General features: G+C 72.9%; 26 protein-coding genes (1 of these 26 only partly in view). 20 read left to right on the forward strand and 6 right to left on the reverse strand.

Translation table 11 applies throughout. The annotated features are described in order from the left end of the window. The 5 genes from P3T35_RS29085 to P3T35_RS29105 all read left to right on the forward strand — a co-directional run. A protein-coding gene (locus tag P3T35_RS29085; protein WP_280708387.1) for a protein-glutamine glutaminase family protein crosses the window boundary here: on the forward strand, positions 1-13,464 show its 3' portion. It extends 3,801 nt beyond the left edge of the window; the window shows 13,464 of its 17,265 coding nt (coding positions 3,802-17,265); its start codon lies off the left edge, out of view; its stop codon occupies positions 13,462-13,464. Positions 13,465-13,584: 120 nt separating this feature from the next. Next, positions 13,585-14,010, forward strand: coding sequence for a hypothetical protein (locus P3T35_RS29090; protein WP_101382898.1), 426 nt, complete (start codon positions 13,585-13,587; stop codon positions 14,008-14,010). A gap of 62 nt (positions 14,011-14,072) precedes the next feature. Then, positions 14,073-15,473, forward strand: a complete 1,401-nt coding sequence (locus tag P3T35_RS29095; RefSeq protein ID WP_143676934.1) for a hypothetical protein — start codon at positions 14,073-14,075, stop codon at positions 15,471-15,473. Between the two features lie 62 nt (positions 15,474-15,535). Continuing rightward, positions 15,536-18,877 (forward strand): right-handed parallel beta-helix repeat-containing protein, encoded by a 3,342-nt coding sequence (locus tag P3T35_RS29100; protein WP_101382900.1) that lies wholly within the window; start codon positions 15,536-15,538, stop codon positions 18,875-18,877. After that, positions 18,874-20,040 (forward strand): S8 family serine peptidase, encoded by a 1,167-nt coding sequence (locus P3T35_RS29105; protein WP_101382901.1) that lies wholly within the window; start codon positions 18,874-18,876, stop codon positions 20,038-20,040. Before P3T35_RS29100 ends, P3T35_RS29105 begins: the two co-directional genes overlap by 4 nt. On the opposite strand, the gene P3T35_RS29110 is transcribed toward P3T35_RS29105, so the two are convergent. Next, positions 20,000-20,941, reverse strand: coding sequence for a LysR family transcriptional regulator (locus P3T35_RS29110; protein WP_280708391.1), 942 nt, complete (start codon positions 20,939-20,941; stop codon positions 20,000-20,002). The two genes, P3T35_RS29105 and P3T35_RS29110, sit on opposite strands and share 41 nt — an antisense overlap. 58 nt (positions 20,942-20,999) lie before the next feature. On the opposite strand from P3T35_RS29110, the gene P3T35_RS29115 reads away from it, so the two are divergent. Together P3T35_RS29115 and P3T35_RS29120 are read left to right on the forward strand one after the other, a co-directional pair. After that, on the forward strand, positions 21,000-21,851 hold the full coding sequence (locus P3T35_RS29115) for an NAD(P)-dependent oxidoreductase (RefSeq protein WP_101382903.1): 852 nt from the start codon (positions 21,000-21,002) through the stop codon (positions 21,849-21,851). Between the two features lie 67 nt (positions 21,852-21,918). Then, positions 21,919-22,455: an alpha/beta hydrolase gene (locus P3T35_RS29120; protein WP_101382904.1), complete on the forward strand. Its 537-nt coding sequence runs from the start codon at positions 21,919-21,921 to the stop codon at positions 22,453-22,455. Here P3T35_RS29120 and P3T35_RS29125 read toward each other — a convergent pair. Both P3T35_RS29125 and P3T35_RS29130 read right to left on the reverse strand, forming a co-directional pair. Continuing rightward, positions 22,448-23,170 (reverse strand): hypothetical protein, encoded by a 723-nt coding sequence (locus P3T35_RS29125; RefSeq protein WP_143676935.1) that lies wholly within the window; start codon positions 23,168-23,170, stop codon positions 22,448-22,450. The genes P3T35_RS29120 and P3T35_RS29125 overlap by 8 nt on opposite strands. A gap of 92 nt (positions 23,171-23,262) precedes the next feature. Continuing rightward, the gene (locus tag P3T35_RS29130; protein WP_143676936.1) at positions 23,263-24,480 is read right to left on the reverse strand and encodes a hypothetical protein; all 1,218 of its coding nucleotides are present in this window, start codon (positions 24,478-24,480) and stop codon (positions 23,263-23,265) included. A 205-nt stretch (positions 24,481-24,685) separates the two neighbouring features. Between P3T35_RS29130 and P3T35_RS29135 the strand changes: the two genes are divergently transcribed. Continuing rightward, positions 24,686-25,045 carry a hypothetical protein gene (locus P3T35_RS29135; RefSeq protein WP_101382907.1) on the forward strand — a complete coding sequence of 120 codons (360 nt, stop codon included), beginning with the start codon at positions 24,686-24,688 and terminating at the stop codon, positions 25,043-25,045. A gap of 227 nt (positions 25,046-25,272) precedes the next feature. Beyond that, positions 25,273-25,851, forward strand: coding sequence for a sigma-70 family RNA polymerase sigma factor (locus P3T35_RS29140; RefSeq protein ID WP_280708395.1), 579 nt, complete (start codon positions 25,273-25,275; stop codon positions 25,849-25,851). Between the two features lie 24 nt (positions 25,852-25,875). Here P3T35_RS29140 and P3T35_RS29145 read toward each other — a convergent pair whose 3' ends face one another. Then, complete coding sequence (locus P3T35_RS29145) at positions 25,876-28,704, reverse strand: BTAD domain-containing putative transcriptional regulator (RefSeq protein ID WP_101382908.1); 2,829 nt, start codon at positions 28,702-28,704, stop codon at positions 25,876-25,878. A gap of 238 nt (positions 28,705-28,942) precedes the next feature. Between P3T35_RS29145 and P3T35_RS29150 the strand changes: the two genes are divergently transcribed. From P3T35_RS29150 to P3T35_RS29160, 3 genes are all read left to right on the forward strand, one after another. Continuing rightward, positions 28,943-32,137 (forward strand): BTAD domain-containing putative transcriptional regulator, encoded by a 3,195-nt coding sequence (locus P3T35_RS29150; RefSeq protein WP_180356652.1) that lies wholly within the window; start codon positions 28,943-28,945, stop codon positions 32,135-32,137. 188 nt (positions 32,138-32,325) lie between these two features. Then, positions 32,326-33,465 (forward strand): GAF domain-containing sensor histidine kinase, encoded by a 1,140-nt coding sequence (locus P3T35_RS29155; protein WP_101382911.1) that lies wholly within the window; start codon positions 32,326-32,328, stop codon positions 33,463-33,465. Further along, complete coding sequence (locus P3T35_RS29160) at positions 33,458-34,117, forward strand: response regulator transcription factor (RefSeq protein ID WP_101382912.1); 660 nt, start codon at positions 33,458-33,460, stop codon at positions 34,115-34,117. Before P3T35_RS29155 ends, P3T35_RS29160 begins: the two co-directional genes overlap by 8 nt. 88 nt (positions 34,118-34,205) lie before the next feature. Here the strand turns inward: P3T35_RS29160 and P3T35_RS29165 are convergent, their stop codons facing one another. Beyond that, entirely contained in the window at positions 34,206-35,009 is an 804-nt protein-coding gene (locus P3T35_RS29165; protein ID WP_101382913.1) for a hypothetical protein, read from the reverse strand. A 183-nt stretch (positions 35,010-35,192) separates the two neighbouring features. Between P3T35_RS29165 and P3T35_RS29170 the strand changes: the two genes are divergently transcribed. The 6 genes from P3T35_RS29170 to P3T35_RS29195 all read left to right on the forward strand — a co-directional run bounded on the left by P3T35_RS29170 (position 35,193) and on the right by P3T35_RS29195 (position 41,100). Then, complete coding sequence (locus tag P3T35_RS29170; RefSeq protein ID WP_101382914.1) at positions 35,193-35,984, forward strand: ABC transporter ATP-binding protein; 792 nt, start codon at positions 35,193-35,195, stop codon at positions 35,982-35,984. Positions 35,985-36,220: 236 nt separating this feature from the next. Then, positions 36,221-36,643, forward strand: a complete 423-nt coding sequence (locus P3T35_RS29175) for an NfeD family protein (RefSeq protein ID WP_101382915.1) — start codon at positions 36,221-36,223, stop codon at positions 36,641-36,643. Between the two features lie 56 nt (positions 36,644-36,699). Beyond that, positions 36,700-37,761: an SPFH domain-containing protein gene (locus tag P3T35_RS29180; RefSeq protein ID WP_101382916.1), complete on the forward strand. Its 1,062-nt coding sequence runs from the start codon at positions 36,700-36,702 to the stop codon at positions 37,759-37,761. Positions 37,762-37,986: 225 nt separating this feature from the next. Continuing rightward, positions 37,987-38,745, forward strand: coding sequence for a sulfite exporter TauE/SafE family protein (locus tag P3T35_RS29185; RefSeq protein ID WP_101382917.1), 759 nt, complete (start codon positions 37,987-37,989; stop codon positions 38,743-38,745). Between the two features lie 115 nt (positions 38,746-38,860). Next, positions 38,861-39,157 (forward strand): 4a-hydroxytetrahydrobiopterin dehydratase, encoded by a 297-nt coding sequence (locus P3T35_RS29190; protein ID WP_101385364.1) that lies wholly within the window; start codon positions 38,861-38,863, stop codon positions 39,155-39,157. Positions 39,158-39,222: 65 nt separating this feature from the next. Beyond that, complete coding sequence (locus P3T35_RS29195) at positions 39,223-41,100, forward strand: PQQ-binding-like beta-propeller repeat protein (protein ID WP_101382918.1); 1,878 nt, start codon at positions 39,223-39,225, stop codon at positions 41,098-41,100. 88 nt (positions 41,101-41,188) lie between these two features. On the opposite strand, the gene P3T35_RS29200 is transcribed toward P3T35_RS29195, so the two are convergent. Then, positions 41,189-41,707 carry an HNH endonuclease gene (locus P3T35_RS29200; RefSeq protein ID WP_101382919.1) on the reverse strand — a complete coding sequence of 173 codons (519 nt, stop codon included), beginning with the start codon at positions 41,705-41,707 and terminating at the stop codon, positions 41,189-41,191. 152 nt (positions 41,708-41,859) lie between these two features. Here P3T35_RS29200 and P3T35_RS29205 point away from each other — a divergent pair, with 152 nt between their 5' ends. Together P3T35_RS29205 and tyrS are read left to right on the forward strand one after the other, a co-directional pair. Continuing rightward, complete coding sequence (locus P3T35_RS29205; protein ID WP_101382920.1) at positions 41,860-42,525, forward strand: DNA-3-methyladenine glycosylase; 666 nt, start codon at positions 41,860-41,862, stop codon at positions 42,523-42,525. Between the two features lie 103 nt (positions 42,526-42,628). Then, positions 42,629-43,894, forward strand: coding sequence for a tyrosine--tRNA ligase (gene tyrS / locus P3T35_RS29210; protein WP_101385365.1), 1,266 nt, complete (start codon positions 42,629-42,631; stop codon positions 43,892-43,894). The last annotated feature ends 679 nt before the right edge of the window (positions 43,895-44,573 follow it).

Consider the following 44,573-nt stretch of genomic DNA (forward strand, 5'->3'; position numbering starts at 1 on the left):
GGGCACACCGAACGGGTGCTCAAGACCTTCGACTCGGCGTTCGCCAAGCCCGAGGATGTCTCGGCGAACAAGTGGAACAGCGAACAGGGCGGCTTGCACGCCGAGTTGGCCGCCCACCTGGACTTCGAAGAGCACGTCATGCCCGCACTGCGGGACGCGGCGGGCGGGTTCGACCAGCTGGCGGGCGCCCACCAGGCGTCGGACGAGGCGATCGCCGGACTGAAGCGGGACTACGGTTCGGAGTTCTTCGACAGGTACCGCGAACTCTGGGGCCCGGCGGGGCTCGACGGTGCCAAGTGGAAGGCGCACGAGAGCGGCCACGAGAACACCTTCGGCCCGGTCGCCGAGCGACACGGCTCAACCACCGAGCAGGCGTTGATCGTACGCAACGGCGACCGGCTCTTCGTGCCCGACTCCCGGCAGTCCGAGCAGGCGCAGCACGGCTTTTCCGATGCGGTCGCGCACTTCTCCCATGACGACGCCCACTTCCTGGTCGCCATGCACGTCGGCGAGCACGGGCCGATTCCGGTGGGGGAGTTGGTCACCCGACTGCGGATCGCCCAGGCAACGGGGCGCTGGGACGGCCGGAAGCCGCTCAAGTTCGTCGCCTGCGACCTGGCGAGTGCCGTGGACCATCGCTATGTGTCCGACGTGATGGAGGAGTTGGCGAAGCACGACCTCGGCACCACGGCCCTCGCCGCCGATAGGCCGGTCTACTTCGACCCCGCCTCGGGTCGGCTGATCGCGGCGGGCAAGGTCGGGTACGACAAGGCCGGCCGACCGGTCGTCGCCGAACCCGGCCAGTGGCACGAGTACCGCGCGGGGGATCCGAAGCCGAAGACGGTGGGCAGCGAACTGCCCGCCGGCTACCACGAGGTGGCCGCGCACGAGGTGCGGGAGCCGTTGCGGGGCGCGGTCCGGTTCGGCGACGAGCAGCACGAACCGATCGAGCTGGCCCGGCCCTTGGAGGAGGCCCACTATCCGGGGGAGGCTCCCGGAACGGTGAAGCCGGTGGAGAAGCAGGAGTCCCAGGAGCCACAGGAGCCGATCGAGCTGGCCCGGCCGCTGGAGGAGGCCCACTACCCGGACTCGGCCCAGGCGCTCGTGTTCCACGCCCTGCAGGGCCCGACCCACCACCAACCCCCCGTCGCGCCCCTGCCCCAGCACCCCCAGCATCAAGACCTCCTGCCCCAGCACCCCCAGCATCAAGACCCCCCGCCCCAGGAACTCCAGCCCCCGCACCCCCCAACCCACCCCGCTCCGCCCCTGCCCCCGGCACCCCCGGCCCGCCTGGGCGAGCGCGGCCTGGCCGCCTACGACGCGTTGGTCGACCTGCGCGAGCCGACGCCCGCCGACCTCCAGCGGTTCACCGACGGCCTCACCCAGGCGCTGGGCGGCGACCGCGAGGCCGCGCGCAACCTGGTGGCCCAGATCTTCGGCACCGGCGAGATGGCCCCCAAGGCGACCGCGTTCAGCCGGGGCGACCACTGGGTGTTCCCGATCCAGTCCCGCAACCGCACCGGCCTGCTGGAGGTCCGCGCCCAGGTGCGCACGGGCGAGTTCGTGGAGCAGCGGGAGACCTTCGAGTTCGAGCTCGGCGCCGAGCAGCAGAGCACCATCGGCACCAGCGACGACCGGACCTGGCAGGCCGGCGCGAACGTCTCCGCGAAGTTCAAGTTCGGCAGCGGCGGCGACCTCGCCGAGACGCTCGGCTACCAGCACGGCTGGCAGAGCGGCCACAGCAGCGCCGACTCCAGCCGCACCATCGCGCGCGGCAAGACCGTGGAGCCGGCCGCCGTCTTCCAGGCGCAGCTGGACGTCCAGGTGACGTTCCGCGACCTCACCGAGCACGGGCTCAAGGTGACCGCCCCGGACGTCCCCCCGCTGGTGTTCAAGGGCAAGCTGGCGGTCCCGGTCCGGGAGACCGGCGAGCCGAAGACACCCACCGAATACCGCACGCTGCCACGCCAGGTGGCCGACGAGAAGCGGCTGGCCGGGACCCATGTCGTCAGCGACGTCTGGGTGCCGGGCCATCACGGCGCGGACGGCGAGCAAGCGGTGTCCGAGCTGCTGGGCCGGATCGAGGACCAGGCCAAGGACGTCGCGGGCGGCCTCTGGCCGGAGCTCCGTGCCAAGGCGAGCTCCGAGGTGACCCTGGGCAGCCTCCACCAGGACCTGAAGAGCCTGATGGCGGGCCAGACCATTGCCGTGTCGGTCGCCGGCAAACTCGGCACCGCCACCCTGGAGTTCACCGGCGCCGAGATCAGCCGCTTCGACCAGGTCGACACCACCGCGTCGACCGAGTTCACCATCGGGACCGGTACGGGCACCTCGGCCACCCACCAGGTGTCCGACAGCAGCATCCTGCAACTGCCGTTCCTCGGTACCGGCACCGGCACGCCGACGGCGCCGGGACTGGGGACCCCCGGGATCGCCGGCTACGGCGCCAACGGCCAACGCGGTACTGACAAGGTCCAGTTGGCGGGCTCGGGCGACGAGCTGGCGCTGGTCACCAAGACCAAGTCGCCGGCCGTGGTGTTCGACGGCGAGGCGGCGCTGAAGATCAAGGTCAGCTTCACTCCGCTTGCGGGCGCCGACAAGAGCGAGACCTTCACCACCGGCCTGGGCTTCCGCGCCCTGGTCGACAAGTCAGAGACCGAACCGGCAGCGAACAAGCCGGAGTTGGACACGCCCCACCCACAGCAGCCGGATCAGCAAGCCCCCACCGAGCACCCCGCCACCGAGCACCCCGCCACCGAGCAACCCGCCACCGAGCACCCCGCCACCGAGCAACCCGCCACCGAGCACCCCGCCACCGAGCACCCCGCCACCGAGCAACCCCCCACCGAGCACCCCGCCCCGCCCAACGGCATCTGGCCCGCCGACCCCGCCCACCAGGGCCTGCCCGGCACCACCACGGTCCGCGACCTGTCCGGAATCGCCGACCTGCACAGGGCACTCGACGAGCAGGGCCGCCAACTCCTCGGCGACAAGGGCTGGGCCGAGGTGCGGGACGACGTGCTGGCCACCTACACCCACGCGGCGGTGTCGGCCCATCTGACCGGGATGACCCGCAACCAGCCGCTGCACACCCCGGAGGCGTCCGGCGGCCCGCTGAAGGACCTGCACATCGCGGTGGTCGGCAAGGTGCGCAGCATGCGGCATCTGCGCGGCCAGGACGGCAGCGACCTCAACCAGGTGCGGGAGCGCACCACCTTCCAGGGGCGGCGCAAGCTCTGGGCGGACACCAAGACCGTCCAGGCCCAGGGCGGTGCCTCGCCGGTGGTGCACGACCTGGGCGTCAAGGACGCGGCCGGCAAGGCCCTCAAGGACACCCTGGACCTCAGCACCACGCTGAGCCGGGAGTACCGCGACCGGAACGGCTGGCGGGCCGGCGACTCGGTGAAGAGCTATGCGAGCTCCAAGTACCGCAGCGCCCAGGAGCTCTACGACACCGACCTCACCCTGGAACTGCACATCTCCTACCAGGGGAAGCGGCTCGATCCGGTGCCGGTGCCCGTCCGCGCCGAGCTGGGCGTGGAGCGCCGGCTCACCGGGACCCCGCAGACCACCGGCCACCAGCACGGTGAGTTCACCGGGCCGGTCGAGCAGACCGCGCGCCACCAGGACGCGCCGGCCGAGACGTTCGAGGTGCCGGCCCACAACAAGGACGGCCGACTGGGCAGCATGGACCGGCTGCACGGCTTCGAGGGCGAGGAGGGCAAGCTGCTCGACGCGGTCAAGTCCGCCTTGCAGGACGGTCGTCACCAAGCTCAGCTGCCCCCCGCGCTGGAGGCCCACCTGGACCACGAGTTGGGCGGCGACGCGCTCACCGCCGGACTGGTCCGGCTCAGCCAGGGCGGGACCATCCGCGTCCCGATCAGCCACCAGGGCCGGAAGGGCCAGGTGGTGGTGCGCGGCAAGGTCCGGTTGGGGCAGCACACCGAGACCGTGAGTGAGTACGAGTTCGAAGTCGGCGACCAGCAGCGCAGCATGGTCGGCAGTTCCTCGGACCGGCGGACGCGCACCCGCATGAAGGTGGGCGGCAAGGTCAACGTCCCGCATGTCTCGGCCAGTGCGGACTACACCCGCAGCCGCGACACCACCCGCAGCCGCACCATCGAACACACCGCCACCACCAGCAGCCGGGGCAAGAGCACCGAGCCGGCCGCGATCTTCAAGGGCACGGCGGACCTGGAGTTCGCCATCGAGTGGCAGGGTCAGCCGAAGCCGGCCCAGGGCACCAAGGTGCCGGTGGCGGTGCGGGTCGCCTCGCCGGTCCGGGTGGTGCACCCGACCTCGATCACCGAGCGGCACTCGGTGCCGGACTCCGTGGTGCGGACCCGCACGCTCGGCTCCTCGGACATCGTGACCGAGCTCCGGCCGTGGCAGCACCTCTCCGGGGAGCCCGAGGCCCGCGCGATCGTGCGCCAGATCACCGACAGCGGAGCGAAGTTGCTCGGCTCGGACTGGCCCGGAATGGCGGCGAAGATCGAGGAGGAACTCGAACTCGGCGATCTGCTCCCCAAGTTCAAGTCGGTGCTGGCGGGCCAGCGGATCGTGCTGCGGCACGGCCGGAGCACCGTGCGGATCCACGCCGAGCTGGATGACCTGCGGCAGGTCGGTACGGCGCCGAAGGTCGAGTTCAACACCGGCACCAGTCGGCAGATCTCGGTGCAGAGCTCCGGGGAGAACGGCCCTTCGGGCAAGGGGCAGACGGTTGCCGCGACCGTGCAGGGCACCACCGACATGTTGGCCACCGGCGCGGCGCTGGTCGCCGGCGGTGGTGCCAGCCACAGCTGGGGGACCGACCGGTCGGCGTCGAGCGGGGACAGCCTGACCAGCGGCAGCGCGGTCAAGGCCAAGGTGCCCGCGATGGCATCGACCGGCACCGCCCGGCTGGTGTTCACCATGACCCGCCACGCGAAGCTCAACCTTCTCGACGAGCACCGGATCGCCGCGCCGGGAACCGCGGGCCACACGATCGTCCGGCTCTTCGGCACCCGCCGGCACCGGGCCGAGGCCATGGTCGAGCTCGATGTGCTGCACGAACTCGACCGCACTCCGCCGGTTCCGGACGGCGTGCCGCACCGCTCGCTGGCCGAGCTGGTCAAGGAGCCGCCGCTGCCGCCGTCCGCCTCGCCGAGGGAGGTGCAGGTCCGCCGGCCGCCCGGCGACGCCTTCCAGCAACTCTCGGAGCACACCGACCTGCTGCACTGGCTCGGCAACTCCGCCGGGGTGCGGGACTCGCTGCGCGCGGTCGGCCCGGACTTCTTCGGCCGTGCCGCCTGGAAGCGCATCGACGACCTGGTGGCCGCGACCTACCACCATGCCCAGCTCTCGGCCCACCACGACGAGACGGCGCACGGCGGTTCCCTCGACCTGCCGTCCACCGGCAAGCGCTCGCTGCTCGACCAGCTCTGGTCGGGCAAGGACAAGTCGGGCATCAGCCTGTCGTCCCGGATCATCTCGCTGGAGTACCACGGCGACCTCGCCAAGGCCGAGCTCAACCCGACGTTCGAGGCGGGCACGGGCAGCCGGGGGATGACGCTGCACTACCGCAGCACGGGCGCCCAGGTGCAGTTCGGCGCCAAGGCGGACATCTCGTCGGCGGTCGGCGCCACCACCACGGTCAACGTGTCCGGTTCGCACATCGCACGCCACGGCACCACCGGCGGTAGCGGCGGCAAGGCGTTCAGCGGCAGCAAGTTCCCGGAGCCGGTGGCCCGTTACCAGGCCTTCGTCGAGCTCACCCTGACCCTCAAGGACGGCGACCGGACCCGTACGCTGCCCGTCGTGGTGCCCGCCGACGTGCTGATCCCGCTCGACCACACCACCGCGGAGACCATCCTCGACACCCACACCCGGCGCTACGAGACGCACCCGGACGGGCCGTTCACCCACCTCGACCTGCCGAAGCATCCGGACGTCAACGTGTCGGACGTCATCGGCAAGCTGACCGAGCACGAACTCCAGCCCAACACCGTCTGGCTTCCCCACACCCAGGACCCGGTCACGAACCACGAGTTCGAGCAGGCGGTCCGCCAATTCCCCGGCGACGATCACTTCTTCACGCTGGCCTACCACAGCTCGCGCAGCGACGGCGCCCCCACCTGGCGGGGGCACCCGATCGGCGCCCGCGACCTGGCCGATGTGCTGATCGGCCTGCACGACAACGGCAAGTGGCCGGCGGGCCGCCCGCTCCGGCTGGTGGCCTGCAACTCGGGCCGCGGCGAGCACTCCTACGCCGAGCAGCTGATGCGGGTCATCCGGGAGAAGCGGCCCGATCTGGAGCTGACGGTCTACGCACCGGACGGCACCGTGCTGTTCGTGCCCGGCGAGCATCCCCACCTGGTGGTCAGCCCGAAGGTCGGCTGGGGCCGGCACGGCCTGCCGGTGATCACCGCAGGCGGCCACTGGCGGCGCCTGACGCTGCCCGCGGACGGCCACGAGGTCCACACCGAGCAGCTCGGCTCGCACCTCGACGGCCCGCCCGGGGTGCATGACCCGCACCACTTGCCGGAGACCACCGACGAGCACGCCAACGACCGCCCGGTGGAAGGCGTCAAGGCGTTCGGGGTCCCGCACAAGCAGGCGCTCTACGCGACCGAGCAGCACCGCGGCCGGGCCGCCAGGTTCGAGGAGAAGCTAGGCGACCTGGCGTTCAACCACCCCAAGGCGCAAGCCGCCGCGCGCACCGCCGTGCGCAGGCTGTACGAGGCACTGCGCGCGGCCCATCCGGACGTCCCGGAGGAGGAGCTCCAGCGGGTCTTCCTCAAGGACGACCCGACCTCGGCCGGACAGGTCGGCGAGAGCCTCACCTCGGCCGAGTTCCACACCATGATGGCGACCGGCAACACCCGTGAGCTGATGACCGCCTTCTTCAACGCGGCCTATGCCAAGGACTCCCCGCTGGGCCTGAAGAGCGTGCTCCAGCACCTGCTGGCGCACCAGGACCAGGCCAGGGCCACCGCCATGGGCCTGGACCTGCGCGAGCTGCACACCCAGGCGGAGTTCCTCAACGGCCCGCTGCGCGCCGGCCTGGCGAAGACCCCGCTGTCGAAGATGTTCGACAAGGACCACTTCGGCACCGGCAGCATCATCAAGCAGGCCGCCGACCCGATCAAGGCGGGCAGCGAGTACCTGGGCAGCCTCAGGGCCCGCACCAGCCGGGAGGACACGCCGCTCAACCAGCTGACCGCAACGCAGCTCCAGCACCGCGGAATTCCGCTGAGCTCCCGTGAACTGCGGTTCCAGCAGCAGCACGGCGCCACCGGCACGCTGCACTGGCAGACCGGCCGGGACCTCTATGTCGTCAACGAGAAGTCCGGCTGGTACGGCACGGCCCACGAGCAGAAGGGCATGCCGGTCAGCACCGGCATCTCGGCCACCACGGCCAAGATGATGAACGCCTTCCGGCTGCTCAAGGTCCCGGACACCGAACCGGGCGACATGCTGCTGGCACTCACCGGCTGGATGCTGCCACTGGGCGACCACTCCCTCTACGAGATCCTCAAGGGCGCCCAACTGCTGGACGAGCTGCCGCCGCTGCCGTCGCACGCCATGGGCGACGTCTCGATGCTCTACCAGCACATCCCGGGCCTCTCGCAGCACCAGGTGCGTGCCGAGCTCGGTGAGGACGGCATGCTGCCACATGAGGCGGCCTACCACGAGCTGGTCAACACCCCGCGTGACAACGGCGGTTACTACGACGAGTTCGCCTCGCGCAGTCAGCGGAACCGGGCCCAGTTCGAGGCGGTCGTGGCCAACAAGGCGGCCGAGGCGGCCGGGATTCCGTACGTGCCGCAGCACGTCAAGCCGGAGGTGGTGAACTGGCTGGACCGCAACCACCTGACCGCGCAGCAGGTGCTGGACACGCTCACCGTCGCCCACTTCGAGGCGCTGGGCGTCTACACCGGGCCCACCTTCCCGTTGATCAACGTGATGCTGCGGTTCTCCCCGCCGTTCCGGCAGCTCGCGTTGGAGCGCCAGGCCAAGGTGCTGCTGGACAACGCGCCGCTGAGTCAGCTGCCGTCGGCTCTCAAGCACGATCCGGTGCTCGGCCCGATCATCCGCAACACCGAGCCCTGGAGCCGCAGCCCCGAGCAGCGCAAGCAGTTGCACCAGGCGGTGGGCCCGCTGGTCCCGCAGCTGGAGCGGGAACTCAAGGTCCACGCCGAGCTGCTGAGCGAGACCCTGGACAAGCTGCCTGCGGTCTCCGGCGAACTCTGGCGCGGCGAGCGGCTGATGGGCCCACTGGCCGGTGGCGCGGGCAGCCGGCTGGACCCGACCTACGGCGGCTCGACCCTCAGCAACCGCGACTTCCTCAGCACCAGCACTGACCAGTTGGTGGCGCTGCGGTTCATGAAGGGCCGCACCCAACTTCCGGTCACCCACCCCGCGCTGATCCACTTCGAGATGCACGGCGGCGGCAGCGCCTATGACATCGAACCGTTCTCGGTCGCCGCCGGCGAGTCGGAGGTGCTGATCAAGCCGGGCAGCAGCTTCAAGCTGACGGACCGTCATGTCGGCACGGACGGCGGCGGGCGCCCGTACGAGCAGATCAGTGCCACCGAGCGCCCCCTGGACCTCCCGTTCCCGAAGACCACGCCGGCGGAACAGGATCTGCACCAGGCGCTGACCAAACTCGCCAACATCCGTGAGCTGCGCACCCACCAGGACCTGTGGCCGCTGGCCGAGTACATCGGCGCCGACCACGGCCGCCCGTTCGGGGCGAAGGTCGCCGATCTGCTCTCACCGGCCACCGCCCGCCGCGCGGCGAGCCTGAACGCCTGGCACACCGCCAAGCTGACCCTGGAGCTGGACGGCAACCCGGACCGGATCACCCTGACCAGGCTCACCCAGGTGCGCCGCACCGCCGACCTGGTCCGCGAGGCGCTCAAACTCCCCACCGGCAGCCCGGTCCAGCGCGCCCACCTGGAGAGTTACGTCCACCAGCTGACCGGCTCGGCGGCCGGCGAGGTCGGCACCGGCCGGCTGGACCACCTGGTCCAGCTGGTCGACAAGCTCAAGCGCCCCGGCCACGCCGTCACCGTCGCCGAGCTGGAGCACGCCTGGCAGCACCCCGATCACGCCCCGGGCGCCGAGCTGACCCAGCTGCACCCGCAGCGCCTCTACTGGGTCGGCGACCGGCACGCCGACTGGGAGACCCTCAACGAGTCGGTGTTCCAGCGCTTCCCGCACGCGGACGACTACCTGACCCTGGCCATGCACACCGCCGACGGCATGCCGACGATGGACGACACCGCCCTCGCGCCGGTCGACATCGCCCGCGGGCTGCTCAAGCTCCACCAGGAGGGCGGCTGGGACGGCGTCAAGCCGCTGCGCTGGGTCGCCTGCGACATCAGCCGCGGGCCGGAGCGCGGCTATGTGCAGGAGGTCATGGAGCACCTCTGGGACGCCGGGCTGCACAAGGCGGTGTCCTATGCGGCCGACGGGCCGGTCTGGTTCACCGAGGCGCGCCACCAGGACGGCGCGGTCGACCCGGAGAGCCCGGGCCACCTGGTGGTCGCCAAGACGGTCGGCATCACCGCCACCGGCCACCCGGCCATCGTCCCCGGCAACTGGCTGAAGATCGCCCACGACGCCCCGGTGGAACTGCTCGGCCCCTACCTGGCCGGTGACCACGGCGCCGACCACTACCCGGAGGTCGCACCCGACCAACTGGCCCCTGACCACGAGCCGTTGCCCGGTGCGGTGAAGTTCGGCCACTCGCCGGCCACCATCGACTTCGTGGCCCGCGGCCTGCACCAGCAGCTGACCGGCGGCACACCGAGCGGGGAGCACGTCATGGCGCTCCTCGGCCGCCTCGAACGAGACCCGGACAGCGTCCGGCAGTTGGCGGCGCGCTACCAGGAGCTCAGCCAGGGGGAGGACATCACCGCCCTGCTCGTCCAAGCGGCGGACGAGGGGCACTTGGGCACCGCCGTGACCTTCGAGCATGTGATGGAACTGCTCGGCAGGGCCAGCGTCATGCCGCTCGCCGGCCTGGTGCACACCACGCGCGACGAACAAGAACGGGCGCTTGTCGGCAGCATCCAGCAGGCGATCGCCGACGGCGACCTGGGCTCGCTGCTGAGCCTGATCCACCCGCTGCGCAGCGACATCCGGGCCCTGTGGCGGGTGGCCGCCGGCTACCAGCACGCCACCGGCCGGGCGCTGTCCGACGACGCCCCGGCGAGGTTCTCCGAGACCGGCGCGCTCGGCAACTACCTGCTGGGCGGGCATGAGTTGGAGCAGCAGAGCGTGCCGCGCCGCTATGCCGACGACCTCTTCCGCGAGATGCAGGGGCTCAACTACGAGAGCGCGGCGGGAATCCACCAGCCGGTCCCGTACGACTTCCCGGAGGACGGCTGCTTCAACCGGGCGCACCTGATGGCCGTGCGGCTCACCGAACTCGGCGTCGCCTGCAAGAAGGCGTTCGTCCGCTACCAGACCCCGGACGGCGGCCCCGGCCTGGTGGTCAGCTCCATGAACGCGGCGGGCGCCACCCTCCATGCGCCCGGCCAGGTCGCCTGGGGCTACCACGTCGCGGTCGCGATCGACGTCCAGGAGAACGGCGCCGTCCACGAGATGGTGATGGACCCGTCGATGGCCGACCACCTGCTGACGGTGGACCAGTGGATCGCGATGATGGGCGTGCCGGCGGGCGACTCCATGCGCATCGGATCCAGCTACGCGGAGACGGTCGGCACCCTCCAGCAGCTGCAGGGGGGCGGCATGGTGATCACCGACGGACTCGGCTTCCCCCTCGGCATCCCGACCCACTACACCACCGAGCGGCACGTGTACTTCCTGGCAGCGGCCCAGGACCACGCCCAGCCGCCGGGGCAGAGTCTGCAGACGGCCGAGAGCTACTTCCGCACCAACCAGGTCACCGCCACCGACGACCGCGGCCTGGCCGCCGCGCAGCGGATCGTCGACCGGTGGGGAGCCCTGTTCGGCCCGGACCCGCTGTTCCCGCCCGCGCAGGCCCCCGAGGCCGGCGTGGTCCATCACGCGACGACCGAGCACCCGACCGAGCACCCGGTCGAGCAGTGGGCCGAGCCGCACCCGAACCCGATCCCGGCCGCCCAGTGGCGCGACCGCGCGCGCAACGCACCCACGGCGCCGCGACACACCGAGCGGTTCCAGCCGTCCGCACCCGCCACCCTGCGCCGCGCCCCGGGCGGCAGGTCGTACGTCGACGGGAAGACGGTCTACGTCCGCAACACGGTGCGCCGCGTCCAGGCGTCCGACGACCCGCAGGGCAACCGGCGCTGGGTGCGAGCCATCTCCTTCGACCTGCCGGTGCGGCTCGGCGCCGGTGTCACCCACGAGCAGCTCGCGGCGTTCCAGACGCGGGTCAACGACCTGCTCGACCGGCACCTCAACATCGGCTACCGGCTGCCGGAGTCCAAGGACCAGCTGCACTTCGAGGCCGCCTTCACCCACCGGCCCGACCACACCGAGGCGATCACGCTGACCGGTCCGGCCTCCCGCAACGGCGGTCCGGGCCGCGCCGACCAGCACCACCTCGACCTGGACCACGGCGACGCCGACCTGCTGCACGAACTGCTGCACTACGCGGGCCTGAAGGACGAGCAGTACGATCCCGCCTCGCTGTTCCGCGACACCCCGGCCAAGTCCCAGCAGAGCGGGCTGATGGCCGACACCAGCAGCCCGCTGCGCCCCGCCATCCCGCAGCGCTACCTCAGCGAACTGGAGCGGCTCACCGAGGACGGCACCCCGCTGCGCGACCACCCCCTCACCGCGTCCGAGCAGCACACCGACACCGCCGACTCGATCTTCGACGTGCTCACGGGCAGCAAGCGCGGCCGCGACGACGAGGAACAGCACCACGAGGAACAGCACCACGAGGACCAGTACCACGGCAACCAGCACAACGAGCCGTCCGGACCGCCGGCCAAGCGGCCGCGCCTGGTCGACTACGAGACGTCCGAGGCGGTGCTGCGCGACCGCGGCTACCAGCCGCTCGACCCCGCACTGCAGCGGAGCCTGATCGACCACCTGAACACGGTGGAGCAGACCCACCCGCACCCGACCGCCAAGCTGCTCGCCCTGCTCAACCCGCACCGGTCGAGCACCGACGGGGGCGACCTGCACCACTGCCTGGAGGCGGTCGGCGCACTGCGCGACACCTTCTACGGGCGGCCCCGGACCACCGCCCGGCCGGAGCACGGGCTGCCCGAGTCCGAGCCGGCCTGGACCCTGATCAAATCGCACGGCCTGATCCAGGACCACGGCTACGGGCTGCCGGCCCTGCACGCGGTGCGCGACCAGGTGCGCAAGGCCGGTCCCGGCGGCTTCGCCACCGTGCTGCTCACCCGCGACGGCGAGCCGGAGGGCCACGCCCTCGCCCTGCTGCACGCCCACGACGGCACGCTGCACTGGGCCGACCCCAGCACCGGGTGGACCTCGCCCGCCGACGCCACCGAGTTCCCACCGGGGTTCACCGCCGACACCCGGGTTCGCGCCGCCACCACCGACGCCTGGGAGCTGCCGCTCACCGGCCCGGTGGACCGCAGCCTCTTCGAGCCCGACGCCCCGCTCTTCGGGGTGTTCACGCCGACCGCCGAGCAGCACCAGGAGGCCGCTGGTCTGCTCGACGGGCTGAGCAAGAAGCTCTTCGGCGTCGAGCGCCCGGAGGGAACGACGATGGCGGCGGCGGCGCTGCGGCTGACCCGGTCGCCGGGCGGTGCGCGGACCTGGGAGTCCGAGATCCGGATCAGCGGCAAGGACAACTGGCCGCCGGGGACCCAGCGCAACCTGGCGAGCCTGAGCGCCAAGACCTGGGCGGAGAGCAACCTCGGGGCGAACTACCAGGCCCATGACGCCGAGGTGAAAGTGCTCACCGACCTCTACAACCACCTGGCGGACCAGGTCGGGGTGGGCTTCGACCCCGAGACCCAGCTGCCGCTGCCCAACCAGGAGGTCACCGGTGTGCTGGCGGTGGTCTCCACCCAGGCGACCTGCCGGAGCTGCCGCGCCGTGATCCAGCGGCTGCGCAAGGCCTTCCCCGGGATCCGCACCGTCGTCGCGTTCCCACCGGACCAGTACGGCGGCAGCGTGTCCGTCCACTCCCGAGGCGCCAACGCGCAGACCAGCATCACCTACGGCTGGGCGGCCGACGAGCTGAGCCGCCTGCAGCTGGACGATCGCGACCTCTTCTGGCGGACGGACGACTACCGTGCGGCGGCAGCCGCGACCGAGGTGGCCATTCCGCCCGCCGACCAGCTGATGCCGTTCCAGAAGCGGCTCATCACGCAGCAGATCGGCCAGTACACCGACACCCCGGAGGCCTTCAAGGAGAAGCTGACCCGTGCGCTCGGCAACGTCGGCGGGAAGAAGCTGACCAAGCCGCAGCTGGCCGGCCTGATGGCGTGGTACGGGCAGCAACAGCAGCTGCCGGCGGCCGAACGCCAGGCCACGCCGTATCCGTAGTCCCCTTCGGGGCCCGCCAGTCCCCGTCGGGACCGCCAGTCCGCTTCGCGACCTGCCAGTCACTTTCGAGACCCGCCAAGCCCGTTCGAGACCCGCCGCCAGCCGAGTGGAGCCCGCACCATGACCGAGCCGCAGTTCCGTCTCGCCGCCGTCTTCGACCGGGTCGACCCGGTCAGCGGGCCCGGGTTCGCCGAGGACCACCCCCGGCTCGCCGAGGGAGGCGACCGCACCGCCGTGACCGCGTACCTGCGGGCCGGCGCCCCGGTGCTGCTGACGCCGATGCTCGCCGACGACGTGGTGGAGCCGGAGCGGGGCGGGGTGGTGCCGATGGGGTTCCGGACCGACGGGGAGTGGATCTGGACCGACACCGTCTCCTACTACCTGGAGGAGTACGGCATCGCGCCGGAGCCCGGCCTGTTGGCGCACGTGCGGGCCAAGGACGGTGTGCTGCCGGTGGCGCCGGACGCCGGGGTGCTGGCGGCGGCGGTGTCCTTCGTGCTGACCCCGACCGACGAGCCGGTGTGGAGTGTCGGCACCGGCGGCTGAACCTCGGCGGTGGCCCGGCCCGTCACTCGGGTGAGGAGAGTCGTCAAACGCAGGGGACCAGGGTGGGCGAGGAACAGCAGGGCGGTCGGCAGGGATTCCAACTTCCGGCGGTGGCCTGGGGCTTCGACGAACCGGAGGAGGCGGCTCAGGAGCGGGCAGCCGAGTCGACGGCTCAGGGGTCGGCAGCCCAAGAGCCGGCAGCCCAGGAGCCGGCAACCGGGTCGGTGGCTCATGAGCCGGCCGAAGAGTCCGCGGCGGTCGAGCCGATGGTGGCGGCCAGGGCGGTCATCGGTGCCGTGTCCGAGGTGGCCGAGCCGTCCGCCACTTCCGCTACCTCCGCTGCCGCACCTGACGCGACGTCAGAAGCAGCTCCTGAAGCCGAGCTCGAAGAGGTGTCCACCGCCACGCCCGGTGCGGCGGAGGCCAAGCCGGGTCGGATCTCGCGGCCCATGGTGGCCGCCGCGGTGACCGCCGGCCTGGTCCTGGTGGGGCTGCCGTTGGCGATCACCCAGCTCGGCGGCTCCGGCTCGCACCACGGGCCGGCCCAGGGCGGCAAGCCGGTCGGCTTCAGCCAGCAGGGCTCCGGTGGCGGCGGCAACGGCTATGTGCCGGGCTTCGATTCGCACGGCGACACCGGCGGGCCGACGGCGGGTGGGGCATCTCCGGCCGCCGGTGCGGTGCCGGTGGCCGCCGACGGCTCGGGCTCACCGTCCCCCTCCTCCTCCGCCGCCAACTCGGCCGTGCCGGACACCGGTTCGACCCACAGCACTGGAACCGGCGGCAGTAGCGGCTCGACCGGCGGCTCCGGCACCAGCGGCGGCGGCTCCGGCAGCGCGCCGGGCGGATCGGGCGGCGGCCAGGCGCAACCCCCCGCCCAGGCCCCCGCCCCCGCCCAGACCACGCCGGCCGCACCGCCCGCCCAGCCCCCGGCCGGCCCGCAGCCGACCACCCGCACCATGGTGGCCGGCCCGTACTGCGCCGATGCCGGCACCAGCTTCCACCAGCACGGCTGGTATTCCGACGGCAGCTCCGGCTGGCGCAGCAACTCCGGTGGCTGGAGCGGCGACCAGTGCAACGGCACGTTCAGCTCGGTGCCGATGTCCGGCGACGCCAACAAGGACGACGGCAACTCGGTGGTGTGGAGCTTCACCGGACTGCAGACCTCCAGCGGCAGCTGCGACTTCGCCGTCTACATCCCGGCCTCGTCGGATGTGAAGGTGGTCGGCGGCGCGCCCACCTACTACACGGTGCAGACCGGCACTTCGCCCGGAAGTGGCACCATCGGCTCGTTCACCGTCAACCAGGTGGACAACCAGGGGAGTTGGGTGGACGTCGGCAACTACCCGGTGTCCGGCGGCCAGCTGTCCGTGATGCTGCACACCCGCGGTCTGGACTGGAGCGGCAACAGCAAGACCTACGCCCACCACGCGGCCGACGCGATCCGCGCCACCTGCTCCTCCTGACCGCCACGAACCAGCACGAACCAGCACGAGCCCCTGAACCACCCTAGGAAGGAAGGCCCGGCATGTCGCGCCCGGTGCTGACGGTCTGCGCGGAGCAGCGGGAGGCAGGCTGCTACCGCACGATCGGCGAGGCCCTGCAGGCGGCCCGCAGCGGTGCGGTGATCTCGGTGCGGCCCGGCCGCTACGAGGAGAACCTGGTGATCACCAAGATGGTCACCATCACCGCCGAGGACGTCCGGGGCAGCGTGCGGATCAGCCCCCGCACCGGCACCGTAGTCCAAGTGGTCGCCGAGGCCGTGCAGTTGACCGGCCTGGTGCTGCACGGCCAGGACGACGACCTGCCTGCCGTGGACGTGCCGCGCGGCCAGGCCGCCCTGCAGGACTGCGAAGTGGTCGGCAACTCCTGGACGGCGGTGCTGACCCGCCAGCAGGGCTCGCTGGCGATGCGCGGCTGCCGGGTGGTCAACGCGGCCGGCGCCGGGCTGGTGGAGACCGCCACTGGCAGCAGCGTGATCGAGGACTGCGTGATCGAGCATCTCGGCACCTCGGCCGTGGTGATCGGTGAGCGGGCCAACCCGGTGGTCCGCCGCTGCGTGCTGCGCGACGCCCGCGGCAACGGGATCTGCGCCAACGGGCAGGCCCAGGGCCTGATCGAGGACTGCGTGATCTCCGCCACCGACAAGCCCGCGGTGGCCCTGGAGGAGCAGTGCACCACCCGGCTGGTGCGCACCGAGATCCGCGACTGCGCGCTGGGCGTCTTCATCAGCTCCGCCGACCGGGTGGTGCTGGAGGACTGCACCGTCACCGGGGTGCGCGGGCACGCCATCGCGCTGGCCGGCGGCACCGATCCGCTGCTGCGCCGCTGCCGGGCGGTCCGCAGCCAGGGGCACGGCCTGCACATCGGGGACCGCTCCCGGGGCACCTTCGAGGAGTGCGAGGTGACCGGAGCGGGGGCGGCCGGGATCTGGGTCGGCGAGTCGGCCGGTCCGGTGCTGAACCGCGCCATGGTCCAGGGCGGTTCGGCGGTCGGCGTCGAGCTGACGGGGGAGAGCGTCGCCGAGTTCGACCGCCTGGAGGTGCGGGACGCGGCGGGCGCGGGCGTGAGCGTGACCGAGGGCGCCAACCCGCTGCTGCGTCGCGCCATGGTGACCGCCGCCACCGGGGCGGGGGTGGCCGTGCTGCGCAACGGACGCGGGCGACTTGAGGACGCCACCGTGCTGGACAGCGGCGAGGCCGGGGTGCGGATCGCCGAGGGCGGCAACCTGTACATCGGCGGCAGCACCGTGCGCGGTTCGCGCGACTGCGGTGTCTCGGTGGCCGACGGCGGGATCGCCACGCTGCGCGACTGCGAGCTGGCGGAGAACGAGTTCGACGGCGCGAGCGTGGCCCGCGAGGGTGAACTGACCGCCACCCGCTGCCGGATGCGCGGCAACCGCCGCCACGGCCTGCACCTTCAGCCCGGCGCTCGGGCCACCCTGACGGACTGCCGGCTGACCGAGAACACCGTGGACGGCATCCGCCTGGAGAGCATCGAGCCGGTGCGGATCACCGACTGCCTGGTGGCCGAGAACCAGGGCTCGGGGCTGCGCCAGACCGAGGCCGGCGAGCGGTTGGCGGTGGAGAACCTGGACAGCCGGGACAACCGCCACCCCGACGCGCACGGCACGGCCACCGCGTCGACCAGCGACCAGCCGGGCGACGCTGACGCACCATCAGTCGAGCAGCCGGTGGAACCCAAGGGCCCGCAGGCGGTGTTGGAGTCACTGGTCGGCCTGGACGGCGTCAAGGAGCAGGTGGCCACCCTGGTCAACCTCAACAAGCTGGCCAAGCGCCGCGAGCAGGCGGGTATGCCGGCGCTGCCGATGAGCCGGCACCTGATCTTCGCCGGCCCGCCCGGCACCGGCAAAACCACGGTGGCCCGGCTCTACGGCGCCATCCTGGCCGAGTTGGGAGTGCTGCGCAGCGGCCACCTCACCGAGGTGGCCCGCGCCGACCTGGTCGCCTCGATCGTCGGCGGCACCGCGCTGAAGACCACCGAGGTGGTCAAGGCGGCGCTCGGCGGCGTGCTCTTCATCGACGAGGCCTACACGCTCTCCGCCGGATCCGGCGGCAACGGACCGGACTTCGGCCGCGAGGCGATCGACACCCTGGTCAAGCTGATGGAGGACCACCGCGACGACCTGGTGGTGATCGTGGCCGGCTACTCCGCCGAGATCGGCGATTTCCTGGCCTCCAACCCGGGCCTGGCCTCCCGGTTCAGCCGCACCGTGGAGTTCCAGAACTACTCGGTGCCGGAGCTGACCACGATCGTCGAGCGGGCCGCCGCCGGCCACGGCTACCGACTCGCCGAGGGCACCCGGGACGCGCTGCTCTTCCACTTCGAACGCATGCCCAAGGGTGCGGACTTCGGCAACGGCCGGGCGGCCCGCAAGGTCTTCGAGGAGATGGTGGACCGGCAGGCCTCCCGGCTGGCCCAGTTGGATTCCTTCGACAACGACGATCTGGCCCTGCTGGTGCCGCTGGACGTCAGCGAACAGGCGGCTGCCGCCGCCTCGGCCGAGCCCGCCGCCGCGGAGTCCGAAGGCACCGGGCTGCTGGAGCAGTTGAACGCCATGATCGGCCTGCGCGCCGCCAAGCAGCAGGTGGAGGACCTGGTCAGCCTCACCCGGCAGACCCGCCGCCGGGCCGCCGCCGGGCTGCCCACTGCGCAGCTCAGCCACCACTTGGTGTTCGCCGGTCCGCCCGGCACCGGCAAGACCACCGTCGCCCGGCTCTACGGCGAACTCCTCGCCGAACTGGGGGTGCTGCCCGGTGGCCAGCTGGTCGAGACGGCCCGCGCCGACCTGGTGGGCCGATACGTCGGCCACACCGCCCAGTTGACCAAGGAGGCCTTCGAAGGGGCTCGTGGCGGGGTGCTGTTCATCGACGAGGCCTACACCCTGACCCCGCGCGGCGGGGCCGGCAGCGACTTCGGCCAGGAGGCCGTGGACACCCTGATGAAGCTGATGGAGGACCACCGCGACGAGGTGGTGGTGATCGTGGCCGGTTACGACGACGAGATGCGCCACTTCCTGGCCTCCAACCCGGGCCTGGCCTCCCGGTTCAGCCGGAGCGTGGAGTTCGAGCACTACTCGGACGACGAGTTGGTGCGGATCGTGGAGACCCAGGCCGACACCGCCGGCTACACCTGCCCGGAGCCCACCCGGGCCGCGCTGCTGGAGCTGTTCCGGTCGGTGCCGCGTGATCGCACCTTCGGCAACGGCCGGTTCGCCCGGCAGACCCTGGAGGCGATGATCACCCGCCAGGCCGGCCGACTGAGCCGGCTGGACGTCAGCGACCTGGCCGAGCTGAGCATGCTGCTGCCGCAGGACATCCCGGCGGAGCGGATCGGCAGCCTGGCGTGAGGCGGGTGCTGCTCTCCGGCCTGGCCGGCCTGATGCTGGCGGCCACCACCGGCACCGCGTGGGGCGACGACCCGTCGGCCGCGCCCGACACGCTGCCCGGCATCACCCAGACCCGCAGCGGCGGGCCGAGCGGATGCGTGCCGGCCGCCACCAAGTCCGTGCAGGCGGTGCCCTGGCCGCAGTCCTTCCTCCGCCCCGACCAGGCCTGGCCGCTCGGCCAGGGCACCGGCGTCACGGTGGCGGTGCTCGGCTCCGGCGTGGACGATACGGCGGGTGTGCTCGGCAGCCGGCTCACCCTGGCGCCCCGCGTGGCCGGAGCCGGTGACCCGGCGCACGACTGCGTCGGGCACGGCACCTTCCTGGCCGCCCTGATCGCCGCCGCCCGCCGGGACGGCACGGGCTTCGCCGGAGTCGCCCCGCAGGCCAGGCTGCTGGCCGTCGGGGTGACCGACGACACCGGCGCCAGCACCGCCGACCTGCTCGCCGCCGGGCTGCGGGAGGCGGCGGACGGCGGGGCCCGGGTGATCTGCGTGGCGGCCACCGTGCCCGCCGGCTCGGACGAGCTGCAGGCGGCGGTGCGCTACGCGGTCGGCAAGGGCGCCCTGGTGGTGGCCCCGGCCGGCGCCGACTCCGGGCAGCAGCCCCTCGCCGCCGCCTACCCGGCGGCCTACCCGGAGGTGCTCGCCGTCCGCGACCTCGGCCCGGGCGGCGTGCCGGACGCCAAGACGTCCTACTCGGGCCGGGTCGACCTGGCGGCGCCCGGGGACGCGGTGATGAGCGTCGGCCCCGGCGGCAGCGGCTACGCCACCGGCAGCGGGGCCAGCTTCGCGGCGGCCTACGTGGCCGGGGCGGCGGCGCTGGCGCTCTCCTACGCGCCGGAGTTGACCGCCGACCAGCTCCGCCACCGCCTGCTCGCCAGCGCCTACCCCTCGCCAATCCCCGCCCTGGACCTGGTCGCCGCCGTCACCCAGGCCCCGGCAGGCTCCCCGCCCGGCGCCGCCACGCCCCCGTCCCACCTCGCCATGCCTCCGGCCGCCCCCGGCTCGCCGGCCCCGCACCAGGCCGCCCTGATCGCCGCCGGCGCCCTCGGCGCGGCCGTCCTGACCGGCGCCGCGGCGGTGGTCATCCCCCGTGGCCGCCGCCAGGGCTGGCGGCCGCGGTGAGCGCGGCACTGCGCTCCTTCAGCAGCTCCAGGAAGGCGTGCGCGGCGGGCGACGGCGTCAGCCCGCGCGCCAGTGCCGCGTGCACCTCGCGCACCGGCAGGTCCCGCCGGTCCAGCGGGACCACCGCCACATCGGCCCGGACCGCGTCGGCGGCCAGGGTCGGCACCAGCGTGATCCCCAACCCGGCGGCGACCAGGCCGAGTTTGGCCATCCAGTCGCGCGCCACGAACCCTACGCGGGGCTGAAACCCGGTCCGCAGGCAGGAGCTGATCAAGGTCTCCTCGGGCCGGGTGCTGGCCGCGATCCAGTCCTCGTCCGCCAGTTCGGCCAGCCGCAGCCGTCGCCGGCCGGCCAGCCGGTGCCCGGCCGGCAGCGCCACCAGCATGAAGTCGTCGGCGAGCTTGTGGAGTTCGACTCCCTCCGGGACCTCGCCGAACGCGGTGCTGAGCACCGCGAGATCCACCGATCCGTCGGTGAGCATTCCCACCAGCGCCGGAGTCAGCCCCTCCTCCAGGGTGACGGCCACCCCCGGATGCGCTCGCCGGAACGCGGCTATGGCCTGCGGCACCAGCGCGGCCTCCGCCGTGGCGAAGGCCGCGACCCGCAGCCGCCCGATATCCAACTCCCGTAGCTGGCGCAGCTCCTGCTGTGCCGTGGCGATGCGCTCCAGCACCGCTGAGGCGTGCACCAGCAACCGCCGCCCGGCCTCGGTCGGTTGCACGCCGCGCGGCAGCCGGTCGAAGAGCACGCTGCCGGCCTCCTCCTCCAGCGCCGACACCTGGCGGGAGATCGCCGACTGGGTGTAGCCGAGCGAGGCGCCGGCGGCCGTGAACGACCCCAGCCGCGCCACCTCGACGAAGACCCGCAGCAGCGGAGTGGAAAAGTCATGCGTGGTAGGCATGCCAGCCATGCTAGACATTCGCTGGTCGCATCCGTAGCCGCCGCCTACGGTGAGAGCCATGGACACGAACACCACCGCGCCCGCATTCTCCGGAACCATCGCCTTCCTGGGCCTGGGTGGCATGGGCACCCCGATGGCCCGGCGCCTGCTGTCGGCCGGCCACCGGCTGACCGTCTGGAACCGCACCCCCGCCCGCGCGCAGGCCCTGGCCGCCGCCGGTGCGACCGTCGCCGCCACCCCGGCCGACGCCGTCCGCGACGCCGACGTCGTGATCACCATGCTCGCCGACCCGACCGCCGTCCGGGAGGTGGTCACCGCCCTGGCGCCCGCGCTGAAGCCGGGCGCCACCCTGGTGGACGTCTCCACCATCGGCCCTGACACCGTCCGGGAGTTGGCCGGCCTGCTGCCCAAGACGGTCACCCTGGTGGACGCCCCGGTGATGGGCAGCGTCGACCGGGCCGCCGCCGGCACCCTGCTGCTCCTGGCCGGCGGCGACACGACGGCCGTCCGCCCGATCCTGGACGTCCTCGGCACGGTCACGCCCTGCGGGCCCGTCGGCAGCGGTGCCGCGGTCAAGCTGGTACTGATCAACGCGGTGATCGGCGGCGTCGCGGTGGTCGCCGAGGCGATGGCCCTCGGCGATGCCCTGGGCCTCCCCGAGGACCAGGTCCGCACCGCCTTGACCAGCAGCCCGCTCGCCGGCGCCGCCGCCCGCGCCTTCGCCGATGACGCCCACTTCCCGATCCGCCTCGCCGCCAAGGACGTCGCCCTCGCCACCGCCACCACCCCGCTCCCGGTGGCGGCGGCCGTCCACCGCGTCCTGACCGCCGATCCCTCGGCCGGGGACCTCGACCTGGGGGAGCTCGTCACCAGGGTGCGGGCGGGGCAAGTCGGCGTCGGCCCCCTGTGAAGATCATCGGCAGGCGGCGGGTGGATACAATCCACCGCGTTCCCCGATCTGACAGGAGCTGCCAGTCATGACCGCCCAGCCGCGTTTCCTCGTCCTGCCCGGCTATGAGGGCTCCGGTCCGGAGCACTGGCAGAGCCACTGGGAGGCCGCGGACCCCGCGTTCCAGCGGGTGGAGCAGGCGGATTGGGACCACCCGGTGCTGGGGGAGTGGGTCGAGGTCCTGGACGCGGCCGTGGCGGCCCAGGAGCAGCCGGTGGTGCTGGTCGCGCACAGCCTCGGCTGCATCCTGGTGGCGCACTGGGCGGCGCAGCGGGCCGGGGCGGCGGTCGCGGGGGCGTTCCTGGTGGCGCCCGCGGACATCGAAGCCGCGGGGGTGGCCGAGTTGGACGGCTTCTGCCCGATCCCGCTGGAGCCGCTGCCGTTCCCGACCCTGGTGGTCGCCGGCTCGGACGACCCGTGGTGCACGCTCGACCGGTCCCGGCAGTTCGCCGCTGCGTGGGGTGCCCGGTTTGCAGTGGCGGGTGCCCACGGTCACCTCAACTCGGCCTCCGGACTGGGCGATTGGGTGCAGGGTCGGGAGCTGCTCGGGCAGCTGCTCAGCTGAGCGCCTCGGCCAGCGCCTGCGCCTGGGCCGGGGTGATGCCGAGGGCGAGCGGGATACGGCGCGGGCTGTAGTCGGAGTCGCAGACGCGGATCGGGCTCTCGGGGGTGACCGTCCAGACGGGTTGCCGGGAGAGCCCGGGCACATTGAGCAGGTAGGCGGCCAACTCGCCTGCGGTGTCCGGGCGGAGGCCGACCTCGACGATGGCGCGCGCCACGGTCTCCACGGCCTCGGCGGCCGGAGTGGCCGCATCACCGAGCACCGGCAGGAGCAGCAGCAAGCGCTGGGCCGGATCTGACAGTCCGTCAGGAGTGCCGTCCGGAGCGCCGGCGGCCAGCTTGGTCAACTCCCGCCAGGACAGCCCGTTCCCCGAGCCGTGCGGCCCGTGCTGCCCGAGCCAGCCGAGTCGGCCCCAAGCGGGGTGTTGGACGATGAAGTCGATGTTGCTCTCGTCCTCGTCGTTGACGTACACGGCGCAGGCCTGGTGCCCGCCGGCGAACGGCACCCGCAGCACGGTCGGCGGCTGCTCGGGGTCGCCGAGGCGCTCCATCAACTCCTCGAAGCGCGACGTCTCCACCCCGTACTCGGTCACGTCCTCGCTCAACGAGCCCAGGGTGATGAGCAGATGGGCCAGCCAGAAGGCCGGGTCGCCCGCGAGGTGTTCGCCCGCGACCAGGTCGTCGTCGGAGTACGGCGGGATGCGCACGGTGGTAGTCATGGCGGGAGGGTAGCGCGGGCCACCGTCACGCCGCCGCGCCCGCTCTCGGCCAACGCGCCGCCCGCCAAGGCGCCGCCCCTCAGCGCCGCTTGTCAGTCCGCCAGCGCGTCCCCCACCAGGGCGGCGAGCTCCAGGTAGGCGTTCCTGGTCCGCCCGCGCAGCCGCTCCAGCGCGAGCTCACCGCCCGCCGCGAGGTGCGCGTCCACCGGGATCACCACCACGCCGCGGCAGCGGGTGGCGAAGTGCTCGGTCAGGCTGTCACCGGGAAGCGCCCGCCCCTCGCCGGGGATCGGCGAGACCACCAGCACACCGCTCGCGACCAGGGCCCCGTGGCCCGCGCCGGTCAGCCAGTTGAGCAGCGCGTCCGTCCCGGCGGCGCCCCGGACCGAGGCGTCGGTGCAGATCACCAACTGGTCGGCGGTGGCCACGGCGGCCCGGACCGCCGGGTCCGAGCCCCCCGTGTCGCTCAGCACCACGGGGTACTGCCCGGACGCCGCGTCCAGCAGCCGCTGGTAGCCGGCCCGGTCGGCCGCCCCGGCCGCGAGGACCTCCAGGCCGCTGGGCCGCACGGTGGTGAAGCGGCGGAAGTCCTGATGGGTCGGCTGCTCGGGCAGCCCGGTGAGGGCGGCGCCGGAGCCCAGGCCCAGGGCGAGCACCCGGTCCTGTCGGTGCGTGGCCAGCAGCGCTCCGAGGGCGGCGGTGGCGGTGCTCTGCCCGGTGCCGCGCGCGCAGCCCAGCACCGCGATCCGGTGGGCCCGCCGCAGCGGGGTACGGATCCGCTCGACCTGCCGCGCCTGGTCACCCCGCTCGCCGCGGAACGGCAACCGCTCGCCGCGGAACGGCAACCGCTCGCCGCGGAACGGCAACCGCCGCCCGCGCGAGGGCCGTCCGCGCACCAGGCGGTCGGCGTTCAGCTCCGACTCGGCGGCCCGCCCCAGTGGGAGCACCTCCCGGCCGAAGGCTGGAGGAGGGTCCGGCAGGGGGACGGCGGTCGGTTCACCGGGCGGGAGCTCGGCAGCGGTCGGACGCGGCGTCACCACCGTGCGGGCGGCGGGCGGGATGAGCACCGTGCCCAGCGGATCCAGCGGCCGGTGCCCGGTCAGCGGCAGCGGATCGGGCCACGGGACGGGTGCGTAGTCGGGGGCGCCCTGCCGACCCTCGCCGGGCTCGACCCGGTGCACCAGCGCCTCCCCGGGACCGGCGGCCTGAGCCAGCACCAGGGGGTGCGCTGGAGCAGCGGGCACCGGTGTCTCCCAGGGCGCCGAGGCGACCGTGCCCGCGTTCGTCCTGCCGCCCGCCACCGCTGCCACCGCCGGCTCCCTCCACGTGCCCGGGTCCGGCCGCGCCGGCCGGTCGTTCCGCTTCGGTCAACGGCTCCCGGACGACGCGGCGTTCACTCCCCGCAGAGCTTGGCGCGGACCTCGATATTCGGCAGCTGAACCCGGCTACCACCCGGTACCGTCCCTAGGTATGGCACGGGGAGCTCGGTTGCCGGTACAAGGAGAGAGGGAGCGGATGTCCGACGACGGGTCGTCACCCGGGGTGCGGCGGCTGATCGCGGACTGGCTGCTGGAGCCGCCGCCGGTGCTGCCCGGCGTGCCCGCGCTGGAGGTTCCCCAGGCGCCGGCCGCCGAGGTGATCGCTGCGGCGCGCCGGCTCGTGGCCGGCTGTGCGACGGCCGACCAGCCCTGCCCCACCCCGCCGACCGCGCTGCTCCCGCTGGCTGCGGCACTGGTGGTCGACGAGCACCCGTCTTCGTGGAACTGGTCCCGGGAGGAACGCGAGGAACTGCTCGACTGGGTGGCCGTGCTGATCGAACAGCACGGTGAGGAGGGGGTTCAGGAGCTGGTCCGGCAGCTGGCGAGCGCGGCCTGACCGCACGCGCGAATGCCGCGCGCGCGAATGCGGCACGCGCGAATGCGGCACGCGCCAATGCCGCGCGCGGCCGCCGTCATGATCGCGTTGGTCCGTTCTTGGCGTCACGTTGGCGCGGCCCGGCACGGTGGCTTCGGCGAGGTCGGGGTCTTCCCTCCCGATCTCGCCGCGGCCGCCCACACGGCCTGTCCGAGCAGCAGACCCGCCTGGACCGAAGAGGTAAGTGCGTGACCAACCAACCTGCCGCCCCGACCATGCCCCCGTCGGTGCGTTCCACGCTCGACCAGGAGACCTTGGCCGAGCTCTACCGCCTGCACGGCGGCTACCTGCTGCGTGCGCTGCTGCGGGTGACCAACGGCGATCGCGGAAAGGCCGAGGACATCCTCCAGGAGACCCTGCTGCGGGCCTGGCAGCACCCGGAGTCGATCTCGCGCGGTGCGGCGCAGAGCCGGCCCTGGCTCTTCACGGTGGCCCGCCGGATCGCCATCGACCACTTCCGGATGGCGGCCGCCCGGGCCCAGGAGGTGGCGGGCGAGATGCTGGAGGACCGCCCGCTGCCGGACGACCCGTACGAGGGGGTGCTGGCCGCCCGGGACATCGAGGTGGCCCTGGAGAACCTGCAGCCGCACCACCGCGAGGTGCTGGTGGAGCTGCACCTGAAGGACCGCTCGGTGGCGGAGACCGCCGAGCGCCTCGGGGTCCCGCCGGGCACCGTCAAGTCCCGCAACTTCTACGCGATCCGGGCGCTGCGCCCGGTGCTGGCGACCCATCACGAGTACGCGCCGGACCCGCTTCCGGCGGCCTGAGCCCGTCGAATGCCTGCGCTCATGTCAACTCTCCAGCGACTGCTCCACCTTGGCCAGCAGGTCGGTGACCGCGACGGCCAGGTGGCCGTGCGAGCGGTGCAGGAGGATGGCGGAACGCAGGTGTTCGGCGGCCTCCGCCTCCCGGCCCAGCCCCAGCAGGAAGTTGGCGTAGGACTGCTCGGCGATCGCGTGCAGATGCAGGAAGCCGGCCTCCCGGCAGGTGGTCAGCAGCCGGATCCAGGCCTGCTCGGAGGACTCGTGGCAGCCGAGGGCCTGGAGGGACTGCGCCTCGGTCATCAGCGCCCAGGCGTGGATGGTGGCGGCCGGCTGGTCGGCGAGCAGGGTTCGGGCTTCGCGGACCCGGGCCAGTCCGGTCGTCGGGTCGCCGGCCATCGCGGACACCGCACCCGCGTAGCCGAGCGCGGAGGCGAGCTGCTCGGTGCGGCCGCCCCGGCGGGCCAGTTCCAGAGCGCGGTCGACGAGTTGCCCGGCCTCGGCGGTGTTGCCCAGCACCGCCTCGGCCAGCGCCAGGGTGGCCTGGGCACGGGCGTGCGGAAAGCCGTCCGCGGCGCTGGTGCGGTCCACCGCGATGGTGCTCAACTCGACGGCCTCGGTAACCCGTTCGACGCCGATCAGGGCGTTGGCGATGGTGGACTCCAGCATCGAGACGGCCCACTGCGGGCCGGTCCGCTCGGCGGCTCGCAGGCCCGAGCGCAGGCAGCTCAGCCAGTCGATCAGCCGGCTCGCCGCGTAGTAGAGGCCGCTCGCCTGCAGGGCCAACCGCCAGGCCCGCTCAGGATCCTGCTCGGCGGCGGCCGCCACCAGGGCGCGGATGGTGGGCTCTTCGGCGATGAACCAGGTCAACGCCGCCCGGGCGTCGGCAGGTTGCGGCACCGCGCGCGGCGGATGGGCCCGGGGGCCGTAGGCGTCCTGCCCCGGGTCCACATGGTCGCCGCACTGCCGGACCGCCTCCTGGTAGTAGTCCAGCAGCCGCTCGGTGCTGCGCCGGCGCACCTGCTCCGGTTGGTCGGCGAAGAGCTCCATGCCGAACAGTCGGATCAGGTCGTGCCGGCTGTAGCGGCCCGGGGTGCTCTCGCTCAGCAGGTGGTAGGCGGCCAGCTCGCCGAGCGCGCCGCGGGCGGTCGGCAGATCGGTGCCGAGCAGCGCCGCGCCGGCGTAGGCATCCACCTCGCTGCCCGGATGGGCGGCCAGCAGGGTGAGCAACTGACCTGCGGGCAGCGAGAGGTGACGGTACGTCAGCCAGAGTGCGGTGCGGATGCTGACCGCGCCGTGGGTGTCCAGGGTGAGCAACCGGGTGCGCTCGTCGGAGAGTTCGGTGACCAGGTCGGCGATCGTCCAGTTGGGGCGGGCCGCCAGCCGGGAGGCGGCGATCCGCAGCGCGAGCGGCAGTTGGTCGCAGAGCGCGGTCAACTGGCGGGCGGCGGCTTCCTCGGCGCGCACCCGCTCCGGGGCCAGGCTGCGTTCCAGCAGCCGCAGTGCGTCGTCGCCGGGCAGGGCGGCGAGCCGCAGCAGCGCGGCACCCTCGGTGACCACCAGGTCCTCCAGGGTGTTGCGGCTGGTTACCACGGCGGCACTGCCGGCACCGGCCGGCAGCAACTCGGCCACCTGCTCGGCGCTGCGGGCGTTGTCCAGCACCACCAGCAGGCAGCGCGGCTCGGTGGCGGCACGGTACTGGGCGGCCCGGCCCGCGCCGTCCTGGGCGATCGCCGCCTCCGGCATCCCGAGCGCCTTGAGGAACCGGCCCAGCACCTCCACCGGGTCCACCGGGCCGGCGGGGTCGAAGCCGCGCAGATCGACGAAGAGCTGGCCGTCCGGGAAGCCGCCGGCGACGGCGTGCGCCCAGCGGATCACGGTGGCACTCTTGCCGGCCCCGGCCGGACCGACCACCAGGGCCAGGCCGTCGCCGGTGCGCTCGGGGCCGCACTCGCGGTCCAGCCACTCGGACTCGGCGCAGCGCCCCACGAACCCGGCCGGCTGGCGGGGCAGCTGGCGCGGCAGCACGGGGACCGGCTCCTCGGCCGCTGACGGACCGTCGCCGGCCGGAGCCGGAACATCCGGTTCCGAGTTCGACCGACGGCGCTGCGCGGGCACCCGGCCTTCGGCCGGGCCGCCGCCGAGCACCTCGGCCAGCGCCGCCTGCAACTGCGCCCCTGGCACCACCCCCAGCTCGGCGGCCAACCGCTCCCGGGCGTGGTGGTAGACGGCCAACGCGTCCGAAAGCCGCCCCGCCTGCTGCAGCGCGCGCATCAGCAGCGCCACCACCGGCTCGCGCAGCCCGTTCGCCCGCACGCTCTGCTCCAGCGCCGGGACCGCCACCGCCGCACTGCCCAGCCGCAGCCGCCGCTCGGCCCAGGCGGTCAGCACCGTGGTCCGGGCCGCGTCCAACTGGTCCACCAGGGCCCGGCGCAGCTCGGTGTCCGGCAGATCGGCCAGCGCCGCCCCGCTCCACAGGCCGAGCGCCTGCTCCAGCAGCGCCACCGCGGCGGCGTCGTCGGACTCCTCGACGGCGGTCGCGGCCAGCGCCTCGAACCGCCGCACGTCGATCAACTCGGTGGCACCGGTGAGCAGATACCCCGGAGCCCGGGTGCGCAGCTCGAACGGCGAACCGGTCAGCACCTTGCGCAGCGCCGCGACGTGTCCCTGCAGCGCCGCTCTGGCCCGGGCCGGCGGCTCGTCACCCCAGAGCAGCTCGAAGAACCGCTCGATCGGCACCACGCGCTCGGACCGCAGGGCGAGCAGCGCCAGCACCGCACGCCGCTGGGCGCCGGCCAGCTCGGCCGTCTCGCCGTCAGCGGTCCGCAGCTCCACCGGTCCAAGGAGCCGGATCACCATATGTTCCCCACCTTGCGCATGTCCCGATGCCGGGGCTGCCTCGTCCGAGCAGTGTAGACCGGTTTAGCGCGCCCATTACAGCTGATCTGAACGGTCTGGTCTATGCCTGGACCTGCGATGATGCGGTTCCAGCCACCCCCGGCGGATGCTTTCGGACGCTGGCGGCCGTATCCTTCCGAGCGGTCGTCGAGGGGTGCCGTGGCAACCGATCGGCACCGATGACCCGTCTTCTCGTGGCGTGGGACGGATTCTCGTGGCGGAGGTGCGGATGCGGATCAACCTGCTGGGACCGATCGCCGTGCGGACCGACGACGGCACGCCGGTCACACCGAGCGCGCCCAAGCGCCGGGCCGTACTGAGCGCGCTCGCCCTGGAACTCGGCCGCACCGTGCCGATCACCCGGCTGATCGACACCGTCTGGGAGGGCCGCCCGCCGCCCACCGCCCGAGCCGCGCTGCACGGCCACATCACCGAACTGCGCCGCCTGCTCGACCGTCAGCTGACCCTGACCACCCGGGACATCGGCTACCAGCTGGACGGCGACCCCGAGCAGGTCGACGTGCGGGACTTCGAGCAGTGCTGCGCCCAGGCCTGCGCCGCCGCCGACGACAGCGACGCCGCCCTGCCGCTGCTGCACCGGGCACTCGACCTGTGGCGCGGCCCGGCGCTGGCCGACTGCGGCTCCGAACTGCTGCGCAGTGCCGAGGCACCGCGGCTGGTGGCGCTGCGGACGCGGGCGCTGCAGCGGCTCGGCGAGCACCTCTGCCTGCTCGGCCGGGGCGCCGAGGCGATCGACGAACTCGACAGCGCGCTGGCCGCAGACCCGACCAGGGAGCAGCTGGCCGCCCAGCTGATGGACTGCCTGGCGCAGGCCGGACGCCGGGACGAGGCGCTGACGGTCCATCAGCGCACTGTCGCGCGGCTGGCCGCCGAGCTCGGTGCCGTGCCAGGCCCCGCGCTGCGCGCCGCCCACCAGCGGCTGACCGCCAAGGCCGCCACGCCGCGACCGCCCACCGGCGAACCGCGGCCCGCGCCGCGCCCCGCGGTCGCCCAGCGCTCCACGGCCGCCCAGCGTCCCACGATCGCCCAGCGTCCCAAGGTCTCCCAACTCCCGCGCCGCAACCGCCGCTTCGCCGGCCGGGCGACGGAACTCAGCAAGCTGGACGCGGCCATCGCCGACGCCGCGGGCACCGGCCTGGTGGGTGCCATGGGGCTGACCAGTGTCGCGGCCGGCCACGTCGAGCGGCACCCCGTACTGGTCACCGGACCGGCCGGAGTCGGCAAGACCAGCCTGGTGCTGCACTGGGCGCACCAGGTCGCCGAGCGGTTCCCCGACGGCCAGCTCTACGCCGACCTGTGCGGCTTCGACGAGACCGAACCGCGCGACCCGGCCGAGGTGCTGGCCGGCTTCCTCACCGCCCTCGGGGTGCCCGAGGAGGAGCTGCCGGCGGCACTGGACGACCGGTCCCGCCGCTACCGCGAGCTGCTGGCAGGACGTCAGCTCCTGGTGGTGCTCGACAACGCCCGGGACTACGCCCAGCTCGCCCCGCTGCTGCCCGCGGCCGAGGACACCCCGGTCACCGTGATCACCAGCCGCAACCGGCTCGGCGACCTGCTGGTCCAGGCCGGCGCCGTCCCCCTGCCGCTGGACGTGCTGCCGCTCACCGAGGCGCTCGACCTGCTGCGCCGGGCCCTCGACCCGCAGCGGATCGACGCCGAACCGCAGGCCGCCGCCGAGATCGCCGAACGCTGCGACCGGCTGCCACTGGCCCTGCGGCTGGCCGCCGCCCGGCTGGCCGCCCGGCCCGACTGGTCGCTGCGCCACCTGGCCGAGGAGATCTCCGACGAGCAGTCAAGGCTCGCCGCGCTCTGCACCGCCGGCGGCGGCTCACTCGGCATCGCGGCCACCCTCAACCTCACCCGGCGCGCCCTGGACGCCCCCGCCGAGCGGTTCTTCGGCTACCTCGGGCTGCACCCGGGCGCAGTGATCGACCCGCACGCCGCCGCGGTGCTCGCCGGCGTCCGGCTCGCCGAGGCCCGCACCCTGCTCGCCCAGCTGGACGCCGCCCACCTGGTCGAGGAGACCGCCCCAGGGCTGTTCGCCCGGCACGACCTGGTCCGCCTCTACAGCGCCAACCTCGCCGCCGAGCTCGGCTGCGACCAGCGGGAGGCGGCGATGGACCGGATGCTCGACCACTACCTGGCCGCGACCGCCGCCGCCTGCGCGGGCCTGCGCATCGCCAACGTCCTCACCACCCGCCCCACCCCGGTACCCACCCCCGCCGGCTCCACCGGCGCAACCGTTGGCGCTGCCCTCGGCACTGCGGTGCCCACCGGTGCTCCAGACGCGGAGGCCGGCCCTGTGCGCCTGGCCGGTGCGGATGCCGCGCGCGCCGATGCCGTCCGCCCCGGCGCAACCCCGGCCCCCGCCGCGCGTGCTGGCGCGGTCACCAACGCAGCGCCCGCCCCCGCTGCTCACGTTGTCCCGGCCACCCGCGTTGGCGTCGTCACGAACGCAGCGCCCGCCCCCGCTAATCACGTCGCCCCCGCCGCCCACGCCACCCTCACCAGCACCACCATCCACACCCACACCACCACTCCCATCCCCGCCGACGTGCTGCCGGCACTGGGCACCCCGGGGCAGGCCGTCGAGTGGTTCCGCCGTGAGGAGCGGGCGGTGCGCGGTCTGGTGCTCTGCGCCGAGCAGTACGGCCGGCCCGCCCTCGCCTGGCGACTCGCCCACCAGGCGTGCGCCCTCTACTACCAGGAGAACCGCAGCCGCCGCGAGTGGCGGATCACCGCCGAGGCGGGCCTGCGTACCGCCCAGGCGTGCGGCGACCCGGCCGCCCTGGTCCGCAGCCACGTCGACCTGGCCGTGGTCCAGATCGAGCACGGCGAGTTCGCCACCGCGACCGCCCTGCTGGAGCGGGCCGCCGCCCTCGCCGACGAGCTCGGCGACCCGCAACTCCTGCACCAGTGCCGGATGCTGCTGGCCAACGCCCTGGTCCGGGCCGGCGAACACGAGCGCGCGATCCCGCTGATGACCGCGATCGTGGCCGACGCCCGTTCCCTGGCCGCCCCGTTGCTGCTCGCGCAGACGCTCAACAACCTCGCCAACGCCCTGGTGGTCGCCGGCCGGCCGACCGGCGCGCTGGCCCACGCCACCGAGGCCGTGCGCCTGTTCACCGCGCACCCCGACGACCCCAAGCTGATCAGCGCCACCCTGACTAGGGCCGAAGCGCTGCACGCCCTCGGCCGTCACCGCGCCGCCCTGGCCACTGCCCAGCACGCCCTGACCCTCGGCCAGACCCAGGGCAACCTGCGGATCGAGAGCCAGACCCGCCACTTCATCGCCACGGTCCGCGCGGCCATCAACGCCCAAGCCGCCCCGCCCCTCGCCGCCACCCTCCCGGCCACGACCTCGGACGCTTGAACCACCCAGGCCCCCACCCGCGCTCACCCCCCCGGACTCCCGGCCCTCCACCGTCCGTCACAGCCCCTCCCTGTGCCCACCCCCGCCCCCACCTCCACCTCCCACCCCCGCCGTAGGCCCTGAGGCGTAAGCCGGCCCGGTCCGCAGCCGGAGCCGCGGGCCGTGCCCGGCGCGCTACCTTTGGCGGCATGGGGACGATCGACGGGGCCGCGCTGGGCGATCTGGAAGCGGTCAGCGAGGCGGTGCTCGCGATGAGCGGGCATCTTGAGGTACGCGAGGTGCTGCGCCGGATCACCGCCTCGGCGCGCAGCCTGCTCGGTGCCGAGTACGCCGCGCTCGGCGTGCCCGACGACCACGGCGGCTTCGCCCAGTTCGTGGTCGACGGGGTCAGCGACGAGCAGTGGAAGGCGATCGGCCCGCTGCCCCGGCAGCACGGCGTGCTGGCCACGATGCTGCACGAGCTCACCCCGACCCGGCTCGCCGACGTCCGCCGGGCCCCCGCCTTCGAGGGCTGGCCGCAGGCGCACCCGGAGCTCAAGGACTTCCTCGGCATGCCGATCCTGGACGGTGATGAGATCCTCGGCGCCATCTTCCTGGCCAACAAGGAGGGCGGTTTCACCGAGCAGGACGAGCGGCTGCTGCGGATCCTCGCCGCCCATGCCTCCATCGCCCTCGGCAACGCCCGCCTCTACGAGCGCAGCCGCGAGCTCACCCTGGCCGGCGAGCGCGCCCGGATCGCGCACGACCTGCACGACGCGGTGTCGCAGAAGCTGTTCAGCCTGCGCCTGACTGCCAAGGCCGCCGCCACCCTGGTCGACCGCGACCCGACCCGGGCCCGCGCGGAGCTCAAGGAGGTGGCCAGGCTCGCCGCCGAGGCCGCCGACGAACTGCGCACCGTGGTGGTCGAACTGCGCCCGGCCGCGCTGGACGAGGACGGCCTGGTCGCCACCCTGGCGTCCCAGGTGCAGGTGCTCGACCGGGCGCACAGCGCCACCGTCGCCTTCGACGAGGACGGCGGGGTGCGCACCCTGCCGCCCGCCCAGGAGGCCGCCGTGCTGCGGATCGCCCAGGAGGCGCTGCACAACGCGCTGCGCCACTCCGGCGCCCGCAAGGTCCAGGTGACCCTGCGCGGCACCAGGAGCCGCGGCGCCCGACTCACCGTCAGCGACGACGGCCAGGGGTTCGACCCCGAGTCGGTCCGCCGGGCCGGCCGCCACCTGGGCCTGGTGTCGATGCGGGACCGGGCGCAGACCGTCGGCGGCCGGCTCGTCCTCACCTCGGGGCCCGGCCGAGGGACCGTCATCGAACTGGAGGTGCCCGGTGCCTGAGCAGACGTCGGATCGGATCCGGGTGCTCCTGGTGGACGACCACCAGGTGGTCCGCCGGGGGCTGCGCACCTTCCTGGAGGTGCAGGACGACATCGAGGTGGTCGGCGAGGCCGCCGACGGCGCCGAGGGCGTCGCCAAGGCCCGGGAACTGAGCCCGCATGTGGTGCTGATGGACGTCAAGATGCCCGGCATGGACGGCATCGAGGCGCTGCGCCGGCTGAAGGAGGAGGGCAACCCGGCCCGGGTGCTGATCGTCACCAGCTTCACCGAGCACCGCACCGTGGTTCCGGCGCTGCGCGCGGGCGCCGCCGGCTACGTGTACAAGGACGTCGACCCCGAGGCGCTGGCCGGTGCGATCCGCTCGGTCCACGCCGGTCATGTGCTGCTCCAGCCCGAGTTGGCCGCGACCCTGCTCGCCGACGATTCGCCGCGCCCCGCGCACGGCAGGGGCGGCACCCTGACCGAGCGGGAGCGCGAGGTGCTGGGCCACATCGCCGATGGCCGCTCCAACCGGGAGATCGCCCGGGCCCTGACCCTCTCCGAGAAGACGGTCAAGACCCATGTCTCGAACATCCTGATGAAGCTGGACCTCGCCGACCGCACCCAGGCCGCCCTCTGGGCGGTCCGCCACGGCGCCGACGAGCCTTCCTGACAGCAGGCCCTCCTGCCATCGCTGCTCCCGGCGCCGGCGGGCCCGCCACCCGGCCGCCACCCGGCCGCACCCCTCCCCACCCCGCGCCTCAGTCCCCCCGCTCGTCCACCATCGCGTTGTAGGCGGCCACCTGCGCCCGGCGGGCGGTGCGCCGCAGCGGAGTCAGCACGGCGGTGCGCGCGGCCATCTCCCCGGCGCTCACCGCGGCGCCGTGTCCGTCGGCCGCGATCGCCAGCAGCGCCGAGACCTGGCGCGCCGACTCCAGCACCCGCACCGCCCGCGGCGGGTAGCCGGGTGCCAGCAGCTTGCTGTGTCCGCGTCTGCGGTACTGCTCCAGCGCCCGCAGCGCCTCGGGCCCGGCGCCGGCCACGTCCAGCCGGGCCAGCAGCTCGGTGGCCTCGCGCAGCCCGTCGGCCAGTTCGCGTTCGGCCTCGTGCAGCGAGGGCACGTCGGCCGGTGGCGCGTCCCGCACCTCCCAGCATCGCCACAGCACCGTCACCGACTGGTCACCGGGTGGCCCGTAGGCGTCGATCTCGGGAACGAATCCGATCGGCAGGCCCACCGCGAGCACCGCCTCGCCGACCGCCATGGCGGCGCCGTTGAACTCCGCCGGGCCGGTCAGCCCCAGCGGGTGCCCCTCGGACGGGAGCGCCAGCCGCAGCCCGGTCACCCCGAGCACCCGCAGCCGCCCGATTGCCCAGGTCAGCGCGTGCTGCTCGCCCTCGGTGTCGCCCGGAAGCCCGATCACCCGGTGCCGTTCGTCACTCCCCACCACCTCCTCCACCACGTGGTCGGGCGGGGTGTGGCCGGCCAGCAGGGAGTTGCCCCAGGCGGTCAGCCGGGCGGAACGCGGCTCGGCGAAGTAGTCAGCGGCGGCGGGAGTCAGCGGCATCCCGCCAGCCTACGGACAAGGCGGCCACCTGGGTGGCGTAGGTTTGGGCTGTGCTGTGCGAGCAGCTGTGCCACCGTGCCCGCGGTTGCGCTCCCTCCCCGCCTATCCGACGGGCGGAGTAGGCTGCCCGCCCGCACCGACTGGTCGACACGAGTGGCATCCGAAGTTGGGGAAGGCAGAGGCATGAGCGACGTGCTGGAGCTGGTTGACGTTTCCGTGGTCAGGGATGGCCGCGCACTGATCAGCCAAGTCTCCTGGTCGGTGGCCGAGGGCGAGCGCTGGGTGATCCTGGGCCCGAACGGCGCCGGCAAGACCACCCTGCTCCAGGTCGCCAGCAGCTATCTGCACCCGACCAGCGGCACCGTCGCGGTGCTCGGGGAGAAGCTCGGCTCGGTCGACGTCTTCGAGCTGCGCCAGCGGATCGGCCTGGCCGGCGTCTCGCTGCTGGACCGGATCCCGCGCGAGCAGACCGTGCTGCAGACCGTGCTCACCGCCGCCTACGGCATGACCGCCACCTGGCAGGAGGAGTACGAGTCCCTCGACGAGTCGCGGGCGCTGCTGCTGCTCGACCGCCTCGGCATGGGCGGCTACGAGCAGCGCAAGTTCGGCACCCTCTCCGAGGGCGAGCGCAAGCGCACCCTGATCGCCCGCGCCCTGATGACCGACCCCGAGCTGCTGCTGCTCGACGAGCCGGCCGCCGGCCTGGACCTCGGCGGCCGTGAGGACCTGGTGCGCCGCCTCGGTGCGCTCGCCCAGGACTCGCAGGCACCCGCCATGGCGATGGTCACCCACCACGTCGAGGAGATCGCCCCCGGCTTCACCCACGTCCTGATGCTGCGTCAGGGCAAGGTGCTCGCCGCCGGCCCGATCGACACCGAGCTGACGGCCCGCAACCTGTCGCTCTGCTTCGGTCTGCCGCTCACCCTGGAGCGCCACGGCGACCGCTGGGCGGCCCAGGGCCTGCCGCTCGGCTGACCGTCTGCTCGGACTGGGCGGGTCCCGCTCGGCCGGGCCTCCGTCCGACTCCGCGGGCCTCGCTCGGCCGGCCCTCCGTTCACGCCGGCAGACCCCACTCCGCTCACCCTCTGTTCGACTCCGCGGGGCTCCGTTCGACCGACGGTCGGTCAGGTGCCGCACGGCTGACCGGTTTCCGGCCCTCCACCTGCGGGAAGGGCCCACACCGGACGTTGTTTCCTCCCTAGGATGGGCATGTGGACAGCTGGCTGTGGTGGCTGCTGGTCGCCGTGCTGCTCGGAGTGCCGCTGGTGGCGACCGCACTGCCGGAGTTCGGCCTGTTCGCGATCGGGGCGGGCGTCGCTGCGGCGGCGGCCGGCCTCGGGGCGGGTGTGGTCTGGCAGTTCCTCACCTTCCTGGTGGTCTCGGTCGGCGCGGTGGCGCTGCTCCGCCCGGTCGCCTACCGGCGGCTCCAGAAGGGCCCGCGGGTCCGGATGGGGATCGAGGCGCTGGTGGGGGCTCGGGCCGTGGTGCAGGAACGGGTGGACGGCCTGGACGGTCGGATCAAGCTCAACGGCGAGATCTGGTCAGCCCGGGCACTGCACCCCGACCGGGTCTACGAAGTGGGCCAGCAAGTGGATGTGATCGAAATCCAGGGCGCGACCGCCCTGGTCGACTAGCCGGTCGCCAGACCGGCCGGTCGTGCGAGTCGTCCGAGTTGTCCAGGGGAGACACCGTGGAACCCGTCCTCATCGTGCTGATCGTCCTGGTGGTGCTGGCCCTCATCGCACTGATCCGGACAATCCAGGTGATCCCGCAGGGCAGTGCGGCCATTGTGGAGCGGTTCGGCCGCTACACCCGCACCCTCAACGCCGGGCTGAACATCGTGGTGCCGTTCGTCGACACCGTCCGCAACCGGATCGACCTGCGCGAGCAGGTCGTGCCGTTCCCGCCGCAGCCGGTGATCACCCAGGACAACCTGGTGGTCAACATCGACACCGTCATCTACTACCAGGTGACCGACGCCCGGGCCGCGACCTACGAGGTGGCCAGCTTCATCCAGGCGATCGAACAGCTCACCGTCACCACGCTGCGCAACATCATCGGCTCGATGGACCTGGAGTCCACCCTGACCTCCCGTGAGGTGATCAACGCCGGGCTGCGCGGGGTGCTCGACGAGGCCACCGGCCGCTGGGGGATCCGGGTCAACCGGGTCGAGCTGAAGGCGATCGAGCCGCCGACCTCCATCCAGGACTCGATGGAGAAGCAGATGCGCGCCGAGCGGGACAAGCGCGCCGCCGTGCTCACCGCCGAGGGTGCCCGGCAGGCCGCGATCCTGCGGGCCGAGGGTGAGAAGCAGGCCGCGGTGCTCAGTGCCGAGGGTGAGGCGCAGGCCGCCGTGCTGCGCGCCGACGGTGAGGCCGCCGCGATCCGCACCGTCTTCGAGGCCATCCACGAGGGCGACGCCGACCAGAAGCTGCTCGCCTACCAGTACCTGCAGACCCTGCCCGAGCTGGCCAAGGGCGACGCCAACAAACTGTGGATCATCCCCAGCGAGGTGGGCGACGCGCTCAAGGGCCTGGGCGGTGCGTTCGGCGGCCTCAGCGGGCAGGGCGCCGGTCCGGGCGCCGCGCCCAAGGTCGGTCCCGATCTGACCAAGCAGCCGACGGCGGACGGCTCGGTGCCGCGTCCGGTCGGCTCGGCCAACGGTCCGCGCCCGCTGGACACCGACGACTCCGGCGCCACCCGGCCGCGGGTCAACCCGACCCGGGAGTACCCGCAGATCGACCCCGAGTGAGCTCGACCCCGAGTGAGCTCGACCCCGGCCTCACTCGACCGCGAGTGACTCCGAGTGAGCTCGCCCCGAGTGAACTCCACTCCGACTGAACCGAGTCATTTCATGTGATGTGAAGATTCGTCTCTCATCCTGAAACCGACTGGGCGCCGTGGTGCCCGGTCCGGGATCATCGCGAACGCCGCCACCCCGTCCGGGGGCGGACACGCGAACAGTAGGGACGACTCCATGACTCCATGGGAAGGGCTGGCGGTCTTCGCAGCCGGGGCGGGTGCGGGCACCATCAACGTCATAGTGGGATCGGGGACGCTGATCACGTTCCCGGTCCTGCTGGCGATCGGGCTGCCTCCCGTCACCGCCAATGTCTCCAACACGCTGGGGCTGGTGCCCGGGTCGATCAGCGGTGCGATCGGCTACCGGCGGGAGCTGGTCGGACAGCGCCGGCGGCTGCTCCGGCTCGGCCTGGCCTCGCTGCTCGGCGGGCTGCTGGGGGCGGTGCTGCTCACCCGCCTGCCCGGATCCGCGTTCAACGCGATCGTGCCGGTGCTGATCCTGCTGGCCCTGGTGCTGGTGGTGATCCAGCCCCGGGTGGCCCGCGCGGTCGCGGCGCGCGGCGGCGCCCCCGCCCACCCCGACGGCAGCTTGGCGCTGGCCCTCGGCATCTTCTGCTGCGGCATCTACGGCGGCTACTTCGGCGCCGCCCAGGGCGTGCTGATGCTGGCCCTGATGGGCATGCTGCTCCGCGACGACCTGCAGCGGATGAACGCGGCCAAGAACGTGCTGGCGCTGATCGTCAACGCCGTCGCCGCGGTGTTCTTCATGTTCACCACGCACATGGACTGGCTCGCCGCCCTGCTGATCGCGGCCGGCTCGACGATCGGCGGGCTGATCGGCGCCAAGGTCGGCCGCCGACTGCCGCCGATCGCGCTGCGCACGCTGATCGTGCTGGTCGGACTCGCCGCGGTCACCAAACTGCTGATCGGCTGACGGTTCGACGGACCATATCTGACGTTCCATCAGACTCCGCTCCCGGTCCCCTATGCTCGGCGCGAAGGCACTGCCGACCGGCAGCCCAGCGACCCAGCGGACCGGGAGCGACCTGATGAGCAGCAGCACCCTCCTCACCGAGGACGAGATCACCGCGGCGCTGTCCGCCCTGCCCGACTGGCAGCGCAGCGGCGACTCGATCACCAGGACGGCCGACGCCGCCGACTTCCCCGCCGCGATCCGGGTGGTGAACGCGGCCGCCGAGGCCGCCGAGCGGCTCAACCACCACCCGGACATCGACATCCGCTGGCGCACCCTCACCTTCGTGCTCTCCACGCACAGCGCGGGTGGTCTGACCGGCCTGGACTTCCAGCTCGCCGCCCTGATCGACCAGGCGTTCGAGAGGGCCTGACCGGCCGCGCGCGCCGCCGTGAGATGCTGGCGGGCGGCAGTACGCAGTCGGATGAACGGGAACTCATGAGTCAGGACGGGTACGACTACCAGCACTCGTGGTACCCCACCGAGCCAAACCAGCAGCCCCAGCCCCACCCCGATGGGACCGGCGAGCAGCAGCAGTGGGCGTGGCAGGGCCAGCAGGAGCAGCAGCCCTACCAGCAGCCGGGCACGGGGGAGTACGGCGCGGAGCACGGCAGTGGGTACCAGGGGGAGTCCGCCGGTCAGTACGGCTACCCGCAGCCCCCGGCCGCCGCGCCCGAGTATCCGGCGGGGACCGAGTACCAGGCGCCCTACCAGGACCCGCACGTCCAGGACATGCACGCCCAGGCCACCGAGACCATGCCTCAGATACCGGGCGAGGGGCCCGTCACCGCTGAGCTCGGCACCTCGGACCCCTTCGCCTCGGAGTCCTTCCCCTCGGAGTTCGGCACCGACGCCGGCGCCGAGCCCACGGGCGGCACCGGAGCCCGGGACGACCGCGACCCCGACGCACGGCCGGGCCGCGGCCGCCGTTCGGCCGCCGGCAGCGGCGGCTCGCTGCGCGACCACGCCCAGGGCGTGCTGGACGGCGTGCTCGCCAAGGACGGCAGCCCGGACCGCCGCACCCTGCTGATCCGCGGCGCAGCCGGTGTGCTGGCCCTCGGCGTGCTGGTCACCGCCGGGGTGGTCGCCACCAGTGGCGGCAGCAGTCACCACGCCCCGGCCGCGACGCCGCCCAGCACCGACACCGGCTTTGCCGTCGCCCACAACAAGATCTGGACCGCTCAGCCGGCCGGCGCCCCCCAGCAGGGCAGCGACGACACCCTGGCCGGCAGCTGGCTGGTCGCCAACGCCCTGGTCCGCGCCGACAGCACCGGCGTGCACGCCTATGACGCCGCCAGCGGCAAGCCCGCCTGGTCGCTGGACGCCCCCGCCCAGGGCGCCGTCCCCTGCGGCCTCTCACCCACCGTCAACTCGTCCGGCCTCGGCGCCGCGCTCTTCCGCACCGGCGCGGACCCCAAGAGCCCCTGCACCCTGCTGGTCGCCGTCGACACCAAGACCGGCAAGGCCGCCTGGAACAAGCAGCTCTCCAACACCACCAACCCGTACGCCGCGCACGCCGCCGTCTTCGACGACAAGGTGATCGCGGTGGGCGACGACAAGGTCTACGCCTGGGGAGCGGCCGACGGCCACGACCTGTGGCAGTACGCCGGGCAGGGTAAGTACTGCACCCTCTCCGGCGGGGCCAACGGCAACACCGTGCTGGTGCACAGCAGTTGTGCCGACAGCAACCCCGGCGACCAGATGGTCGCGATGGGCGCGGCCGATGGCAAGGTGCTCTGGTCGCACGGCCTGGACGGGCAGCCCAAGACCGTCACCGTGCTCTCCGCCGAGCCCGCGGCCGTGCTCACCACCGGTGACCAGCCCACCGACGACAAGCTGGTCTCCTTCGGCCAGGACGGCAACCCGTCCGCCACCATCCAGCTGGTCTCCAACACCGGCCGGCTGAACGCCACCTCCGGCACCTTCGACCCGACGCCCGCGATCTTCTTCCAGGACCACCTCGCCGTCGCAACCAGCACCGCCGCCGACGGCAAGACCAGCGTCGTCGCCTACGACCTGGCCGGCGGCAAGGAGTCCTGGCACACGGCGATCAGCGAGAAGGGCAACGTCCGCGCGGTCGGTCTGGACAACGGCACCCTGGTGCTGGCCACCGAGGAGCGCGTCGAACAGCCCGCCCACCTCAGCCGGTTCGCGCTGAACGGCGGCCAGGAGACGGTCGGCGGCAACTTCCCGCCGGCCACCGGCTCACTGCTCACCTCCGGGCGGGTGCTGACCGGCAGCGACCGGGTGGTCGTGATACCCGAGCACTCCACCAACTTCGGTACGGCCACCGCGTTCCAGGCAGCCAAGGGCTGACCGGCCCACTGACTCAGCCGGGTTGCCCGCAGCCCGGCTGAGCCAGTGGCCCGGTGACCGTCGCACTCCGCGGGGCCGACGGCGCGCCTCAGGCCACCGCCGGCCGCCCCGGCAGCCACTGCGCGAGCTCCGCGGCCTCGCCGGCCCGCAGGCCCAGCGCCAGCATCAGCGAGGCCTGCGGCGTCGGCTCGAACGGCCGCCGCAGCAGCACCATCCCGGCCTGCTCCGGAGTCCGGTCCGCCTTGCGCTGGTTGTCCTCGGCGCAGGCCGCCACGGTGTTCAGCCAGCTGTCCGCGCCACCCCGGGAGCGCGGCACCAGGTGGTCCACCGTGGTCGCCCGCCGGTCGCAGTAGGCGCACCGGTGCTGGTCCCGCACCAGGACACCCCGCCGCGACCACGGCGCCCGTTGTCGGAACGGCACTCTGACGTACTGCCTCAGTCTGATCACCCGCGGCACCGGCACCGACAGACCGGTCGCCCGCACCATCCGCAGCGGATGGGCCTGCTCGACCACCGCCTTGTCCTGCAGCACCAGCACCACGGCACGTTGCAGCGACACTGTCGACAGCGGCTCGTAACTCGCATTCAGCACCAGCGTGTTGCGCACTTCGGAGCACCTCCCCGGCCCGTCCCCGCCCGCTTGGCGGACACAACCACTGTGACCGCCGAGGTCTGCCCCGGACAACGGAATTTCCGGCAGGTTTCGCCCGGTCGGAGCAATCGTCGGAGTAGTCAGCGCCGCGCTCTAGGCTCGCCTCCGTGGCTACCGACCCCGGCACCCTGCTGCCGCGCTCCTTCTTCGACCGCCCGTCACCCGAGGTGGCACCCGACCTGCTCGGCCGCACCCTGCGCTGCACCCTGCCGAGCGGCACCGTCGAACTGCGCCTCACCGAGGTCGAGGCCTACACCGGCCCCGACGACCCGGCCTCGCACGCCTACTGCGGCCAAACCGCCCGAAACGCGGTGATGTTCGGACCACCAGGACATTCCTATGTGTACTTCACCTATGGCATGCACTTCTGCGTGAACCTGGTCTGCGGCCCCGAACTCCACCCCGGCGCAGTGCTGTTGCGGGCCGGCGAGGTGATCGGGGGAGTGGAGCAGGCCCGCAAGCGCCGCACCACCAGCCGCCGGGACCACGACCTCGCCCAGGGCCCGGCCCGGCTCGCCGTCGCCCTCGGCATCGACCGCGCACAGGACGGCGAGGACGTGATCGACGGTCCGGTCTTCCGGCTCTTCCCCGGCACCCCGCCGCCGGCCCGGCTGATCCGCACCGGCCCGCGCACCGGGATCGCCACCGCCACCGACGTCCCGTGGCGGTTCTGGATCGACGGCGACCCCACCGTCAGCCCCTACCGCGCCCACACCCCGCGCCGCCGCACAGCCGGACGCGGCCCGTCCACGTCGGCCGCTGAAACCGAGTAGGGGCCGATGGCACGGAACGCGTAGTCTCGGACACGCTGGACTGCACCGGATCCCGTCGGACCGCCACCGGGCGGACCCGACCCGACCAAGGAGAACCGTGACCGTGACGGACATCGTCGACGAGCTGAAGTGGCGCGGGCTGATCGCCCTCTCCACCGACGAGGACGCATTGCGCAAGGCGTTCGCGGACGGCCCGGTCACCTTCTATTGCGGCTTCGACCCGACCGCGCCGAGCCTGCACCTCGGCAACCTGGTGCAGCTGCTCACCATGCGCCGGATCCAGCAGGCGGGCCACCTGCCGCTGGGTCTGGTCGGCGGCGCCACGGGTCTGATCGGCGACCCCAAGCCGACCGCCGAGCGGGTCCTGAACGACCCGGAGACGGTGGCGGCCTGGGTGCTGCGCCTGCGCGGCCAGGTCGAGAAGTTCCTCGACTTCGAGGGCGACCACGCGGCCCGCCTGGTCAACAACCTGGACTGGACCTCGGGCCTGTCCGCGATCGGCCTGCTGCGCGACATCGGCAAGTACTTCCGGGTCAACAACATGATCGCCAAGGAGGCGGTGGCCCGCCGCCTCAACTCCGACGCCGGCATCAGCTACACCGAGTTCAGCTACCAGATCCTCCAGGGCATGGACTTCCTGGAGCTGAACCGCCGCTACGGCTGCACCCTGCAGACCGGCGGCAGCGACCAGTGGGGCAACCTCACCGCCGGTACCGACCTGATCCGCAAGGCCGAGGGCAAGTCGGTGCACGCCCTGGCGACCCCGCTGATCACCAAGGCCGACGGCACCAAGTTCGGCAAGACCGAGTCCGGCACCATCTGGCTCGACGCCGAACTGACCACGCCCTACGCCTTCTACCAGTTCTGGCTGAACTCCGACGACCGCGACGTCTCCAACTTCCTGCGGATCTTCTCGTTCCGCTCGCGGGAGGAGATCGAGGAACTGGAGCGGGAGACCACCGAGCGCCCGCACCTGCGCCTCGCCCAGCGCGCGCTCGCCGAGGAGCTCACCACCCTGGTGCACGGCGCCGAGCAGTACGAGCGCGCGGTGGCCGCCTCCAAGGCGCTCTTCGGGCAGGGCGAGCTGACCGACCTGGAGGCCGCGACGCTGGCCGCCGCACTGGCCGAGGTCCCGCGGGCCGAGGTCAGCGAGCTGGCCCCGATCGCCGACCTGCTGGTCGCGGTCGGCCTGGCCCCCAGCCGCTCGGCGGCCCGCCGCACCCTCAAGGAGGGCGGCGCCTACCTGAACAACGCCAAGGTCGCGGACGAGGAGGCCGTCCCCACCGAGGGCGACCTGCTGCACGGCCGGTGGCTGGTGCTGCGCCGTGGCAAGCGGAACCTCGCCGCGGTGGAGCTGGTCGGCGTCTGAGGCCGCGTCAGGCGGGCCGGGCAGCTTCGGCCGGCCTGAAATCACACTCGGTTTGACCTGGTGAAACACCCCGCAGGGGCCAGATCTGGACAGATCCGGCCCCTGCGTGTTTGACGGCGCTGCTCAGCTGACCTAAGGTGGATCGAGTCGCCTGAACCGGGGGACGCAAGAGGCGGTCGAGAGACTGGCTCGATTCTATCCGGTGCGACCATCACACTTACGGATTTATCAGCCAAGCTATTTTCCATTCGGAATCAGCATGGTCCGGACCTGGTCCGGAAATGCGGTAGAGTGATGGTCGTCGCAAAAGCAGAAAGCGACCCTGGCCAGCCAGGAAGTCAGAAAAGGCACCAAGCCGGATCTGATAAGCTGGAAACACGAAAGAACGAAGCGCCCGGAGGGGCCACGGAAGTGGCTGCGAAGGAAGCGTCCGTTCCTTGAGAACTCAACAGCGTGCCAAAAGTCAACGCCAGATATGTTGACATCCCCGGCCTTGATCCTTCTGGATCGGGGTTGGAGATTCCTTTTGAAGTAAACACTAGCGAGGACGCAGTGCACGGGGCCGCCCTATTCCGGTGGTTGCTGTGCCGCTCTGCGCGAGTGCTCGCTCGATTACGAGCAGACATTCACGGAGAGTTTGATCCTGGCTCAGGACGAACGCTGGCGGCGTGCTTAACAC

The sequence above is a fragment of the Kitasatospora sp. GP30 genome (genome assembly GCF_029892145.1).
Lineage (GTDB): Bacteria > Actinomycetota > Actinomycetes > Streptomycetales > Streptomycetaceae > Kitasatospora > Kitasatospora acidiphila.

Coding starts and splice junctions, on each gene's coding strand:
- P3T35_RS29090 (WP_101382898.1), top strand. CDS start 13,585: ATGACCGAGCCGCAGTTCCGTCTCGCCGCCGTCTTCGACCGGGTCGAC.
- P3T35_RS29100 (WP_101382900.1), top strand. CDS start 15,536: ATGTCGCGCCCGGTGCTGACGGTCTGCGCGGAGCAGCGGGAGGCAGGC.
- P3T35_RS29110 (WP_280708391.1), bottom strand. CDS start 20,941: ATGCCTACCACGCATGACTTTTCCACTCCGCTGCTGCGGGTCTTCGTC.
- P3T35_RS29115 (WP_101382903.1), top strand. CDS start 21,000: ATGGACACGAACACCACCGCGCCCGCATTCTCCGGAACCATCGCCTTC.
- P3T35_RS29120 (WP_101382904.1), top strand. CDS start 21,919: ATGACCGCCCAGCCGCGTTTCCTCGTCCTGCCCGGCTATGAGGGCTCC.
- P3T35_RS29125 (WP_143676935.1), bottom strand. CDS start 23,170: ATGACTACCACCGTGCGCATCCCGCCGTACTCCGACGACGACCTGGTC.
- P3T35_RS29135 (WP_101382907.1), top strand. CDS start 24,686: ATGTCCGACGACGGGTCGTCACCCGGGGTGCGGCGGCTGATCGCGGAC.
- P3T35_RS29145 (WP_101382908.1), bottom strand. CDS start 28,704: ATGGTGATCCGGCTCCTTGGACCGGTGGAGCTGCGGACCGCTGACGGC.
- P3T35_RS29155 (WP_101382911.1), top strand. CDS start 32,326: ATGGGGACGATCGACGGGGCCGCGCTGGGCGATCTGGAAGCGGTCAGC.
- P3T35_RS29165 (WP_101382913.1), bottom strand. CDS start 35,009: ATGCCGCTGACTCCCGCCGCCGCTGACTACTTCGCCGAGCCGCGTTCC.
- P3T35_RS29170 (WP_101382914.1), top strand. CDS start 35,193: ATGAGCGACGTGCTGGAGCTGGTTGACGTTTCCGTGGTCAGGGATGGC.
- P3T35_RS29185 (WP_101382917.1), top strand. CDS start 37,987: ATGACTCCATGGGAAGGGCTGGCGGTCTTCGCAGCCGGGGCGGGTGCG.
- P3T35_RS29190 (WP_101385364.1), top strand. CDS start 38,861: ATGAGCAGCAGCACCCTCCTCACCGAGGACGAGATCACCGCGGCGCTG.
- P3T35_RS29195 (WP_101382918.1), top strand. CDS start 39,223: ATGAGTCAGGACGGGTACGACTACCAGCACTCGTGGTACCCCACCGAG.